Origin of the sequence: Methanolapillus millepedarum (assembly GCF_032594115.1) — an archaeon.
Classification (GTDB): Archaea; Halobacteriota; Methanosarcinia; order Methanosarcinales; family Methanosarcinaceae; genus Methanolapillus; species Methanolapillus millepedarum.
Genome location: NZ_CP131060.1, coordinates 402386 through 459129, shown reverse-complemented (window position 1 = coordinate 459129; position 56744 = coordinate 402386). Strand labels below are relative to the sequence as shown.

Genomic DNA, 56744 nt, shown 5'->3' with positions numbered 1-56744 from the left:
CTCCTGATGTTTTTTAAGATTGATAAAACGATTTGAAATAGTAATCCCTTTTTTGGAAATTATCACCGTGAATGGTACAACCAAAACGAGCTTGTTCCCCGCGCGGGACTCGAAGAGTCGCTTTAGCATAACCGGTTCCGTCTTCCGAGAAGTTGCCGATGTAAACGTCCTGTTGCGACCATACTTTTGTTGAATCAAACGGCGGCGTTTCAGCATAAATGTATACAGATACATTCTTTGCAGTTCCCGGGCCCAGATTTGTCATATCGCAATAAATTTCATAATAAGCATAGCGTGAGTCAGCCTGTAAAAATGTGCTTGTCACTTCCGCTGTCATTCTCGGAACCTGAACCATTGGATAAATATGAGCCGATGAGGATTGAACATCAGACGGAATCTGTCCAATTCTATGACCGGATGCCGTTGTTTCGACATAATAATACCTTGACCCTCGATATTCATAGTAAGTTCCGGTTAAATTTTCACTTCCTTTGACACCGAGCGCCATATGCCCCGGGAATGCCAAGAGAACGGTCCCATATCCCATTTCCGATAGAAGCGCCGCCGCTAAAATGGCGCTATCCTCACAATCTCCGCCCCCGTCAACAAGTGTTTCCAGAGGATAACGCGGATACTCATCATATCCAGTGGTAACGCTGTCAGATGTATAAGGCATTGCTTGAATAAAAGAAATGATATTCAAAACAACTTCATCATCCGTATAGTTATTTTGAGTACCTTGCTCTCTGAAACTTTCGACAAGTTGCCCCAAGATTTTTCGGTCATAATCGGAAAGAGCATATTGGTTATAATCTCCCCGATTGTGTGGTTTGTTCGTATAATAAGAGTAAGCGTCGTCCGGAATCGAAATTGTATATGTCCACTCCGAACCGTCGTATTTCCATTTGTAGGTTTTTGTGTGATAATTGGAAGAAAAAACGGATGCATTACTGCTATTTACGGCAGATTTGTTCGTTAAACTGATATTGATGCTTTCCGTTCGGTTTGCCGTTGAATTGGAAGTATTTGAATAATTAGAAGAAGAATATGGGACCGGATTACTTTCACTATAACCATTTTCATCATTTGTTTCATAAGTTGTTGAATCTAATGCATAAAAAAAAGCACTTAAAAAAACCACACCAATAAACAAAAGAACTATGCCCAAACATACGGCCAACAAAAATTTAATTGTATATGACATCTGAAAACCCCTTAATATCAAATCCCCAATTATTTTAAAGTATAATCTTTAAATTTTAAGGCGTTTTTCTATAATAAGTTATCAGATGTTCAATTCATTTATCCTGTTTATTGCTCAGTTTTCTGTTATATTTTTCCGTTAAATTTCAGTCGTCATGCAAAATTTCCGTTTTAAGCGTCACCGGATCAAAAGTATCTCCGTGAACGGTTAAAGCGATTTTTGCTTCTTCACCGCGCGGGACCCGAAGCGTCGTTGAAGCATATCCGGTTCCGTCTTCGGATAAATTACCGATGGCGATGTCAAAATCGGGCGGGTAGATTTCTCCGGAGTCCGGATTTACTTCGACGAAAAAGTGAGCGCATACGTTTTCCGCAAGACCCGGACCTTTGTTTTTGAGATCCGCTTCCACTTTATAATAAACAAATTCCAAATCAAAAGCAACCGGCTTATACGTGAGCGTTGCGGACATCTTTGGAACTTGAACCATCGGATGAATCGTCACCTGGTCAATATCCACATTGGAGGGAATTTCACCAACTTCAAAATCCGTCGTTGTCGTTTCGACATACTCATAATGATGGGTTCCGTCTGAAATCGTTTTTGTTTTCGTGCCGTCCGATTTCAAACCCAAAGCCATATGGTGCGGAAATTCCAAGAGGGCGACTTCAAAACCCATTTCATTCAAAATGGCGGCGCCGAGAATCGCCGAGTCCTCACAATCCCCGTAGCCGTCCACCAATGTTTCGACAGGATATCGCGGATATTCGTCATAACCGGTGGTGGATAAGTCGGATGCGTAAGGAATGGATTGAACGAAAGCAATGGCGTTTAACGCAATTTCCTTTTGAGTGTAATTGTTTTCCTGACCTTGAACGGTTAACGTGTCGGCAATTTGCCGGATACAAGCGCGGTCGTAGTCGGAAAGCGCATACTGTTCATAGTCGTTGCGCGTATGTGATTTTGATTTGAAATAGGTGTAGGAATCTTCAGGAATATAGACGGTGTATGACCATTGGTCGCCTTCAAATTCCCAATGAAAGGTTTGGGAATAATAAACAGAATCATCCGAATCCTTAAATTCCAATTTCTCATTCGAGCTATCTGAACCGGGTGTGACGTCAGCCACCGGAATCGGGCCTTCCACAGAACTGAGAACCTGCCCGTCATGCGTGGACATTTGAATGTATCCGGAAATATCGTTGCCTTCGGACGGCGGTTCATGGTCATGAAGAACGCCATAAAAACCAAATCCGTTGGCATGAGAAAACAAAAAAGAAAGGATAACGCTTCCTGTAATCAGGACGGCAGCCATGAGAAATAAAATCCCCATGACTTGAAAAGTAATCGGTTTTGTTTTTTTTGTTATTTCGGACATTTTAAATCCCCCGGATTTAAAGTTGTCAGAATATGGAAAGGGAACAGGATGAATGAATAAATAAATGAAATGAGCATTCAAATCGTGTTCATAAGACTTGAATTGTTTTTAGTTTTTAAATTGTTTTTAGTTTTAATTATCATTAATAATAGATGCAAAGTTCTTATCTTATAAATATATAATTATTAAAATACAAAAAATATTATAAATAAAAAAATTAAAATAAAAAAGAACAAATAATATGAAAACAGGTTGGGCTGGCGAATTATTCAAAAATATCGAAAATATCAAAAATTCGTTCAAAAATATCAAAAATAAGAACATTTGGAACCGGCATTTAATGTCCTGTCAAGTACAATCAACTGTTTTTCCGCCCATCAATGAATTTTCATCCGAATCAATGGTTTTGACAAATGCCTTCTGGCCGATGGCGGAACTTCATAAAATCCGACCTTAATTTTTCGGGGAACCGGTATTTTTATTTTGTCGCCGGATTTCGTTTTACAATTCCGGCACCGGAAACCCTGCCCTTTTCCGGCCGATTCCATCCGTTTTTGGCAAGCCGGACATGTCGGATTTTCAAATGCAAAAATAGATGTCAGAGAAAGAACTTCAATTTTTTCCAAGTTGAGCGTATTGTTTTTAAAACTGCCGTAAACGGTAACGCTGTCGTTTGAGGCCAATGCCCGAATAACTTTCCTGAAACTTCCGGTCGGTTCAAACGCGGCGCATTCCAAAAGATTTCCCGTTTGATCTTGAATCACAAAAATGTCATGCCCGCCTTCATTTGTTTTTGACGAATGGACAACCGTTCCGGTCAAAATGTACGAATGAAGCGGCTGCATTTCGGTAACATTACCAACCGAAATTAAATGAGCGTCAGTTCCTTGGTTTGTTTTAAAAACCGCCGACAAGTAAACCGGTTCGGAAACAACTCTTTCCGCTGCTTCCAAAACGACTTCGGGGGATTCTCCGCGAAGACCGAAAAGGACCGGATCGCCCGAGCCGGGAACACAAACCGGAAACGGATTCTTTTTTTCCGAATAATCCACGGTGTCCCATGTTTTCGGATAAGTGGCTTTATCGGCGGCAATCAAACTGTTTGTATCGACAAAGCGCGGCAAAACTGCAGTTCCATTCCATTTTTCCGGAAAACGATACGCTAAATATTCATAAGTTTCATCCCAACCGGGATTCATCAGAGCCCCGCAAACCGCCAGCGCGCCGATGAGGCCCCGGCCGTTTTTGAGAGACAGATGCGGAATAAAATATTGGGACAAAAGTTGTTGAGCTTCGTCAATTTCAACCAAATCGGTCACCGCTTTTTTGAAAAATAAATTCAAACGGTTCTTTAATTCCGAATCATTTTCTTCAAAAATAAATACTGCCCCCGGATTCGTTTTTTCACACTCCGTTTCGGCATATTCGATGATTTTTCCGGAAACGAAAGAAATCAGTTTTGTTCGGAACTCTGCCGAGTCGGCCGCCGGATTAAATTCAAAGCCAAGCGCCGCATTTCCGCGGGTTTTGTAAGGAACGGATGGATTGAGACGAATCAAATGCACGTAGCCTGATACGGTTCCGAATCCTTCTTTTTCAAGCGCGTCGGCGATCAGCACGGCTAAGTAAGTCGTACACATGCGCTCATTGGAGTCCGTGTCGTCCATGCCGATGAACATGAAACCGACATAAACGGCAAATTATTTTTAACTACCGTTTTCAAAGTAAAAAAATTCAAATCAAATTAAACAAAAAACCAAAATCAAAAATAAAATTAAAACAAATCAATCCAAAACAAATCAACCCCAAATCAATTTCAAAACCCAAATTCGGAATACAAAAAATTGAAATGTTTGAATTTTTGAAAAAATGTGAAAGAATGTTTATATAGACACTTTTCATAATTGGTATCAATGGCAAAAGATGTCTTGATGGATCAGGTTGTTCAAATTCTTCATGAAGCCGGCTTTGATGTGTCTGAACGGTGCAATATCCGGCCGGGAAGTTTTGATATTGCTGCTCGCTGCGGCGACGTCTTATTGTTGTGTAAAGTTTTATTCAATATTGACGGCCTGTCAGAGGAAACCGCCAGTGAAATTCGCCTTTTGGCCAACGGGCTTGGCGGAACACCGCTGGTAATCGGCGCAAAAACACGCGACCAGATGCTGGAAGACAACGTCATTTACATGCGCCACAGCATCGTCTCCATCAACGTCCAAACGCTTTACGATTATTTTATGGAAGGAATTACCTCTTTTATTTCCGCTTCTCCGGGCGGCCTTTATGTTTCGATTGACGGAACCGCTTTAAAAGAAGCGCGGCTTGCAAACGATCTGTCTCTCGGATCTCTTGCCGGCGCAATCGGCGTTTCCCGGCGGACCATCAGCAAGTATGAAGAAGAAGGGATGAGCGCGTCAATTGATGTGGTTTTAACGCTGGAAGAAATCCTGAATGTGGAACTGGCAAAGCCGATTGATATTTTAAATCCGTCTTTTTTGGTGAAAAAGCAGGACAAAGACCTTAAGGACAAGTCCGACAAAGACCATAAAAATAAAGAAAAAAATATCAACATAAGCAGCATTCCCGCACCGATGTCCCCGGAATCGGCCGAAGAATATCTCAAAGAATCCAAAAAGAAATTTGACCGGGACGGGCTTCACCTTCACTCTCAAACGCCGGCGCCGGAGCAGGAAATGCTTTCCTACATCTCAACGCTCGGATATGACGTTCAGGAAACATCGCAAGCGCCGTTTAAAGCGATTTCAAAGGACAAGCAATCGGTTATTTTGACCGGCGTCAGCAGTTATAACCCGACCGTCATTAAGCGGGCAAGGCTTCTCAGCAGCATTTCGGATGTCATTCAAACCGAATCCGTTTTTTTAATCAACGGAACGTCCAAAGTCAAATCCGTTCAAAATACGGTTTTTATTGAAAAGAAAGAATTGGTCAACATTCACGGACCGGAAGAACTCATCGAAGTGATTGAAGAGCGCAAAACGCCTGAAAAAACAAAAAACAAACAATGACCAGAGCTGTAAGCCGCAAACGATAACCAAAGGAAAAATTATGAGCCTGTCCCTTCAAAACGTTTATCAAAAGCAACAACCTGAATTTTCATCCGCCTCAGCCAAACGGTTGTCCGCCGAGCAGGCCGCCCGAAAAATGTTTGTTCAAAAAAAGATTGTTGCGCCGGAACATATTGCTTTTATTATGGACGGCAACCGCCGCTTTGCCAAAAAAAAAGGGCAAGCTCCGTCCTGGGGGCACCGGATGGGCACGCAGACGATGGAAAAAATTCTTCATTGGGCTTATTTGTCTCACGTGAAATGCGTGACGGTTTATGCTTTTTCGACGGAAAACTTCAAGCGCGACCAAGAAGAAGTGAACAACATTTTTGAACTCTTAGAAAAAACAATTCGCCGGCTTTCGGAAGATGAAAAAGTTCAAAGCAAAAACATCAAAATCCGGATGATCGGAGATACGTCGCCGCTGCCGGAAAAAATTCAAAAATCCTTTTCGGAATTGGAAGAAAAAACAAAAAACAACAACAAAATGTATCTCAACGTCGCGATCGCTTACGGAGGGCGGCAAGATATCGCGCAAGCCTTTTTAAAACTCGCCCAAGAAAAAACACCGCTTGATAATAATTTCGGAGTCGAGATAAGCGACGCTGAAATCTCAAAATATTTATTTCCGTTTTCGGATGAAACCGTCCCGGATGTCGATTTATTAATCCGGACCGGCGGCGAAAACCGAACATCTAATTTTTTGCCGTGGCAAGCCAACGGAAACGCGTCAACGGTTGTTTTTCACCAAAAATACTGGCCGGAATTCAATCTGAAAGATTTGCTGTGGACGCTTCGCCGGTATCAAAAAATTACAAGCCGCCGGGAAAATGCGGAAGCGAAACGAAAAGCGCTTGTGTGCGAATTTCTGAGCAAAAGAGCGGAGTCCTAAATAAATTTATTTACGAACCTATTTACGAACTTGCGTCAATTCGGGTTAAGAAAGATTCATATAGTGGATTTATTATTGTTAGAATCCACGCCAGATGATTTCTCTGCATGAAAGGGAGCGTATCTGGAAAAATCGGGTTTTCAGATAATTGTAAGATATTATGAGAAGGAAATAAGCCGCCTTTGGCGGTATTTCAATCTGATATGCTTTTTTATTATGTTCTCCCAGACAACGCTTAGCGATTCGATCAAAAATGATCTCGCGGACAATGATATTGACATCGGTTTCAATTAAATTCATGCTCAAATTTTGATTCCGGCCGGTTGAACCGGTTCACACGTCCGCCAAATATAACGCCGGATGATTAATTTAAAAGTTTTCCGCAACGAGTTCCGCTAAACGTGTCAACCGTATCATCAACACATTCCGTCAGGAAATCAAAAGGAACTTAAAATGACAAAACAAACCACAACCGTTACGTTTAGCGATCTCGGCATCTCCAAAAACATTATTGATGCGCTTCTTTTAAAAGGATATGAGTATCCGACGCCGATTCAAATTCAAACGATTCCCTTGTTCTTAAAAGGCGAATCCAACATCATCGGACAAGCCCAAACCGGTACCGGAAAAACCGCCGCTTTCGGTGTCCCGATTATTCAAAACATTACCCGAAAAACGGGACACGTCCAAGCCATTATCTTAACGCCAACCCGTGAACTGGCGATTCAGGTTTGCGACGAAATGTCGTCTTTCGGCGGCATCCCGAATTTGACGATTCTGCCGGTCTTCGGCGGCCAGCCGATTACCATTCAGCTTCGCGCGCTTTCAAACGGCGCCGACATCATTGTCGGAACACCGGGGCGTGTCATCGATCTCATTCACAGAAAGCGTCTGGATTTGACGCACCTGTCTTATTTCGTTTTGGACGAAGCGGACGAAATGCTCAACATGGGCTTTATCGACGATATTAAAGAAATTATTCAGCATACGAACGACGAAAAACGGATGCTTTGTTTTTCCGCGACCATGCCAAAGCCGATTCTCGGAATCGCGAAAAAATATATGGGCGACTATGAAATGGTCGCCATTGAAAAGGTCAAAGAAGGAGAACTCACGGAACAACTCTCAATTGACGTTCCGCCGTCCTTGAAATTTGAAGCGCTTTGCCGTGTGATTGACTCCGACCCGGAATTTTACGGGCTTGTGTTCTGCGCCCGAAAAGACACGTCGGACGAAGTCGTTCAAAGGCTTGAAGAGCGCGGCTATGACGCCGATGTAATTCACGGGGACATTCTTCAAGAACAGCGCCTGCGCATCATGGAACGCTTTAGAAAACAAAAGTTGAGAATTCTGGTTGCCACCGATGTTGCCGCCCGCGGGATTGACGTGAACGAACTCACCCACGTCGTTAACTACGATATTCCGCAAGATCCCGAATCTTACACGCACCGGATCGGACGGACCGGGCGCGCCGGTAAAAAAGGAATCGCGATTACACTCCTGACGCCAGCCGATTTTAGAAAATTCGCGTTTATTAAAAAAATAGCCGGTTACGACGTCCGCCGCGTCGAACTTCCGAATGCCGACCAGGTTGCGGAAATGAACCGCGAAAAGCTGAAGCATGATCTTTCCCTTTTGATCAATTCCGATTTTGTTGAAACAGGCGCCGCCGATCCGTTCCTGGAATTCGGGCGCGCCCTTCAAAGCGAAAACAGAAACGCCGACGATGTGATTGCCTGCCTGCTCAAAAAGGCGTATGAAAACCGGATTTTACCGAGAAACGATGACAAACGCTTGGATGAAATGTTTGCGCAAATCCACAAAAAGAACCAGAACCGTGACAGCGAATCCGGACGCCGAAGCGATGGCGGACGGGACAGAAATAAATCCAGCGGCAGACCCGGAAAAGACGCGAAAGGCGGAAAACTCGAAGACAAAAAATACCGGTCGAAATCAAGAGAGGGCGACCGTGATGAACGCCGGGGTTATGTGGTCAAAAAAAGCGATGACAAAAAATTTGCCAAAAAAGACTCCGCCGGAAAAGCCAATAAGGATTTTGCCATGAAGCGGATTGAAAATAAAAAAGCAACGGCCGGCTCCAAAAAATAACCGGTTTTTCTTTTTATTTTTGTCGGCGCGGCAACGCGCGCATTATAGCATTCATTTTTGATTGAGCTTTCAAAAAAGTGAAATATGTTTTAAAAAGAGCTGAAAACAAGATCGAAACATCATTTTTGTTTTCGACTCTTCCATTTTTGTTTTCGGTTTTAATTTTCACTTTTCGTTTTTGTTTACAAATCTCTTTTTTCATAAAATTTGCAGGATAAGATGCAGGACAGTGTTTGAAGAATAAGTCCGGCAACAACACAAGCAACACCAATCACGAACATATTGGTCATGGCTGTTTCAAACAAAGCCGGTAGGTTGATGCCAATGTTGTTCATCAGAATCGGTATTAATGTGATCATTAGAAATACCAGTATCAACGGCAAATAGGTGAAAAGTTTTGATTTGGTGTACCCGTATTTGAAAAAGATCGGATTTTGCGTGGCAATCACCAGCGAACTGACAGCATATAAGACGCAAATAACAACGGCCAACTCCGCAAATGATGTATTTTCCATGCCATTCAGAAACGGCAACGCCGACAAAATGAAAACGGCCGCAACGCCGATCAATTCGATGATGAACGCAAAAGCGTACCGGCCGATGACAACGTCTTTTCGTTTCAAAGAAAGAGTGGCGTAAAGTGTGTCCAGGTCATACCGCTCACCAATGGAAAACGGATATGTTGCAAACAATGTCAAAGAAATCATGACAATCCCCGCAAGAATGCCGATTGACCGAAAGACCAGAAAAAGAATCAGCCAAATAAGAAGCATGCCGAAAATGGATTTTTGGTACGGTTTAAGGGTGTAAAAATCCAAACGGATGACGGATAATATTTTATTCATTCTTTGCCTCCTTTTGAATCATTTGATATTTCATCTCTCTTTGAGAATCTTTCATATTGAAACGAATCACGATTTCATCCAACGTGCTCGGTTCCGTCACAACGGTTGTCGGCAGCAGCTTCATTATTTCTTTGTCCGCGAGTCCATCGAATCCGAATCCGTGTTCTTTGTATCCGATGATTTGCCTTTTTTGTTCTTCGGAAAGAATGTTCAGACCGCCTTTAACGAGCCCATATTTTTCAAGCAACTCGTCTTTCGTGTCAGAATAAACAATTTTTCCGTCGCGGATAAATGTGATGTAATCAGCGATTTTTTCAAGATCGGATGTGATGTGGGTGGAAAACAAAATGCTTTTGTCTTCGGTCATGAAATCAAGAAGGATATCCATGAGTTCATTTCGGGCAACGGCGTCAAGACCGCTGGTCGGCTCGTCCAAAAGGAGCAAATCCGCGTCATGAGAAAGCGCAACGGCGATCATGAGTTTCATTTTCATGCCGCGAGATAAGTCTTTGACTTTCTTTTTCGAGTCTAAATCAAATTGGGAAATCGTTGTTTTATATTTGTCATCGTCCCAATTTGTGTAAAAGACGCGGACGGCTTTTCCGACGTCGGCAACCGTCCATTCTTCCACATAAAACGGCCGGTCCATGACAACGCCGATTCTGTTTTTGATTTCCGGCTCATGAAGACGGTTGTCTTCTCCGAAAACGGAAATTGTGCCACCGTCGTTTTTGAGCATGTTTAGAATCGTCTTCATCGTTGTCGTTTTTCCGGCGCCGTTTTGTCCGATAAATCCCATAATGAAACCTTTCGGAAGGGAAAAGGAAACGTCTAATGTAAAGTTGTCAAAGTGCTTGGAAACGCCGTTCAGTTCTAAGATATTACCGTTTATTGCCGATATTGCTGTTGCTGTTGTTGCTGTTGTTGCTGTTTTTGTCATGATTGTCCCCCTCCTCCAACAGAAGTTTGAGCATTTCGGAAAGTTCGCTGTCTGAAATTTTAATTTGCCGGGAGATGTCAATCGCTTCCTGCAAATTTTCTTCAATTTCCCGTAACTTCTGCTCCAAAAGAAGTTCAGTGTTTTGGGGTTTGACGTAGCATCCTTTTCCTTGAACATTGACGACGAAGCCTTCCTGTTCCAAATCGTTGTACGCGCGCATTGTTGTAATCACGCTGATTTTCAAATCCTTGGCCAGAGACCGGATGGACGGAAGCAAATCACCGTCGGAAAGTTCCCCGGAAAAGATCGCGGATTTGATTTGTTCCTTGATTTGTTCATAAATCGGAACGCCGGCCGTGTTGGAAATGATGATATTCAAAGCTCTTCCTCAAATCTGTTAATATTGTCTATAATCAGTATATACATATATAAACATTTTGGGAATCATGGAAATAGGGCTTCGATTCAAAAGGGAAATTTATATATATCGAAATGAATATGGTTCTATCTGTTAGTGATTAAAACGAAAAGCCAAACTTAAAACTTTTTTGAAAAAGTCGTTTTTCCGCTTAAAACCAGCTTTTTTCAAAATTATTCAAATTCAAAATGATTCAAAATTGACTATTCATCTGAACAATTTGAATTTTATTTTCAATATTCAATGCAGCCGGCATTGATTCTAAAGATTAAATAATCCTCTGGTTTGGAAAAATTCAGACATTTTTACAAATGATTTTTCGAGGAGAAATTCGAATTCGAAACATTTAGAAACATTTATCTTGTACTTTTTATCATTTCAGTATATCTCATTCATAGAATAATATTAAAATTAACAAACAAGGTTCAAACATGACTGAACAAAATTCAAATTACTTACACGGAACCACCACGGTCGGAGTTATCTGTACCGACGGCATTGTTCTTGCCAGCGAAAAACGGGCGACAATGGGGCATTTCATTGCCAGCCGCGAAGCCAAAAAAGTTTACCAGCTTGGCGACCGGATTGGCCTCACCCTTGCCGGATCTGTCGGCGACGCGCAACAAATTGTTCGCGGGTTGACGGTCGAATCTAAACTTTATGAAATGCGACGCAAAGAAGCCATGACGATTAAAGGGCTTTCTACGCTCCTTTCCAATTTACTCAACTCGAACCGGTACTATCCGTATTCGGTTCAGTTGCTGGTCGGCGGTGTTGACAAAAACGGTGCCGGACTTTACTCCTTAGACGCGATGGGCGGAACCATTGAAGAAACGAAAGCGGTTTCAACCGGATCCGGTTCTCCGATTGCCTACGGCGTTTTGGAAGATCACTACCGGGAAAACATGACGGTAAACGAAGGAGCCGAATTGGCAATTCGCGCGCTTCACACGGCCATGAAAAGAGACTCGGCATCCGGCGACGCGATCAGTGTCGTGAAAATTACGAAAGATGGATTTTTGAGAATGGAGGAGGCGGATATTCAAAAAATCCGCGGCAAACTCAACTGATTTTATTTTTCAAAATTTTCGATTTCATTTAATCTAAAAATTAATTTTCAAAAAATTGAACCCGACTTGGTTTAGACAATAAAATCTGTTCTTTTGTTTAAATCAATCTTTCAATTAACAATTTTATTATATTTTTCAAAATTTCATTATTTTAAAATGTAATTTTTTGGTTGAATCAAAAAACCATTCAGCCGAATAAAAATCAAACGTGCAGCGTAAAAATCAATTTAATTAAATTTATTAAATTTAAACCAGTGATTACTTATTTTAAAAAAGGAAAGTTCATAATGGCAATAGATGATGTTTTAGCAGACCTTCGGACAAAAATCGAGAAAAATCTGCCGGACGGCGTGACCATTTCCGGCGTCGGCTTCGAAGGCCCGCAGCTTGTTTTGTATACGGAAGATCCGAAAAAGTTTGCCGACGACGGTAATATTATCCGAAATTTGGCGAAAGCTCTCCGGATCAGAATCGCGGTTCGTCCGGACCCGAAAGTTTTGGCCGAGCCGGAGCGCTCCATTGAGCTCATTCACAAAATCGTTCCGGCGGACTCCGTCATTTCCAACTGTTACTTCGATCCCGATTCGGGCGAAGTGATTATCGAAGCCGAAAAACCGGGACTTGTGATCGGAAAGCACGGCGATACCCTGCGCGAAATCACAAAAGAAATCGGCTGGATTCCAAAAGTCGCGCGAACGCCGCCGATCAAATCCAAAACCGTAAAAAACGTCCGCGATTTTATGAGAAACAATCTCAAGGAAAGAAAGGAAATTCTCAAAGACGTCGGCCGAAAGATTCACCGCGAATGTTCCCACACCGACCAATGGATCCGGGTGACAGCGCTGGGCGGCTGCATGGAAGTCGGCCGAAGCTGCTACCTTCTCTCAACGCCCGAATCAAAAATCATGATTGATTGCGGCGTTAACTTGGGTTCGGAAGACAAAACGCCTTACCTTTACGTTCCCGAAGTCAACCACTTTGACGAATTGGACGCGATTGTGATTACGCACGCGCACATGGACCACCAAGGTCTTGTGCCGCTGCTTTTCAAATACGGGTACGAAGGTCCGGTCTATTGTACGCCGCCGACCCGCGACATGACGATTCTGCTTCAGCTCGACTACATTGATGTGGCGTCTAAAGAAGGAAAGAAAGTTCCTTATGACTCAAGCACCATTGAAAAAGAACTTTTGCATATGATTCCTTTGGATTATGAAGAAGTGACGGACATTGCGCCCGACATCAAATTAACCTTCCACAACGCCGGACACATTATCGGATCGGCGATCTCGCACTTCCACATCGGCGACGGACTCCACAATATTGTGTTTACCGGCGACTACAAATATGAACGCACAAGGCTTTTTGACCCGGCGGTTAACAAATTCCCGCGTGTGGAAACAGTGGTGACGGAAGCAACGTACGGCAACAACAACGGTTTTCAAACACCGCTTCGAGACGCCGAACGCAATCTTCAAAAGATCATCAAGACAACCATCGAACGCGGCGGCGCCGTTTTGATTCCGGCGTTTGCGGTTGGCCGAAGCCAGGAAGTGATGATTGTTCTTGAAGAAGCCATTCGAAAAGGTTTCATTCCGAATGTCCCGGTTTATTTGGACGGAATGATTTGGGAAGCGACCGCCATTCACGCGACGCATCCGGAATACTTAAACGGCGAACTCAAGAAGCAAATTTTCCAAAAAGGACAAAACCCGTTCCTGTCAGAATCTTTCCGCCAGGTGGACTCCAAAGAAATGCGGGACAAAATCCTGGAAGAGCCGCACCCCTGTGTGATTATCGCAACATCCGGTATGATGACCGGCGGCCCTGTTATGAATTATTTCTACAAGCTGGCGCCCGATGAAAGAAATACGCTCGTGTTCGTCGGATACCAGGCGGACGGAACCATTGGCCGACGCATTCAAAAAGGCTGGAAAGAAATTGCGGTTGGCAACAACAATACCGTCAAAGTCAACATGGGCATCGAAACAATCGATGGTTTCTCAGGTCACTCCGACGTTAAACAGTTGATGGACTACGTGAAAAAGATGCAGCCTAAACCCGAACGTATTTATACGTCCCATGGCGATGAAAAATCATGCATTGAATTCGCCGACGCGATCAAAAAGAAAGCCCGAATCGAAGCAAAGCCGCTTGTGAATTTGGAAACGTTGAGAATTCTTTAAATTTCACATTGAGTCTTTATGTCTGATTTTGAATTTGAAGATTCAAATTCGGGCTCTTTTGCCCGATTTTTGTCCAACGGCTGCGTCTCTTGCCAAAAAGGAGCCAAAATGGTCCTTTTTGTTACAGGACGCTGCTATCGGGACTGTTTTTATTGTCCGCTTTCGGATGAGCGAAAAGACCGCGATGTTGTTTTCGCAAATGAGCGTCCGGTTTACTTGGACGAAGATATTCTGGAAGAAGCCGAGTCCATGAACGCGGAAGGGACCGGGATCACGGGCGGAGAACCGCTTTTGGAATCGGGTTCTGTTTTGCACTACATTTCTCTTCTCAAATCCCGGTTCGGACCCGGACATCACATTCATTTGTATACGTCCATTCCCGCAGATAACGACATGATTCAAAAATTAGCGGCTGCCGGGCTTGATGAAATCCGGTTCCATCCGCCGACTGAAATGTGGGAATCTCTTGTCGGATCCGATTTTGAAGCATCCATTCGGACGGCTCAAGCTGCTGGAATTTCGGCCGGCATTGAAATACCGGCGCTTCCGAATGCTGTGGATGTTGCGGTTTTTGCAAAAAAAATCGATTGTTTCTTGAATTTAAACGAGCTTGAATTCTCGGAAAACAATGCCGATGCCATGAAAGAACACGGATTTTCCTTGATTGACAACGAGTCCAACGCCGTTTTCGGGTCAAGGGAAATTGCGCGGCAAGCGTATGAGGTGGGTGGCAAAATTAATTTTTGCGCGTCCCGCTATAAAGACGCGGTTCAGCTGCGTTTGCGGTTGATTCGAACAGCCGTTTCAAGCGCGCGCCCGTTTGATGAAATCACCGCTGACGGAACGATCATCTACGGGAAACTCAAAATTCAAAGCGTTTTTTTGAACGATTTTGCGACGTTTTTGGAAGATTTGGAAGTTCCGGCGGAGGCCTATGAAATTCTTGACCCGGACGGGAATTCTGACGATTTTGCCGTTGTAGAAACAGCCGCCGGTATCGCGGAAGAATTGGCTGAGATTTTCCGTGAGGATGAAATTTCGGACTTTGGCGAAGTTCAATTTTGGCTCTTTGAAAGATATCCGTTTTCCAACGGATTCGTTGTCGAAAGCAGCCGCATTTACTAATATATAAGCCTTACGCGTAAAAATTTATAAAGGATTAATATGTTATAGGGATTCATCGTGCGGGTTAAACCGGACGAAACCCGAATGAATCGGAAGGATGATTCAACAAATTTTTCAAAGCTTATTCAAATCACGAACGACCCGGCCAAACGGCCGGCTCAAAACGAAAAAACAAAAACGGAAACGATTGAGAACTTACTGGGGTGTCAGGGCTGCAAACGACAGAAGATAAAGTAAAAGAACGGCTTGAGAAGTATCTTGCCAGAGATGAAAACGGAATTCGGAAGATTGTATTACATCTTTTTACATCGGGCGATAAATTTACCACCAACGATGTTTACCGGTTCCTGGAACAAGAAAGTTTCGAAGTCAGTTACCGCGGCGTGTCAGCGATGGTCGGTCTCATGAACACAAGACTGGGAATATTAAGCATTAACGTGACCGGAGACCATAATGTTTATTCTTTGAAAGACAATTACAAACCGGTCGTCGAATCAATTTTAGATGTCGGCAACGTTCAAATCAAATCCAATTGAAAAATCGAAATAATTCGATTGTTTCCAACTTTTCTTTCACTTTTTTTGTATTTTCTTTCCTTTTTTTCCGTCTTCTCCTCCTTCTTTCATTTCTCTTCTTTCATTTCTCTTTTCTCTTTTCTCTTTTCCTTTTTCCTCTTTCCCTTCCATTTTTCTTTTTCTCCTTTTTCTTTTTCTCTTTTTTCTCTTTCTCCTTTTTCTTCCTTCTTTTCCTTTTCCTCCGTTTTCCTGTTTCTTCTTCCTTAACCACCGAAAACATTTATAGCGCCGAGTTCTTTTAAAGACAAAGAATATTAAGCCAAAAATAAAAATAAATTTTTAAACAAGAGCTTTCTTTTACGTACAAAAATTAAAAAAGGCGCCACTATGAGAGTTACAATGGACATCGAATTAAAAGACGAGCCGGGGCAACTGATTTTAGCCCTTGAGCCCGTTTCTCATTTTAAAGCGAATTTGATTTCGGTCTTTCACTATCACAAAACCAAAAACACATCCCCTGGAATGGATGGAAAGGTTCAGGTGCGTTTGGTTCTTGACGCGAAACCTCAAATCATCAACAGCATCAAAGATGAAATCGAAAGCAGAGGAATTCGCGTTCTTCGAATTGACGAGGAAAAATATCGGGAAACAATTACCGTCATCATGATCGGGCATGTGATTAATACCGATATTAAGGATACCATCAGCCGGATTGACGGAACCGGAATCGCCGAAGTTGTGGACATGTCGCTTTCAATGCCCGAAATTGTCAAACCGACCTCCGCCGCTCTGAAAATTAACGCGGTCGGAAGAACGGAGCTGAACGAAGTTTTGGAAATGCTGAAAGAAATCGCACTGGAGAAAGATTTGCTGCTAATTCTGCCGATTGATGCGGATTAATTTGAGGGGAGAGAATAACATGAAAATTGTCAAAGCATCGATTATCGGATTCGGGTCCATCGGACAAGGTGTTGCCAAAGCGCTTTTGATGAAAAAGGCCGAGCTCAACAAAGAAGGACTTGACGTATCTGTTGTCGCGATTACCGATTCCAAAGGCGCGGCGGTTGATGAAAAAGGACTTGATTTAAAAAAGTGCTTGCAAAAGAAAGCGGAAACCGGAACTGTCGCATCCGAAGACCTGTTGGGAATGACCGGTCTTGACGTCATCAAAAAGGTGGATCACGACTTGGTCATCGAAGTAACGCCGACCGATATTCAAACGGGCGGCGCCGGTCTTTTGAACATGACGGCTGCCCTTGAAACCAAAAAAGATGTGGTCACGTCCAACAAAGGGCCTCTCACGATGAAATTCCGGGAACTCAGCAATTTGGCGGAAAAGAACAACTGCGCTTTTAAATTCGAAGCGACGGTCGGCGGCGCCATGCCTGTCATTAATCTCATGACCGAAGTGATGGCCGGAAACGAAATCAAGAGCGTCAAAGGCATTTTTAACGGGACCTGCAACTACATTTTGACCCGCATGTACGAGGAAAAATCCGGTTATTCTGAAATTTTAACCGAAGCGGTTGATCTCGGCATTGCAGAAACCGACCCGTCCTACGATGTGGAAGGAATCGACACCGCTTGTAAGGTTGTTATTTTGGCCAACGCGGTTTTCGGGATGAACAAAACCATCAAAGATGTGGAAATCACCGGCATTACGAATGTGACGTATGAAGCTCTTGAAATGAGCGCCAAATCCGGAAAAACCATTAAACTCATCGGCGAAGTCCGAAAGGATGGAAAATTAAGTGTCGCCCCGCGGCTGGTTCCGATCGGACACCCGCTTTCCGTTTCCGGAACGCTCAACGTCGCGGCGGTCCAAACGGACTTGGCGGGGGAAATCACCGTCACCGGAAAAGGCGCAGGGTCTCTTGAAACCGCCAGTTCCATTTTAAGCGATATTATTTCCATTTACAAATGCGATTGCAAAACTTAAAAGACGGGAGGAAAAAGCATCACTCAATTTTGCCGGTTTGCGGACGTTTGCCGCGACGTGGAACAAATTTCAAGTTCTTTGGAAATGACAGACGTTTTTGCGTCTTTTTTAAAAGAACTTGATGAGGATGAGCTTTCCGTTTCATGTTATATGATTATGGGAGAAATCTTTCCGGCGTGGACCGGCGAAAAGCTGGGTCTTGGCCCGAACTTGCTTTATTCGGCGCTTTCAAAAGCAGCCGGCATTTCTCCGGATAAAATAAAAGAGGATCTCAAAGAAACCGGCGATGTCGGCGAGACCACTTTTTTAGCGTTGTCCAAGGAAAAGAAAAGCCAATCCACGTTCTCCAGCTTTTTTTCGGCGTCGGAAAACGGCGACGATTCCGGCGATTCCTCCGTATTAATTTGCGGAAAGCTGACCATCCGGCAGGTTTATGACCAGTTGAAAGGGATCGCCAGCGCTTCCGGAAAAGGCGCTCAATCCCAAAAAATCAAAATTCTTCAATCCTTATTTTCCGCGGCGACGCCTGATGAAGCCAAATACATTTCAAGAATCGCTCTGGAGGAGCTTCGAATCGGAATCGGTGAAGGAATTGTTCGGGATTCGATCGCGAAAGCTTTTGACGTCCCGGTCGAAAAGGTGGAATTTGCGTTTATGGTCACAAACGATCTCGGAGAAGTCGCGGTGGCATCAAAAACCGGCGGCATTGAAAACCTGGACAATCAACAGATTCAAATCAACCGGCCGGTCAAAATGATGCTCGCGCAAGTGACCAACAGCATTGAAACCGCTTTTTCGGAACTGGAAACGGTGGCGGTCGAATGGAAATTTGACGGCGCGCGCCTTCAAATTCATAAAAAAGGAAAAGAAGTAAAACTGTATTCCCGCCGCCTTGAAGATGTGACCGATTCGCTTCCGGATGTGGCGGACGCTATTTTAGCCGCTGTTGAAGCAACGGATGCCGTTTTGGACGGAGAAGCGGTGGCAATTGATGAAGAAGGACGGCCGCGCGCATTTCAGGATATTTTAAGGCGGTTTCGGCGGAAGTATGATGTGGAATCAACGTCCAGAGACATTCCGATTCATGTGAATTTGTTTGACCTTTTGTATGTCGACGGCGAAAGTATGATTGAAAAACCGCTGAAAGAGCGGCGAGAACGGCTTTCAGAAATCATTCGAAAAAATTCAAAGGGAATCAGCGTGGACGACATGGTGGTGACAACTGATCCAGCAATCGCTCATGACATTTATGAAAAAGCCCTCAAAGCCGGTCATGAGGGAATTATGATGAAAAATCCGAGTTCTGTCTATTCTCCGGGAAAACGCGGCAAAAATTGGATGAAGAAAAAACCGGTGATGGACACACTCGATTTGGTTGTCATCGGTGGGGAGTGGGGGTCCGGGAAACGAAAAAATAAAATCGGATCCTATATTTTGGCGTGTTACGATGACATCAATAACGCCTTTTTGGAAATCGGCCGCGTTGGAACGGGCCTTTCCGACGAACTTTTGGACAATTTGACGGAAAAATTTAAACCTCTGATCGAAGCCGAATCCGGGGTTGAAATCAAAATAAAGCCGGAGATTGTGTTTGAAATTGCCTTTGAGGAAATTCAAAAAAGCACGAATTATCAAGCCGGTTACGCGCTCAGGTTCCCGAGACTGATTCAGGTCCGGGAAGATAAAATGATCGAAGATATTGATACGGTTGACAAGATTGAGCGGATGTATGCCGGGCAGAAAGAGAACGGATTGAATAAATGAGGAATGAGAATGGTTTTAGATTTAACAAGTTTAAAAAACGGGATCAATGCGCTCAAAGAAACGATCCAAGGCGAGAAAGAAGCTAAAGAAATCACATCCAACAAGAGAATATTGAATGGCTTGCGCGCCGGCGTGATTCAAGACTTTGAGTTATCCTATGAACTTTGTTTCAGATTTATGAACCGGTGGATGAAGGAGAATGTCAATCCGGATTTTGTCAACAACTCGTTGAGTCGGCGCGAATTTTACAAGTGGTGTTCAACGTACGGGTTGATTGACAATGTTTCCGCATGGATGGAATTCCATGAAGCCAGAAACAGCTCGACGCATACCTATGATGAAAAAATCGCCGACCAAGTCTTTCAAGCGGCCCTCTCTTTTTTGCCTTACGCTGAAAAGTTGTTAATCACATTGGAGCAACACAATGATTGATGTTTCCGATTCCGAAAGAAAAATAATCGTTTCAATTCTGAGAGAGTATGTGCCGGACGCCGAAGTTTGGGTTTACGGTTCCCGTTATCGAGGAAACGCGCGAAAATTATCGGATTTGGATTTGACCGTTGTCGCCGCTGAAAAGTTAAGTTCCGGCATCCTTTTGCAGATGAAAGAAGCGTTTGCGGATTCTCTTCTTCCGTATTTGGTAGACATATCGGAATGGAATACTTTACCGCCTCATTTTCAAAAAATAATATTGCAAGGACATGAAGTCATTTATCCTGAAAAATCAAAAATACGAGAGATGGGAGAAGATGACAAAAAGTGAAAAATTATGAAATAATACGAAAATAGGGTGATTAAAATGGAAATTTGTGCTTTTCTGAACTTTGCCGGCAATTGCCGCGATGCGATTTCATATTATGCTGACATTTTCGGCGTTGAAATGCCGGAAATTGCGACTTACGGCGACTTCCCCGAAGAAAATACGGATTATTCGGACGTAGCCGACTATGTTGCGTATGCGGAACTCAACATTAAAGGAAACCGAATGTGTTTTTCTGATGTTGTGGAAAAGCCGGTCATCGGAAACAACATAACACTTGCGATTATGAGCAACGATTCCGCCGAAATCAAAGATCTGTATGAAAAATTAAAACCTGAATCCGTTCTTTTGATGGAACTGTCGGAAACGTCTTGGAGTCAGGGCTTTGCGATGCTGACGGACAAATTCGGAATTTCCTGGCAATTAAATCTGTGCTGCATGCCGATTCAATAAGTCAACTTGTCAAAAGAGAATGAATGAACCCAAATTATTTTTTTGTTTTTGACAGGACGGAACTTAAGATGAGCAAAATGCCGGTGAAAAACAGAATCATGGAGACGAACCAGGTCGCGTATTGAAGAAGAATGAAATCGAAATAACGGGGTGAAGCCGGGTCAACGTTAAGAAAACTGAAAATGAGAGGAATGCCGGCCGAGATGATCATAAAAATCAACCCGGTGGAAAAGAGTTCGACGGTCGTCATTTGACGAATTGAAAGTTTCATGTTTCTTCCTTTTTCAGTTTGACATTATCTATCCAATCGATTTTATAAAAATGTTTGTTTTATTTGCCGGTTTCATCTTTTTATTTTTATTTTTCTGTTTTTCTATGTTTCATTCTTTCTGTTTTTTTGATTTTTTTCATTTATTCTTTTTTCTCTTCATTTTTCGGCGCTTCCAATTCTTTTTGACCCGGTTTTAATCGTCGCGCCTTTTGTTGAGCTCGCTGTTGAGACTCCTGTTCCAAATGTCTTATAAATTCCTCGTCACTCATACTTGAAAGCGCCTGAATTTTTTGAAAGGATCCCGCCATACGTCTCGATTTCCCGAACTTTGAAACTTTCTCAATCACTGCCGGAATGGCCGGTGATTTGTAAACCGATGATACGGCATCCACCATTTTTTGATGCCTTTTTCCAATAGCCTCTCGGATCGGTGATTTTTCATAGAACCGTTCCAATTGCCGATTCATTTCCGAGAGGTCCGCGTCGTTGATGTCAACGTAAACGGTTTGGTTCAAAACGCATTCCAGCTGCCGGATTTGTTTGTCGCAGATTTGCCGGATACAGTCGTATTCTTCCCGCCGGGTTTGATTTTTGTTCAAATCCAGAATTTTGGAGTGGGCGACAATATTGCGGTTCGGCTGAAGGATTTTTAAATCTTCTTCCAAATCGCAAATGTTGAATTTGTTTTCAAAATAACGCTTCCAAAGTGATTTCGGTTCGTTTTGTTGAATCAGCCGGTTGATTTCAATCAGAACTGCCGGGTTTTGAAGTAATTCGCTCTCACCGCAGCCGTGATTGTCGTGGTCGAGCAGCATTTTGATTTCGGCAAGCATTTGTTTTTCCGTTAAATCGGCATACGGCGAAAACAAAAATTGTTCCCACTGGTCGTAAGTGAGTTCGTAAAGAATGATTTCATCAAGCTTAGAGGTTCGCCCGACGCGGCCTTTGACTTCCGCTTGAATTTCCGTCGGGACGGATTCAATCCAGTCTTTTCCGAACATCGAAATCATAAGCCGCCAAACAAATTCCCGAAGCAGGCGTTCGAATTTGTTAAAACACGGATAAAGCAAGTCGCAGTAGTGTTCCGACAATTCGTCGTAGACGAGGATTTTTTTGAAATGTGGCGGCTTGTGGTAGTTGTCAATTTTGTGGGTGAGCAGGTCGAGCGCATCCGGATCTTCTTGATTGATTTCGAGGAAGTAAATTTGATTTTTTTGGATTTCAGAAATGGCGTATTGGAAACTCTTGTTTTGGAAATGGAGCGTTTCGTCATCGTGATTGTTGTCTAAATGTTTTAAGAGGACTTCGGCGAAGTTTTGGCCGAATTCTTCTTTTTCATTGTTGATGAGGAAGTATTTGAGGAGCATGAGAAGACCATTAATTACAATTATTATTAATTTCTAATTTCACAACTAAAATCCATATCCAAATACTTTAACATGTCTCTTCCTTTTTGAGTGAGACTAAGCCACGAATTTTTTCCGTCTTTATGAATGTTAATCAATCCCCAGTCCTTCTCCAACTTATTAATTATATTCTGATTTAACCAAGCATAAATTCTTGCTCTTTCATCCTTATTTACTTTTTTTTCAGAGGTTATCTCTCCAGGGTATCCAAATATTTTTTTATTTTCTTCATTTATTCTCATGTGATTAATTAAATCCCTCTTTGTTATCTTCTCATTTTCACTCAAACTAATTTTTTTCAAAACTGTGATTAAGCGAATTTCCGGCAATACTACTGGAAATGTAATAATATCAATTATATCTTTTACACCTTCGGTCCTAAGTTTGGAAAAATCTCCCGTTGTTAAATATTGTCTTTGCTCTCGTGGTTTTTTGCAATCAAGGTAATCTTCAGCCTTCACATAATATGGTATAACGTTATATTCTTGGCTAAACATCATTGAGCTTATAGTTCCTGCAACTGCGGCCAAGTTACTTCCAGATGAAATGTTAATATAAATTAAATTTCCTTTTTCTTTTATTATAAGTTCCTTCAATTTGTTTAAAACACAAACAATATTTTGAACATCTTCAATTAATTCTTCCTATACATCAATCCCTTTTTTCTAAAGAATTGCTTTATTTTCTTCTAAATAATCTTTGCCTTCATCATCTTCTTTTTTTGAAATTAAATAGACTTTATCAGCTTTTTTCATAGTGGCAGCTAAACTAATTCGATCTATTTCAAAACCAACAACAACAAGATGTATTCTTAGAGGTGTAGAATTCATAATTTCTATTTACACATTCATATGTTATATAAATAATGTATATTCTAAATAGTAAGCAAAGAATGCTTACTAAGTATTAGAAAATATATATTATTGAAAGAGAATAAATGAATCTCCATTAAAAACGGAGGTATTAAACTACTGGAAGTGTTAAAAATGACAGACAGAGATTACAAGAAATACGAATTAAAAAAAGGTTCAAAAGTTGTATACCGTGGAATTACGAATGATTTAGACCGTAGAAAAACTGAACATTCTCAAGACAAAAAATTTACTTCAATGAGGCAAGTTGGAAGATCTTGTACAGAAGAAAGCGCCAAAAACTGGGAACAAAAGTCCCTTAAAACATATAGAGACAATCATGGAGGGAAAAACCCAAAGTACAACAAGAAAAAAAATGGATAATTTTAATATTTAAATTGTGAAATTTGGATGCAGAAACTCTATTGATGCCAGAATGGGTGAAATATTGAAGAAAAAAATTACCTACTTTGATAGACAATTAAGAAAGAACTATTCAGGATATGCTTTTGGAATTATTACATTATTTGGAGTCGGTTCATTATTTTTAGAATCCTGGATGCAAAAAATAATTGGAATAATGATTCTATTGTTAGTTCTTACCATATTATATGTAATCATGTGGCACTGTGCTAATACAAAAAAAGATATTATATTAAAAATAAACAATTCAGAGGTTGAAGTTAAATTTGGGAATATATTTGATCAATTTTATTTTAAAACAATTCCTTTTAATGAATATTTTGATACATTGGTTGATAATCAAATAATATCTGAGAAATCATTAAACGGCATCTTTGTAAATAGAGAAGATAAAAATGAAATTGATGATCTTATTTCAAAAGATTTACGATTAAAAGAACACCGAATGGAATATAATGACAAACGAAATACAGGTAAAAAACAAAAATATAAATTGGGAAGCGTTGTAAAATATAGAGATGAATATATTTTGACTGCATTTTCAAAATTTGATGGAAATGATCGTGCATATTTGTATATGTTAGATTATATAAATTTCCTTATGACATTTTGGAATGAAATAGATATCATATATGGGGGGAAATCTGTTTCAGTTCCATTATTCGGATCTGGAATTACCAGATTCAAAGAATATTGTGATATTTCAGACCAAGAATTGATCGAATTACTTATTTGGTCTTTTAAAATCAGCAGAATTAAGTTTACATATCCATCAAAAATATCAATTATAATTCTTCCGGAAAAACAAGATAAAATTAATTTATACAAATTAAAGGAGATGTTTGTATGACTTATAGAAATGGAGTTTATATAGCTTTTAATGGGTGTGGAACAAATATACCCACTGAATCAGATATTAGATACTATAACATTCTGAAAGCATGGAATAACAATGACGGAATAGACTTTAATTTCGTTAATAGTCATGAAAAAACATACCAAGTAAAAGACACAAGTTCCGAATCTACTTTAAAAGGTAGATTAAGTGAGCGACTTAAAGACTCCAAGTCATTACTTTTAATTGTTACGGAAAATACTAAAAATTGCAGTGAAATATTGGAACATGAAATCGTTGAAGCCGTTGACAAGAGACAAATTCCAATAATAGTTGCTTATACAGATTCTGTAACATATGGGGACCAAAATCAACTTCCAGAAGTATTAAAAGAAAGAATTAAAAACAAAACAGCAAAAATAATTTATGTAAAATTTGAAAAAGATGAGATTAAATGGGCAATTGATAATTTTGGGGTAAACGATGTTTTAGGTAAGAAAAATGCAATATATAGATATGACCGAAAGTCTAATTCTGCTATATTGCATTAGAAAAAATAAAGGTGTATTTTCAAATCAATTCAAAATTTGTAGAGGAAGTCAAGAGATATGTATCATTTTTTATTGAAGGTTGAGAATTTTGTATGAAAAGTCTGACTAATTGAGTTCTTTTCATGCAAAACAATGCCGACAGAATTTTTGTAAAATCATAAATTAATATTTATTTGACTAAAAATTAAAAGGCAAAAAAATGGCAGACTGTTTAAGAATGAATGGAAATTTAAAATGTGGTAGATGTGGTGAATCTAATTGGTCCGATGTGTATAAAAGTTTCTATAATTACCAAGAAAGATATGCTACGAGATGTAGGAACTGTGGTCATATTTATGATATAATACCTTGAACAAAATTGATTTTTGTTTTAATTTTTCGATTAAAACAAGCGATATATAATGTTCTTTCTAATTCTTCAAATACTTATTTTAGAAAATAATAAATCGTTATATGTGTAATTATTACAAGAGTGATAAAATGAATCAAGAAATTTTTGAATTTGCAACAATTAATGCCATAGCTACCCTTCCTGAATCTTCCAATTCAACATTAAAAGAATTTACAGCCTCTGTTTTCGTAGAAACACACAGCATTGAACAAATAGAAAAACTGATCACAAAACTCAAAGTTTTCAATCTTTTCGAAACGATAGCTCATCCAAATAACGAGTCTTCGAAATGGTTAAACTTGTTCATTGATTTAATTCGTCAAAAGGTAAATGAAAAAAGTATTAGAATTGATTGAAGATAAGTATTAATTTACTAAATAGATTCAAAATCCATCATACCATTTATTTCATTTTTTATAAAATCAATTTTAAAAATATATAGGAGAATTATTTCGGCAAATACCTCCCCAACCCCTCAAAAACCGCCCTATAATACTCCTCAGCCACAGATTGATCCTCCCCCTCCTTATTCAACTCATGCCCTGAATTCTCAAAAATGAAAAATTCATGCTCAAATCCCGAAAGATTTGAAACCTTTTCCTGCATGCGTTCAACATTGCTGAAAGGCACAAGCTCGTCTTTCACACCATAAGCAAAAATCGTCGGTGGCGAATTCGCGTCAACATAATAAATCGGCGACGCCTTCAAAAGATCCGGCGTTGCGCCGACTTTCATCTCTTCCATCGTGTAGTTTGTGCCGGCGAGCATATTGAGAAGCTCCCAAAAGAAGTAATCTGTTCCTTCTTCCGCATAAGGATTTGAAAAAACGCCGGGATCTGACAAATCCAAAGGACCGACGTTTGAGACCACAAACGCAATCGGAACGGGCGGATTTTTATAGGAATACGCATAAAGCATCGCCAAATGTCCGCCGGCGCTGTCGCCGCCAACAGCGATTTTGTCGGTTCGAATGTGATAATCGTCTCCGTTTTCTTGAATCCACTTCATCGCCAAATCAACATCGTCCATAATGTCACAACCGTCAACATCGTCCGACAAATACCGGTAATTAATCGAAATGACCGCATAACCGTTGCTGTTGAGTCCTTTTGCATAACCTTCCCCTTCTTCTTTGCTGCCTTCAATCCAGCTGCCGCCGTGGATATACACAAATGCAGGAACGTCGCCGGTCATGTTTTCCGCCGAGTCCGGGAGATAAATGTCCATCGTGTTTCTCGCGTCCGGGCCGTAATGAATATCGGAATATGTCGCCGGATTTTTCCCGCCGGACATCAAAAGCAGCAAAACGGCGGAGATGAAAACAACGGCGACAACCAAAATAATAAAAAGATTCTTCTTTTTCATAGCCGTTATTTTTATCGGCAAAAGATATTAAATTTATTACACGAATAGAGAAATAAAAAAAGAAAAAAGAAAAAAGAAAAGAGAAAAAAGAAGAAAAAGAGGGGGAAGAATGGAAAACAAAATAAGCGGCTGTTTCATTTGTGGAAAAAGTCTGAAATATTTCAAACCAGCCAAAACGTTCTCTTGCGCCGTATGCCAAAAAACGTTTGAATCCGAAGTGGCTTGCGAGGACGGGCATTTCGTTTGCAACGACTGCCATGCTCAAAAAGGAATTGCCGCCATTACATTTTATGCTTTAAACAGCCGAAGCAAAGATCCGGTTTTGATTGCTTTTGAGATGATGAAATCTCCGGCTGTTAACATGCACGGGCCGGAACATCACTATTTGGTGCCGGCCGCATTGCTTGCCGCCTATCGAAATTCCGGAGGGAATATCGACTTAAACGAAAGTTTAGCAACGGCCCGCCAACGAGCGAAAAATGTACCGGGCGGCATTTGCGGATTTTGGGGAAGCTGCGGTGCCGCCATTGGGACCGGTATTTTTGTAAGCGTCGCGACAAAAGCAACGCCGCTTTCCGAAAATGAATGGAGCCTTGCCAACCGGATGACCGCGCAAAGCCTCAACGATATTTCAAAAAACGGCGGTCCGCGTTGCTGCAAACGAGATTCGTGTCTGGCCGTCTTACAAGCCGTCCGGTTCAGCGAAGAGCATCTTGGTGTTTTCATGGAAAAACCGGAACGGATTCAATGTGAATTTTACATGAACAACAAAGAGTGCAAAAAAGAAAAATGCATTTTTTACGCCGGATTTCCGAAATATCCGTCTGATTAATTTTGAGATTCAAAGTTTGCAAATGGTTTTTGATGAGAGGGGCTGTTTGCATCTGCTGTTTCTATTTTGCAGTTTGCATCTGCCGTTTCCATTTTGCAGCTTGCATCTGCTGTTTCCATTTTGCAGTTTGCACCTGCTGTTTCTATTATTGCAGTTTGCATCTGCCGTTTCTATTTTTCAGTTTGCAACTGCTGTTTCCATTTTGCAGCTTGCATCTGCCGTTTCTATCTTGCAGTTTGCATCTGCTGTTCCCATCCCATCTTATTGCCCATGAAATCCGCAAAATACAGACGCAAGGCGTCTGATTTTGCGGGGCGGTTTGCTTGATTCATAAATAAAGAGCCGCCTGCGAATTTTTCCGCGACCGAAGGGAGCCGTTCGCGCAGCGAACTTTTTGGAAACAGACTCTCCTCGCCCCTTGAAAAATTCCGAAGCGGAGCGAAGGAATTTTTTTTAAACGACGTTCATGTTTCCGCTGTATTCGTTTTGTTTGTCAATGCTCATCTGAATCAGTATTTCAAAAATTTGCCGGACGGCTTCAACATCCAGATTTTTTTCAACCGCCAAACTTGAAGCCCGGTCGAGCACTTTTTGCATTTGCTCTTCATCACGAATCGGCTTATTCATTTCTTTTTTGGAAGAAAGAATATCGCTGGCCAAATTCGTTCTGATCTCGATCAAATCCACGATTTCCCGGTCGATGAGCCTCATCTTTTCTCGGGTTGCTTCCAATTTGCCGGTCATTTTTTTCGCCTCACGCCATTGATAAATGTTTTTGCAATAATGCAATTAAATCAATAGAATCCGCTTATTATATAAATTTCATTCTGACTTTTATCGGATTATTTGTTCTGCCATTTCTCCCAAATCGTGAATATTTTTAGAAGGATTCTCATGATTGTCCTGAAATTTATAAATACTAGGTCTAACATTTTTGCTTATCTATATTTCCCTTACGAAATATATATGACAAACACATTTCAATTCAATATATTTTCTATTAGAGCCTAGTCAATTTTTCCGTTTGGAGGAAAAACATGAGTGTCGTTAGCAGCGTCAAAAATAGATTTTCAAAATTTTTCGGTAAATTATTCAAGAAGAAAAATGCATGTATCGGTATCTATGGCCCGCCAAATGCCGGAAAGACAACACTTGCCAACCGCATCGTCAAAGATTGGAGAGATGAAAGCTCGATCGAGCCGCTTGGATCTGTTTCTCACATTGCGCACGAAACCCGAAAAGCGCAACGCCACCACAAATTGGAAATCGAATCCAAAGGCAATAAAATCTGCCTGGATGTTGTTGACACACCCGGCCTCGCCACCAAAATCGACTTCCACGACTTCATGAAAGAAGGCATGGGCGAAAAAGAGTCCAAGCAGCGTTCCAAGGAAGCAACGGAAGGCGTTATTGAATCTGTCAAATGGCTGGATGATTTGGACGGCGTCATTTTGGTGATGGACGCCACGGAAAACCCGTACACCCAAGTTAATGTCACCGTCATCGGAAACATGGAAGCTCGAAAACTTCCTTTGTTGATTGTCGCCAACAAAATCGACCTTCCAAATTCGGATCCGGATGCTATCCGGGAGGCTTTTCCGCAACATCCGTTTATTTCGATTTCCGCTCTTGAAGGGACCAACATGGAAACCTTTTACGAAGCTGTCGCCAAACAATTCGGGTGATTCAAATGAGCGACATTCAGTTAGATTTGGTTTCCGACGCCAAGCTGTCCAAAATGGGTTCGACCGAAAAGGTCCGTTACATCATTGACGAAGTCCGGAAAGGAAAAATCATGGTGCTTGAAAAGGGACTCGACCCGATGGAAGAAGCAAAATTGATCGAAATGACGATGAGCGAAATTCATGATGATTTCGTCGGTCTTGAAATCGAGAGCTACCCGCGTGAAAACAATTCTTCCTTTTTGGGAAAATTGCTCAAAAAAGATTCCGGCCAGCAAAAATTGACCGTTATCGGACCGGCAAATCAGTTAAAAACACTCCGAAAGGACAACTCTTTAATCAGCACGTTAGTGTCAACAAAATAATGCAAATGCATTATTTTGTTTTTTTGTTTTGTTTTTTTGTTTTGTTTTTTTGTTTTGTTTTTTTGTTTTTTTGAGCGGTACAGTGTGTTATGCCACGTGCGTTATAACCGTTTATTTAAAGGCCGTTAGAATCATTCATTTGTTCTCTACAAGTTGATGATACTTTTATTTTTATGGTATTTAATTATAGTTTTATTATGATTATATTTAGCAAAATTTTTAAATCAACGTGTTCTATTTGATGGTATCCGAATGCAAAATCTATAATAATTAATCAAGTATAATCATGTTTTGACCAAAAACAATTTTGGCAGGTGTTGTTTTGTTGCAAAAAGAAAATCAATTTCAGGAAAAAGGAAGCTCTAAAATTCCGGGACTTGGTCCTCAGAACTTGATTTCTTTTGAAATGGGCAATGAAAACATCACGCTTATATGTACTTACGGGAAAATCTCCATGTCGCTCAATCGTCAAGTGACGGATTACGCGATCGGAAAAATTCTGAAGAGCATTTCCGTTGTGGATAATTCAACGTCTCACGAAATGGAAATCTTATGTGATTTTGACGACATCCCGCTTTATCAAACCATGGGTTACACACTCGTCGCCTACGGGCGCCACAACGGAAAATACCGCGTTACCTTTAACATTCCTTTCTCTTCCGAAAAAGCGCTTTACCATTTAACCGTTTCTTTTTTTAAAGAACTTGAAAAACAAAAAACGCTCAAAAAAGACTTCTACTGGAACGGAAAAGACAATGATATCCTCAAACTGTTTTATGAATTAAAAGATATGGGCAATTGGGATGTCAAGGCCGTTAAAAATAAAGAGCAATAAAAAAAGAAAATGAAAACAATGGGATTTTTTCATGACATTATTATATTCAATTTTTCAGTTATTTTTTTGGAATTCTGTCTGATTTTTCATCAATTTTGTTTCCATTTCCATCGATAATTGTATCATCGTCGATGATAAAGAAAACCCACTCGTTTGTATACATAAAGTAGTGAACGGGGGAGATGTCTTTTGTTAATCCTCCGGTATCCTCCAAAAGATACAATATGACACGTTCTCCTTTGTAGAGGTCGGTTCCATCTAAATTTTCAAGATTATATCCGTCAGCGGTTCCTCCAACTTGGCGAACATAAACAATGTTATTATCTTTATTCGGCAAATCGCCTTTATAGACTTCTTCAACCTCTATTGCTATGTCGTGGTAAATACCGTGCTGAGACGGGAAAATTGATTTTTTATCTTCTTCCGTGGGGCTTAAACCACTATCTGTACTCCACCTCGCCGGCAAAACTTCCTTAACTGTACCTATTATAATGAGGCTTGAATAGTTTTCCATTTCATCTTCCGGAATGTAAATTGGAGTACTGGATGTTGTCATAGAGTATTCATATGTTTCAGTTACTTCCTGAATGTTTCTAAGGTACATGTAATTTATCTTTTCATTCTCAAGTTTAACCTGATTTTCATTTTTCACTCCTACTATTATGAATGCAGAGGCAAGTATAACCAGAAGAATAACTATAACGGTAATATTTTTGAATTTCATAAAATCCCTCAATATAAGCTTTTAAGTGCGTTTTTGTCATTTGTTGTTAAATTTCTTCTTACCGGAAGAGCTCCGCTCCACATCACATCGCTGGAATTTGATGTGTGACCTACTCCTGCAGAATGTCCAAGCTCATGCAAGGCAACTGTTTGAACATCCGGGGCTCGTGATCCGTTTGTTGTCCAATTACAACTTGAGTTAAATGTAATCACTGAATCAACGATATATCCGTTTGATATGTAATTTGTGGATGCTGCGGCCGAGCTTGTATTTATGGTATTTCCCATATAAAATGCTATAGATCTCGGTTCAAATCGTGAACGTGAGGAGTCATAATAAAATGAAAAATTGCTGCCGGCAGTGTTCCATGTTCCCATTGCATTTAATACAGGTTGCTCATATGCTGAGGGAAACGCTCCAAAAACAATTGGGGCTCTTTTGTTTTGCCAAGAGTCGGCTGATGCGGGAGCTATAAGGGTCCCTGCAATTAATATTAATAAAATTAGTCCTAATATTACTTTTTTCATGTTATCACCTATTTTCCTAATATTTATTAAACATGGTTTAATTCTTTTAGAATTAAACAATTAAATTTTTATATATTTATATATAAATAAATTGCGCTTAAGTGCAAATAAATTATTATTAGAATACATTAAATTATTTCATTTTTTATAATGGGAATCATTTAAAAGAACTCGAAAAACAAAAAATGCTCAAAAAAGACTTCTACTGGAACGGAAAAGACAATTATATCCTCAAACTGTTTTATGAATTAAAAGATATGGGCAATTGGGATGTCAAATCGGTAAAGAATAAGGAGCAATGAACGTATCTCAGACACTGCATTTTTAAACTTGTCATGTAAAATCATGTAAATAATGCCTCACTTATTGATTTCATATCGTGTACAATTTTTTTCATTTATCCGATAAATCCATGAGGTTGGTTAAATTTTTTCGTTAATACGAATCTTTTTTCAAAGGGTTGAATCTGTCGATTGCTCCTTTTTTTGAATTCCGGTTGTCGGCATTTTTAATATATATTTGTCATTATAATTTCTGCTCAAATCCGTCCATTCAACACGTTTTATAATTACGATTAGTGGAAAACGTTTATATACAGCATGTAGGATATAGTCACAGGCTACTATTAATTAATGTTTACAGTAGAGGGTTTTCAAATGGCTAGTGAAAAATTAAATATCATTGATCAATTCAAAAATCTTGATGTCCTCAAGATGGATCGCCGTACGTTTTTAAAGGCGGTCGCGGCCCTCGGAGCGACAAGCTTTGTTTCAATTTATGGAAACCAACTCGCAGACGCGTTGGCTTTCTCTGAAACAAAAGTGTTGTGGCTTCACGGCGCCGAATGTACCGGCTGTTCAGAATCTGCGCTCAACGGTGAAAAACCGGAGTTTGCAGACGCGCTTCGCCAACTGAACATCAGCTTGACCTACCATGAAACGCTTTTGGCGCAACAAGGCATTTTCAATGACGGGAAACTCGTCAACACTGCGGACTTAAATGCCGAAATTCTTCTCCACAACTTGATTGAAGCCGGCAACTACATTTTAGTTGTTGAAGGTTCAATCGGAAACGGTCCGGATGGAACCGGTAAAATCTGTATGTACGGTGGAAACACCTTCAAGTCCGTGTTCGAACATGCCGCTAAGAATGCTAACGCAATTATTGCAATCGGAACCTGTGCCACTTACGGTGGAATTACTGTGACCGATGCCGATACCAAAAAATACTGCGACTTTAAAGGCGTTATGCAAACCGAAACCGACCGAAACGGCGGTATGATGCAGCTTCTCGGCATTCAAAAGCCCTGCGTTAACTTACCCGGCTGTCCGGCTCACCCCGACTGGTTCTTTTTAACCGTGGCGGGACTTTTGCTCGGCAAATTCGACTTAAACGACCCCGACTGGCTTGATGCCGATGGCCGGCCGAAAGTCTACTACCCGCCCAATGTTGTTTTGCATGACAACTGCCCGCGCCGCGGATACTATGACCGCGGTGTTCTTGACAAAGACATCGCGCAAGGCGGCTGCCTCTGGAAAATCGGCTGTAAAGCGCCGTATGTCCATGCCGACTGTGCCCTTCGTAAATGGAACGACGGAACCAGCCTTTGTATGCAAGCCGGCGGTCCCTGCATTGCTTGTGTTGAGCCCATCTTCCCGAACGGATCCATGCCCTTCTATGAAGAAAAGGAAAGCGTTGAAATCTTATTCGGCGTTAACATGGGAATGGTCGCAGCGTTTGTTATCGGTGCCGCCGTTGTTGCCGCCGGTGTCCACGCTGTCCGCAGAATGAAGAAGGAGTGATGAAAAATGGTAAAAGTTACAGTTGACCCGTTAACCAGAATTGAAGGACACATGCGCGTGTCTGCCGAAGTCGACAGCAAAGGATATGTTTCGTACGCACAAAGTGCCGGTATGCTTTTCAGAGGATTTGAACGCATGCTCCAAAACAAAGATCCGAGAGACGCTTCCCTTCACGTTGCCAGAATTTGCGGTGTTTGTCCGATTTCCCACTCCATGACCGCAACAAACGCGCTTGATGATCTTTACGGTGTTGCCGGAAGCATTCCGAAAAATGCGTTGGCCGTCCGAAACTTCATTCAGGCCGCTAACATGATTGCGAGCCATGCGACGCATATCTACATTTTATTCGGTCCCGACTTGGCGAACCCGAGATACAGAGATGTTTTGACCAGCTCCACATTGGGACTTGGCGCCACCGGACAAGCTGTCTGGGGCGAATTGGTCGGACGTTTTGCGCCGATCAGCTACACCATTGACGGAAAACCGGTTCCGGTCGGAAGCAGTTACATTAACGCCATTCCGGAAAAGAAAAGACTCCAGGAAGCTATTGCCCTTTTCGGCGGTAAAATGCCCCACCAAGCCGTTACCCGTGCCGGCGGTGTCACATGTACGCCGGACGAATTTGAAATCAACAAAGCGGCCGCGATTTACTTAAAAGTGATGGACTTCGTCAACAACTACACTCTCGGTGTTCCGGTTGACCAATGGGTGGCCAATACAGCCGGTGCAAAATCTCCGGACGCTGCCGTTAAATTCGTCGTTGACCACTTGACAAGCTTGGTGAACAAGACCAAGAATAACGATTTCTCCAGAGCCAATGGCTGGAAAGATGTCGAACTCTTTGCAGCGTTTGGTTCCGAACTCGTCGGTGAGAAAATTCTCGGCCTTCCGGCCAGCTTAAGACTTGACAAGCTTGGCGGATACACAAACCCGAACACCATCAGCTTCCTCTCTTACGGCGCTTACTACAAGAGCGACGTTGAAGGATACTCTCCGGAAAGCAAAGCCGGCGAGCGCTTCCTGACGTCCGGTGTTGTTTCCGGCAATTTGAAATATGAAGAACTCGACCCGTCCAAGATTACCGAAAGCATTCAATGTGCCTTCTACAACGATCCGGAAGATGTCGTTTCCAGACACCCGTACGACGGAACCACTGTTCCGGTCGCCGATGCCGGCCAAATTGAATACGAAGGTCCGGTTGAATCCAAATACAGCTGGCTCAAAGCCCCGCGTTACAACGGCATTCCGGCCGAAGTCGGACCGCTTGCCCGTTTGATTGTGGCTCAAGACCCGCTGATCATCGGATTGGCTCAGGCCTTTGCCAACGCAGGCATGTCCCCGGCAAACGTTTATACCAGAATGCTTGCCCGTATGCACGAGACCGCCATTTTGGCCAACCAAATCGTTAGCTGGCTCAATGAGATTGACCCCGCTGACCGCAAATTCGCAACCAGTCTTGACTTCAATGCCGCCAAAGACGGCAAAGGTATGGGACTTTGGGAAGCCCCGCGCGGCGCGCTCGGCCACTGGGTCAGCACCGACGGTTCCGGAAAAGTTAAAAACTATCAGGCCATCGTTCCGAGTACCTGGAACTTGGGTCCGAGAGATGAAAACGGTGTTCCAAGCCCGGTTGAACAAGCCCTTGTCGGAAATGCGATTTCCGGTATTGACAACGTTCTCGGCGCCGACTACACGAACCCTGTTGCGATTATGCACGTCGGCCGTTCCTACGACCCGTGTATCGCTTGTGCGATTCACACCATTGACGCGACCGGAAAGAACGCTCCGAGAAACTACGAGTTGTTCTGAGGGGGTTATGTAAATGACCGAAAATGTAAAGGATAACAAAACAAAGCCCGCCAAGAAAGTTCAGGCGACTGCCGAAGAAAAGGCAACCGTGAAGCGTTATGACTGGATTGCCCGGTGGACGCACACTTTCCACGCAATTGCCATGCTGGTGCTTCTCTTCACCGGTTTTGCGATTTACTTCCGCTGGGATTTCATTACGTTTCACAACGCAAGAGCCTGGCACATGATCGCTGTTCCGGTTTTGATCGTGACCAACTGGATTTTGGTTCCGTACGGAATCATGGCGGAAGGTTATGCCGAAGGCGGCGTCAAGGGAATTGTCAGCCACTTTAAGAGCGCTTACATCTTTGGAAAAGATGACTTCCTGCGTTTGAAAGGCATGATTCTCAACTTCTTCGGAAAACAAGCCGAATACCCGCCGTTTACCGTCTATGACAAGAAAACCGGCCACTATGTGACGAAGCTTCACCCGATGTTTAAGATCTTGATCGTTCTGGAAGGAATGTGTATCTTCTTGATCTTCATCACCGGTATTGTGCTGTACAAAGTGGATTGGTCTGTCCTTGGTCTTCCGATCGCGGAATGGATCACCTGGATTTTCAACTGGATCGGTCAATGGTTCAACATGAACGGCCTGGAACTCATCCGCTGGGTCCACTTGGCGCTCACGTACTTCTTCGTCTTTGAATTGATCGTCCACGTCTTTATCTTGGAATTCGACCCCAAGGTTTTCAAGTACTGGAAATCCATCTTTATCAACGGACAAGAAGATCTCGACGGGCCGGTTGTGGAAGTTGTTGAAAACGCCCACCACAAGTAATTAAAATTAAATTAAAATATGAAGGTTGAGTGAAAACTCAACTTCCTTTTTTCTTTTTTGAGTTTTTTGTTTCGTTTTTTGTTTGCGCGTTGCGTACGCGCGCGTTACGGCGCCCCATTTTCATTTGGAGTTCAAGAGCTTCAGAGTCTATTTTTGTAACTTCAATGAAAACAGCTCCTCATTTTTTTAAAACAAGCAAACCCTCCCGAATAAACAGATGCGTATCGCATCTGTTTATTCGGATTCCGATGAACAAGATTGAGTACAGTAGTGGTCGGATACAATCTGTAATTGTAAGCTGCAGATGCCATCGGAAACTGAAAACAGCAGGTACAATTGGAAACTGAAAACAGCAGATGCAATCGGAAACTGAAAGCAGCAGATGCCATCGGAAACTGAAAACAGCAGATGCAATCGGAAACTGAAAACAGCAGATGCCATCGGAAACTGAAAACAGCAGATGCCATCGGAAACTGAAAACAGCAGGTACAATTGGAAACTGAAAACAGCAGATGCAATCGGAAACTGAAAACAGCAGATGCAATCGGAAACTGAAAGCAGCAGATGCAATCGGAAACTGAAAGCAGCAGATGCAATCGGAAACTGAAAACAGAAGGTACAATTCAAAATTGTAAATTTAATTGGTATCCGCAAAATACAGATGCTGTCGCATCTGATTTTGCGGGACGGTTTGCCTGACTCAACCCGTAAATATTATTCATTCTTTATTCTTTGTTCGTTTATTCTTTGTTCGTTTATTCTTTCGTTTATTCTTTTATTCGTTTATTCTTATTCGTTCATTCTTTATTCATTTATTTTGATTTTCCGTTATTATATATGTTTTTTTTCAAAGGATTTATTAATCTTTAGTTGAATATTAGTTTAAATTTTGTTCATTTCGATTCATCTCAAAAGTGATTTTATGACAACGATGGGAATTTTGGCCTGTAAAATGCTTCAAGATGAAATTGTTTATTTGATTCAACAAAATCCGGACATTGAGACCGTTTACGTCGTTACAAATGGCGAGCACATCGAATTTGTTCACAAATTGCGGGATTGCAACATTGATTTCAAACCGGTCAGCCATATTTCTGAATTGCCTGATGTTGATTCCTCTTCGAATTCCGAAGGTCTTTCGTTGGTCGTCTGGCAATTGGAACTTGGGCTTCATGAAACGCCGAAACGGCTGAAGGTGGAAGTTTATGACCGGCTTTCCGAGTTTTCAAAAAAAGCGGACGGAATCCTGCTCTTTTACGGTCTTTGCGGAAATGTTCTCGGAAATGTGGAAGACGATTTCAAAGACATTTGTCCGATTGTAATTTTGAGGGATCGGGACGGCAACATTGCGGATGATTGCATCGGCGCGACTCTCGGCAGCCGGAAAACATACGCCAATCTGCTTAAAAGCTTCGGCGGCGTCGGGACATTTATTTTCACACCGATGTATGAGGCGACGATAGATGAGTTTTTCCAATACAAGCGGATGAGTGCGGCTCAAAAGTTGTCTGAAGAACAAATCATTGAAATGAATAAATTCATGTTTGAAGCGTCCAACTACAAACGAATCGCCCGCCTTGATACCGGATTGACGTATACGGGCGACACGCTCGACAACGTTAAGAGGTTTGCCGAGATGTATCATTTTGAAATTTTTGAAATGGATGGCGGAAATCAGGAAGTTTTCGAAAACTGTTTCCTGAAATTGAAATGTATGTTGGTTAAAGCTTGATCTGTTTTAATGAATAAAATTAATGAATAAATTAATGAATAAATTAATGAATAAAATAAGGAACTCAATAATTAAAAGTAAAAAATAGAATGAATCGGTGGTTTTCGTGTCTTTGATGGGAATTTTGGCTTGTAAAATGCTTCAGGATGAAATCGTTTATCTCATTCAAAATGACCCGGATATCGGCGAGATTTTGATTGTTGAAAACGGCGAACACATTGACTTTGTTCAAAAGCTGAATGAAATGGATATTTCTTATAAACTTATTCCATCCGTTGATATTCTTCCAAACCGGATTCGAAAGGGTCCGGAGGATTTGAATGAACTTCCACTGCCGGCTTGCAATGAGCTGAATGACCAAAACTCGGCGGATGCCGATCCGGAAACAATTTCCTTGGTGGTTTGGCAGTTGGATTTAGGGCTTCATGAAGTCCCGAAAAAATTGAAACTACAAGTTTATCATGACTTGCCGATCATGATGCCGAAAGTTGACGGCGTTTTTCTTTTCTACGGTCTTTGCGGAAATGTGCTTTTGACGGTGGAAGACGATTTTAGGGATGAAAATTGTCCGGTTTTAATCTTAAGAGATTCGGACGGCATCATCATTGACGATTGCATCGGCGGTGCCATCGGCGGCCGGCAAAAATATGCGCAGCTGCTTAAAAGTTTCAAAGGCGTCGGCACTTTTATTTTAACGCCGATGTACGCGCAGTACGCTGCAACCGACTTTTTCGGATACGGCCAGGCCGTTTCCGGATTCTCAAACGAAAAGATGTATGAGATGAACAAATTTATGTTTGAAGCATCCGGCTATAAGCAGACCGCTCTTCTTGATACCGGACTTTCTTATACGAAAAACGTGGAAGAAAACGCCCAAAAGTTTGCGGACAAATACAATTTCAAAATAATTCAATTGGACGGCGGCAATCAAAAAATATTTGAAGATTGCTACCGAAAAATGAAACAAAAAATTCAAGTTTAATTGAAAATTAATTTGAAATTCAATAAATTCAAATTAAATTTAAAAATTCAGTAAATTCAAGTTGAATCGAACGAATCAATTCGAAAAATGGGGAACTATCAATGAGTATGACAAAACAGGAAAAGCTGGGCGTGATGAATTTTATGGTGGGTATTTTGGCGATTATTACGTTAAAGTACTTCTTTTTGCCGTCCGAGACGCCGGTGACCGCTGAAAACCTCTTGCCGCTTGCGACCTATATCATTGCGGCGCTTTTGGTCATTAATATTGTTGTTTGGTTCATCCTGCTTCGGTATTTCCAGGTCACCAAGAAAAACACATGGCTTTTCGTGTACGAGATTTTGTTTTTACTGTCGTTGGTTGCGCTGTATGCCGGACTTTATTTTGACCTGTTTCCGGAAATCGTTTTGAAACATCTGCTCAGCGGCGCCGGTCTCTTTTTGGTTGTCCAGCTGCTTCTCGGCGTGTTTTTCTCTTACAGCATCGTCGCCCTTCCATTAAAGCCGCTTTCGGGACAATCGAAAGCAAAAATGAACAGCCAAAAGCAAAAACAGCAAAATGGTAAATAATTGAAGAATAATTTAAGACAAAACTTAAATACATTTCTTCCCGTATTCGAATCAGATTCTAAAGGAAGAAATGTATGGTTAACTTTTTTGTGACTTTGACGATGGCGTGCGACTTGGAATGCCGGTATTGTTACGGCGAAGTCTGCGATTGCTTTGATGATTTTGATGACGGCATTTCCGTAGATTACGACGTTCCCGAGCAAATCCATTATGAAACAAAAGCCTTGGCCGATTTCATTTCAAAGGATTCGGAAGCCGTTGTTATTTTTTACGGCGGGGAACCGCTTCTTGAAATTGAAAAAATGATTGAGATGATGGATACTCTTCCCGCCAAAATGTTTTTGCTTCATACGAACGGAACCCGTTTGGATTTGGTTCCGTCCGAATACCTAAAGCGGTTGCATACGATTTCCATTTCCATTGACGGAAACCGAACTTTGACGGATTATTACCGCGGCGCGGGCGTTTACGACACGATTGCTCAAAACGCGAATATTGCCCGCGAAAATGGCTTTTCCGGGGAAATCATTGCCCGGATGACGGTTCAGGAAGAGACCGACATTTATGAAAGCGTCATGCATTTGCTTTCCAATCCCGATTTTTCGTTTGACAGCGTTCACTGGCAACTCAATGCGTTGTTTTGGAGAAACGATTACAAAACCCGGAAAGAATCTTTCAGAAAATGGCTGGATGAAAGTTATAATCCCGGAATTCAGCGCCTGATAACCGCTTGGGTGAATACGATGAGAACAGACGGCATTGTTCTTCAAATGTATCCGTTTGTCGGCATTATGATTTCTCTTCTCCTCAACAAAAAAACACATCTTCGGTGCGGCGCCGGTTGGACGGAATATAACGTTCAAACCGATGGAAAGTTGTCGCCGTGTCCCGTTATGAGCGGAATGAGCGATTTTTATTCCGGCGACATTTTTCATGAAAACCCGAACCGTCTTCGCGTGATTCACGTGTCCGGCCTTTGTAAAAACTGTGATCTTCTCGACATTTGCGGCGGCCGCTGTCTTTATGCAAACGCGACCATGAAATGGGGAATCGAAGGCTTTACGGACGTTTGCGGAACCATTCGTTTCCTCATCGGTGAGCTTCAAAAAGTCAAACCTGAAGTTGAGAAAATGATTGAAGACGGAAAAATCAATATCGACGATTTTTCAAATCATATCGAATACAACAGCTGTGAAATTATTCCTTAAGAAGGATGGCAGCGCGCGTGTTACGTCCCTTCTTTTTCTTTGTTTTCTTTTTTCTTTTCGTCTTTGTTTTTCCTTTCGTTTCAACCATTTTTTTGATCCGCTACATCCGCAAAAAGCAGGAAAAATATGCCTAAAAACGGAACGGCTTGATAAACCAACAGTTTCATTTCTTCCGTTTTCGGGCCTGAAAGCGGCGTTATTGTAAAAAGGAGAATGATGAAAAAGATCGGCGCCGCCAGAAATACGGTGATGTACATCTCGGACAACAAATCTAATGTTTGAATATTTTGTTCTTTTTGGCGGCGAAAAAGGCTTTCATATTCTTGTTTTTTTGAAAAAATAAATGTCTGAAAGTCACTTCCCGCAATCAGCGTGTTTTTGGCGCCGGATAGAAAATCGGCCAGGAGCGGAGACGGTGTTGACGCCGATAAAAATTGAAGGGCAGACGGCAAGTCTTCTCCCAAATAAAAAATCCGGCTTTCCAATATTGAAAATTCGGAAGCAATGGTCCCGTAAATAAATTTCATCTTTTTTTCCGAAAATGTTTGGAAGATCAAATCCGGTAAAACCCCGGCGGAAGCCATCGCCGACATGTAGTTGACGGCAAACGGCAATTCCTGTTCAAGTTTATGCTTTTTGTCGGCGGCGGCCAAGAACGGAAATGCGACAGCTGACATCCAAATCAAAATAACGGCGCCGACAAAAATAAAAACGGGATAAATCATCAATGACCGATCCATTCCGGCTTCAATATAACCTTGCAATTCGGAAAAATAAGACACGGAAAAAAGAATGATTTCACAAAAAGAAAAAGTTGTGAAAAGAATCACAGACAAGAATACGGCGACGGACAAATACATCGGAAGCGGAATAAATAGGCGGGCAGATACAAGTTTCTTTTCAAATGTCCTCAAAAGCGTGTTTTTTCTTTTGCCGGTGCTTCCGGCACCTGCCGAAATCATTTTTTCGATTGCGTTCCCGAAAAAACGGTCGGAAACTTTTTGAAGGGTAAAAAGAAACTTGCGGCCTTTTTTCTATTTTTGCTGCTGTTGCTGCTGTTGCCGCTGTTGCTGCTGTTGCTGTTTCGTCATGAAAGATCCCCTCCATTTCTCAGATTTTCAACGCGCCTGAAAAATTCATCTTTCAATTGCTGTTTTGTCCATCCCCGGCGTTCTCGGATCCGATTCAAGACATCCGATTTATCCAAATCAAACGGCGCTTGATGATAATAATTAAACATCTCCTGCGTCAAAATTTCGGATGTTTGCGGGTCCGTCTCCAAAATTTCATGCACAAAAGCACATCGTCTGACAGACTCGTTTCCGGTTTTGACCTGAGACAAAATCACCAAAACATCAAGCGTTTGAATCATGGCGCGCGGCACATTCATCGGCGGATTTTCAAGCCGGTGAATCAATGTTTCCACGGATTCGGCATGCATTGTTGAAAGCGTGGCATGCCCGGTTGACATCGCCTGAAACAAAACGTAGGCTTCCGAGCCTCGAATTTCGCCGACCAAAATATATTCCGGGCGCTGCCGAAGCGCTGATTTCAGCAAATCATAAAGAGACACTTGCCCAAATGCGTTTTCCGAATGACGGTAACGAGCGGACGTTTGTAAAGACCCCGACGGGGCGTCCCGGGAAACGCCGGATACCCAGTTCCGGTGCGGCAGGCTAATTTCTCGCGTATCTTCAATCGATACGATTTTTTTATTCAACGGAATAAACCGGCATACGGCATTCATGGACGTTGTTTTTCCGCTGGCGGTCCCGCCTGAAAAAATCACGCTCAATCCGGATTCCGCGCACAGCCACAGGTAAGCCATCACTTCCGGTAAAAAAGTGCCGTTGAAGACCAAATCTATCGGTGTGAGCGGTTTTTCTTCAAATTTACGGACTGTAAACGTGCTGCCCTTTGTTGTAATTTCATTTCCGAGGGTGAGCTGAACCCGGGAACCGTTTGGAAGAGTTGCGTCCACCATCGGTTTTGCAACAGAAATTTGTTTTTTAGCGCGTTGCGCCATGCGCCGAACCAAGGTGTCTGATTCTTTTTCGTCAAGAATGACGTTTGTTTCGATGGATCCGTATTTTTTATGATAAACAAAAACAGGTATCTTATATCCGTTTCCGGAAATGTCTTCAATATTTTTATCTTCTAAAAAGGGTTGAATTCGCCCAAAATCCAAAAAATTGCGGCGCACAAAGTAAAAAAGAGCGGAAAAATCCTCATCTGTCAGCCGGATGGTGTACAAATCCAAAATCAGATTCATTTCCGATAAAAGTTGTTTTTCGCGCTCGGCTTTTTTTTCGGGAGAAACAAAAATGGAATCTTCCATGTCAAATAAAACCGGGTTGAATGAATCCGAAAGAAGCGTCATTATTTTTTGAAACATTTGTTCAAGTCCGGCATTTAAAACCGGTTCGCAAACAACATAACGAAGGCATGTTTTTCCGTGAATCGTTGTTTGGACAATTGAAGCGAATGAATGCGGCGGTGTCAAATCATAAGATTCCAATATCGTCACGTCTGTATTTCTGCTTTCGATTTCCATTTCATTTTCGTTTTCATTTTCGTTTTCATTTTCGTTTTCATTTTCGTTTTCCGTCTCCGAAAAAACAGATTTCATAACTTTGTCAATATTTGGTCTTTTCATAATTTTCTGTTGAAAATTTTTGTTCATAAACCTTCCGTTTTTGAAAAAATCGAAAACGTTATATTGGGGCTGTTTTTTAAAGCGTTTTGGTGAATCTAAATGAAAGAATCAAACGCCTTTGACACGGAAAGTTCCGTTTTGAAAAAAATGAAAAAAAGAGACAAGCATGGCTTTTGGCTCGATTTTTTTAAAAATCCGTCTCCTTTTTTTGAAAACAACCCGAAATATTCGCCGGTTATCGGTCTTATTTTAGTTATTCTTTTATTTTCAATTTTAGCGCTCGTTTCTTTTTTGGAACCTGTTTCTGTTTCTGCTTTCGCTCCTGTTTCTTTTTCTTTTGAAACGGCGGCACAATATCTTGAAATTCTTGTCACGGTGTTTTTGGCTGTTTTATTCTTGCCGCTGATTTATTTTGAAGAGAAAAGGCGCAAAAAGATTGATTTTGTGGAAGAACGAATTCCCGGATTTTTGAGGGATTTGTCCGCTCTTGTTGAAAACGGTTTGACCGTTCAGGAAGCGCTGCGTGATTTATCGAATCCGCCGAACAATTTTTTCTTAAAAGAAATTCAATTGATGGGTTTTAAAATGCGGTCCGGAATCCCTTTTGAGAAATGTCTGGACGATTTCGGAAAGCGTTATCACTCCAAATTGATTCGGCGGGCAGCGTCCGTGATCGACATCGCGGAAAAATCCGGCGGTCAAATGTCTCTCTCTGTCAGTTCGGCCGCGTTTGATCTTCAGGAATTTGTCAATGCTCAAAAAGAACGCGCGTCCCGGCAAAACACATATGGTGCGATTTTATTTCTCTCTTTTTTCATCTTTCTCGGCGTTTCCATTCTTTTAATCCGTCAATTTAACAGCATGTATTCCGCTGCCGAATCTTCTTCCATTTTCGGGTCGCCGGAATCTGTGTCGGATATGTCCGTTCTCATCTGCCGGTTGCTTTTAATTCAGGCATTTTTCTTGGGACTGACCGCCGGGAAATTTAAAACCGGCGTCATGGTCACGGGTTTGAAATATACAGTTTTGTTGATGGTTGTTGTTTGCGTTTCATTTGCCGCCGGAACAAATGTTTTCCGTTGATCTAAACAATAAAAGGCAATCGAGAGGAATGGAAGTAAATGGGGGAGATGGGTGAAAGAGGAAAAAAGAAGGAAAAGAGATGGGGAGACGGAAGAAAAGAAAAAAATATAAATGAAAAGACAAAAAGAAAAGAGAAAACATTTTGACAATAACCTATTTATATCATAAATCTCTCTTTTGCTTTGCTTTTTTGAAATCAAATCGCTCCGGTAGTGTAGCTCGGCCAATCATTTAGGACTCTCACTCCTACGACTCGGGTTCGAATCCCGACCGGAGCACTCCATTTTTTCTGAACGTTTCTTATACTTTTTATTTTATGTTTTTGAGTTTCGTTTAGCATTTTTAGTATTCTTCTTTGGCCGGAAGCGGCGGGTCTCTTTTTCCGAATAATTTCACAATCAGAATGCTCAGCTCATAAAAGAAAATCATCGGAATCGCGACGACAATTTGGCTGATGACGTCCGGCGGCGTAATGACGGCGGCAATAATGAACAAGAGAACATAAACGTGTTTTCTGTATTTTGTCAATAATCTTTTTTGAACGATTCCAAGACGGTTAAGTACAAAAATAATAACCGGAAACTCAAAAATGAGGCCGAAAATCAACGTGAGCATCGCGATAAAACTCACAAAATCATAAATAGAATATGTGGCTTGAGCGCCGGCGGACGCTGCGCTGATGTAGAGAAATTGAATGAACAGGGGCGCCATAAAGAAATAAGAATACATCGCGCCAAGAACAAATGAAATAAAGACGACAATGGCAACGATCAAAATCCAACGGGTTTTAAACGGTATTTTTTCTTTAAGATTCAATTTTTTAATGTTCACCCGTTTGTAAATTTCCTTTCCGCCGATGTAAAAGATAATCGGGAGCGTAAAAATGGCGGCGATCACCAAGGACATTTTCAATTTCAGAAGCGGAACTTCCAGCGGTTTCGTATAGACAACCATCGGGCCGCCGGATTCGTTTTTTGAATTGTTTTCCAAATATCCGATGGTAAACATCGGCGGTTGTCCGGTCACATTTTCAAAATCGGCGCCGATTTTGCCGAGCTCCTCGATTTCGCTGCCATTTGAAGTTGCCGTATCATAAGGAATCGTTTGGAAAATGATGATTTCGGATGTATTTGACAAATCTTCAAGCGTCAGTTTGTTCGTGCGAGCGCTTTCAAGAAGTGCCGTCATCAAATCGTTAAAACTCGTACGGTTTGAGCTGTTTAAACCGTTAATGTATTCCATAACGGTATCTAAGGCTGAAGGCGTCTCCGTATTTGAAAGGATAATGTCTTGAACAACCGTTTTGGAATCCGAGATATTGACCGGATCCGTATAGATCAATATGTTTTTATCCGAATCGGTAAGCAGTGAATCAATATTAACGTCGCTCACTTTCCAAGGTCCGGAATAAATAATTAAAAATTGGTCAAAATGTTCGGTGAGGTCCGTCGTTGTGGTTGAAACATGAGGCAGGCTGCGGTTAATCGCGTCATTGATGACATAATCTGTCAGCGGATAGGCAACGACAGCTGCGACTAAAAATATGGCAACAATGATGATCAATTTTTTTTTGATTGATTCTAAGAAATTCAACAAAACCTGAATTTCACCCGATAGCTCCACGATGGCACCACGATCCTTTTTTAAAATATGACCAAAATCCTGATGATCATTTATGTTATATTATATGCGTTTCTAGTAGGCATTCTTACATAAAAGTTTTATGATATACAGGTGATTTGAACGAAATAATTTGAGAAACTTTGATTACGGAAGCAATTTGAATTATCAATGATTAAATTTAAATGATTCCTCGGTTTTTCATATTCAATTTTACTTCAATTATTATAGAGTCAGATTTCAGTTTCAATTCATTCAATTCAATTTGTTTCAATTCAATTCGTTTCAATTCAATTCGTTTCAATTCAATTCATTCAATTCAATTCGTTTCAATTCAATTTAATTATCATTGACCACTTTTTGGAGTTTTGAAAGTGTCGGAACAAACCTCAAATGAAAGCAAACACGGTGATTATGTCCCAACATCGGACCCGGTATTTGAACCGGCGCCGGACTCCAAAGCAAAACCCCAAAGATCTTTGATTTTTAAAAAGAAAAGACCGGCTGACCCGAATCGAAAGGGTGTCGATATTGATTATGAAGAACATGTGGTTGAACACTTGCGCGAACTTCGAAATCGTTTGATCATTTGTATTGCGGCGCTGCTTCTCGGAACCATCATTTTTTATCCTCTTTCCGGTGAAGGTATTGCTTATTTATGGAGTCGGCTGATTCCGGAAAGCGCCATCATGTCGGTTTACTCGCCGACGGAATACGTCATGACGCGTATGAAATTGTCTGTCGCGTGCGCAATTGCCATTTTTTTCCCGCTTCTGAGCTATGAGCTTTATAAATTTATGTACCGCGGGCTTTACACGAATGAACGCAAATTTTTGTGGCGTGTTGTTCCCGCTTCTTTTATTTTATTTATCTTCGGTGCGTCGATCGCTTATTTTATCGTTTTGCCGATCTTTCTAAACTATATGATCTTTTACGCCGATCAGACAGCTGTCGCCCAAGTCAGTTTGAGTGAAACCATTAATACAATTGTTACGCTGGTTCTGGGATTCGGAATTGTTTTTCAGATTCCGCTTCTGATGATTGCGGCCGTTAAGATGGGACTTGTTGAAGAAAAAACGCTTCGGAAAGGACGGATTGCCGTTTACGGTCTTTTGATCGGATTTGCCTTTTTAATTTCTCCCGATCCGACATTTGTTTCCCAGCTGATTGCCGGCGTTGCTCTTGTCGTTCTTTTTGAATTCAGTTTAATCATCATGCGTTTCTTCTGATTCGTTTTTTTCTCGAATTCGTTTTTTTCGAATTCGTTTTTTTCAGAAAAGTGTTTATTTTTTTATTTTTTTGACAAACATTCGTGACAGAAAAAGCAAATCTTTATAAGCATTGATTAATTTCTAAAATAACTATGATTGGCGGAGTCGGAACAACGGAAATTGCCGTTGTTGTTATTATTGCTCTCATTTTGTTCGGTCCGAACAAACTTCCGGAGTTGGCGCGTGCGGTCGGGTCGGCGATCGGCGAATTCAAAATTGCTCAAAAAGCAGCTGAATTTGACCTCAGCGATATTGAAAAATATTCTAAAGAACAGGACGAAAAGAAGAAAGCGGATGCAAAAGCGTTAGATGATAAAATTCGGACGATGGCTCTTGAGGCAGGTATTGATCCTGAAGGCAAAAAGCCGGAAGAGTTATTGCTTTTGATGTCCGATAAAATGAAATCCACAGAAACCCTGTCGGCAGACACTGAAATTCCGGAAGAGGAACCGGTTATGACTGTCCGGCGGATGAGTCCGGAAGAGTTGGCGGAACTGAGCGCCAATGAGGAAACTTCGGCTTAACTTAATCTGTTTCAATTTGGATCTGTTTCAATTTTCTGAAGCAATAAATTTATATGAATATTCTCTCATTGACAAATGCAAATTATAAATCGTTAGAAATTCATCGGAATTTAAAATTTAATAACTTGTGACAAATAAACATGAACTTACAATAATTTAAGGTGTATCAAAATGATTGGCGGAATTGGAACGACTGAAATTATCTTAATTGTGGCGATTATTGTTCTTTTGTTCGGCGCGGCAAAGCTTCCGGAATTGGCGCGTTCAGCCGGAAAGTCGGCCGGCGAATTTAAGAAAGCGCAAAAAGAAGCTGAAATTTCATACCGGGAATTTGAAAAGAGTTTGGAATCAACACCCGAAGTTGAAAAAGACACAAAGATCAGAGTAATGGCCAAAGAACAAGGCATTGACACCAAAGGAAAAACTGATGATGAGCTTCTGGATGAAATCAGTAAAAAGATGAAAGGCAATAATTAAATTCATTTTTCTTTATTTTTTTCCTTTTCTTGTTCTTTTATATTTCGTGTTTCTGTTTTGTTTTTTTGCAGAAAACCATTTACCAAAATATTTAAATAAAATCAATCTCTTTTTGACATGCTTGTTTCAGGCTTTCCTGAATCAGATTTTGTTTTATTCGTCATAAAATAGTTATTCTGCATCGTTGGTCTAGCGGCTATGACTGCGGCCTTCCAAGCCGCAAACTCGGGTTCGAATCCCGAACGATGCACTTTCTTTTTTCTTTTTCACCTTTCAATTTTTCAAATAGTTTTGCTTTTCTTTTAAAAAAGGGTGACGCGTTCTTTTTCACGCATCACATCATTTTACAAAAACGCGGACGGACAAAGTTCTTGAATGCCGCAAATGTCGCATTTCGGGCGTTGAGCGTTACAAACCCGGCGACCGTGGAAAATTAAGGTCAATGACAAATCATCGTAGTCTTTCTTATCGGCCAATTTCATCAAATCTTTTTCAATCTTCTCAGGATCTTCATTTTCCGTGAATCCGAGTTTATTGGACAACCTTTTAACGTGTGTATCCACCGCGATTCCGTCAATAATGCCGTATCCGCGCGCAAGGACAATATTTGCCGTTTTTCGTCCGACGCCCGGAAGCTTGACCAACTCTTCCATGGTGTCCGGCACTTTTGAATCATACTTTTCGATAATGATTTGAGCGCATTGAATGATGTGCTTGGCTTTTGTGTGGTAAAATCCGGTGGAGTAGATTTCTTTTTCAAAAACGGTTTGGTCGGCGTTGGCATAGTTTTGAATTGTCGGATATTTCGGGAAAAGAACTTTGGTGACGGCATTGACCTGAACGTCCGTGCATTGCGCCGACATGATGGTGGCGGCCAAAAGTTCAAACGGCGTTTTAAAATCCAATTCAATTTCCGGTTTCGGATATGTTTGACTGAGTATTTCCCAAATCGCGTTGAAATTTTTCCGGTTATCCGGACGTTTTGAAATCGGAAAGGCCGGAAGAGATGAGAGCGGATATGTTTTACTTTTAAGGTTTGATATCGGCAAAGCTTGTGTTTTTTCTGCTTTTGTATTTATTTTTGAAGACATTTTCGAAGATGGTTTTGAAGGTTCTTTTTCATCTGTTTTTGGAGATATTTTTGAGGATGTTTTTGAGGATGCTTTCGAATCTGTCACTGATTTTTTTGTTGCGTTTGCCATAATTTCACCATAATTCCGAATCAAAAATCGTTGTATCTGTCAATTGATTTGAATGAATTTAAATAATTCCTGTGTCTTTTAAAATTCAAATGATTAAAATTGTATTTCTCGGAACCGGTGGAGGTTTTCCCTCCAAAGAGCGCAACACGTCGTCCATCTTATTAAATAGGGACGGGGAAATGATTCTTTTCGACTGCGGCGAAGGAACGCAACAGCAGATGATGCGCGCCAAAACCGGTATGATGAAACTTCATTCCATTTTTTTGTCTCATTTTCACGGGGATCATATTTTAGGGCTTCCGGGACTTCTTCAAACGTTGGCGTTTTTGGGACAAACCGATGAAATCGCTGTTTACGGGCCGTCCGGCCTTGATGAAATCATGGACGCTTTTTCAAGGCTCGGCATGCATAAATTGAAGTTTCCCTTAAAAGTGAAAGAGTTGTCTCCCGGGGACATTGTTTCATATGACGGATACACCGTCAAAGCCGTCCGCGCCGATCATGATCGTCCGGCATTGGGTTTCGTTTTGGAAGAAAACAAGCGTCCGGGCCGTTTTAACAAAGACCGGGCTGTTGAGCTTGGCGTTTTACCGGGACCGAATTTTTCAAAACTTCATAACGGACAAAGCATTACACTTCCAAACGGCAATGTGATCACGTCGGGTATGGTTGTCGGACCGATGCGCCCCGGTATTAAAATAGCGTACAGCGGCGACACGCGCGTCTCAGATATTTTCTTTTACGAAGCGCAAGAGGCCGATGTTGTCATTCATGAAGCGACATTTACGGAAGATATGAAAGAAAACGCAGATGAGTGGGCACATTCGACGGCTAAAGGCGTCGCGCGCCTGGCCAAAAAATATGGTGTCCGGAAGTTGATTTTGACTCATATCAGCCAGCGTTTTTCGGACGATGTTGCTCCGGTTTTGGAAGAAGCGAAAACCGAATTTGACAATACGGTGATTGCGGAAGATTTGATGGAAGTTGATGTTAAAAACCGGGATGAATAATCAAAAATCTAAGAGGGTGGAATAACGATGCAGGGAACTATTAGCGAAAAAATTTTCAGCCGCGCGTCAGGCGGCGATGCGTCAGCCAATGATTTTGTGTCGGCAAATATTGATTATGCAATGGCGCATGACGGTACCAGTGTTTTAGCACTGCATTCTTTTCAGGAAATGGGCGTCGAAAAAGTATGGGACGCTGATAAAATTATCGTTCCATTCGACCATTTGATTCCGGCCAGCACGGAAGCGGCAGCCCTCCTTCAAAAAAAGACGCGGGACTGGGTCAAAGAGCAGGGCATTTCTCATTTTTATGAAGGCGGCGAGGGAATTTGTCATCAAGTTTTACCGGAAAAAGGTTTTGCGCTTCCCGGAAAACTGATTATCGGCGCCGATTCTCATTCCTGTACATACGGGGCGTTCGGTGCTTTCGGGACCGGCGTCGGCGCAACGGATATGGCGGAAATTTTTGCGTCGGGGAAATTGTGGTTCCGTGTTCCGGAGACCATAAAAATGACGGTGGACGGCACACTTCAAAAAGGTGTTTTTGCCAAAGACTTAACGCTTTACCTCATCGGAAAAACAGGTATTTCGGGGGCGACTTACAAAGCGGTCGAATATTACGGGACTGCGATTTCGGATCTTTCCGTTGCCGGCCGGATGACGCTTTGCAACATGGCGATTGAAATGGGCGCCAAAGCCGGAATCGTTCCGCCGGATGAGAAGACGTTTTCTTATTTAAAAGGCCGGGCAGCGGCGGACTATGAGCCGGTTTACGCCGATTCGGATGCGAACTACCTCTCGGAAAAATACTACGATGCGGATGACATTGAACCTCAAATCGCTTGTCCGCACGAAGTGGATAACGTTGTTCCGATTTCAAAGGTTATCGGAACGCCGATTGACCAAGCGTTTATCGGAACATGCACAAACGGAAGGCTTGAAGATTTGGCCGTTGCCGCTGACATTTTAAAAGGGAAAACGGTCAAGGTCCGGACGATTGCAACGCCGGCGTCGCGCGCGGTTTTGTTGGACGCTGTCGAGTCGGGCATTTTTGAAACGTTGGTCAAAGCCGGTGTCAGTTTCATTACGCCCGGGTGCGGTCCGTGTCTTGGCGCGCATCAAGGTGTGATTGCGGAAGGCGAAACTTGTTTGTCGACCGCCAACCGGAATTTCAGAGGACGGATGGGGAAAGGCGGAAACATTTACTTGGGATCTCCCGCAACAGTCGCCGCTTCGGCGATCACCGGCGAAATAACGGATCCTCGTGAGTTTTTGTAAATTTTTCCATTTTAAGTTTGAATAATTTATTTGAATAATTATATGAAGGGCTGTTTATGTTTATTTCCGGAAAAATAGGCGAATGGCCGGGTTTAAAAAAAGCCGATGTGAAAAATCCGGCAACCGGCGAACTTGTCGGGACCGTGACGCTTGCGGATGAAAAAGTACTGGGTGACGCTCTATTGTCATGCGAGGCAGCTTTTGGATCCTGGTCAAAAACGGACCCGAAAGACCGCGGACTTATTCTCGGGAAAGTATCCGCCGCGCTTAAAAATGAACATACGGTAAACGAATTGGCCGTTCTTCTCACAAAAGAACAAGGAAAACCGCTCAAAGAAGCCCGCCGGGAAATTGAAGGCGTCGCTGAAGTCATTGATTATTTTACGGGCCTGTCCTCTTTGCTTTTATCTTCCGATTCTGATTTTTATAAAAATTCAAACGGTTACGCTTTTGTGTCCAAAAAACCGCTTGGCGTTTGCGCCGCCATTTTGCCGTGGAATCTTCCGGCACTTATTTTTTCCTGGAAAGTCGTTCCGGCGATTCTTTCGGGAAACACCGTCGTTGTCAAACCGTCCACCACTTGTCCGCTGACAGTTTTAAAAATGGCCGAACTTTTTTATGAATCCGGTCTTCCGGCCGGCGTTTTAAATGTCGTTCCCGCAAACGGCGAACTTGCCGGAGACGTTTTTGCAAAATTTCCGGCGGTCAAAAAAATATCGTTTACGGGAAGCGGGGATGCCGGCAAATTGTTGCGGGAGAAAGTATTTTCCGCAAGAAATCCGGTTCAAAAACGTCTGACGCTGGAGCTTGGCGGCAGCGATGCCATGATCATTTGCGACGACGTTGATGTCAAAATGGTTGCGACTGAGGCGGTTCGTTCTCGCTTCTTTAACTGCGGGCAGGCATGCGTTTCTCCAAAGCGCATTTTTGTTTTTGAATCCGTTTTTGAAGACTTCAAAAAGTCTGTTCTCGCCGAAGTTTCCAAGATTAAAGTCGGGGATGGCATGAATCCTGAAACAACAATGGGTCCCATTTGCGATAAAACTCAATGGGAAAAAATAGTTGAAACAATGCAAAACGTCCGCCTTGAAATCGAAAAAAATGGTGTCGGGGAAATCCTGACCGGCGGCAACGTTCCTAATGCCGGTGTTTTGAATGGTGCGGATTTGTCGAACGGACATTTCTTTGAGCCGACGGTCGTGTCGTTGGTTCCGCCCAGCGGCGGCAAAAAGTCCGTCCTGCTTCGTGAAGAGATTTTCGGGCCGGTGATGGTCCTTGTCCCCGTCAAAGATTTGAATGACGCTGTAGCCCGTTCTAACGACACTCTTTACGGACTTGGTGCGTCCGTCTGGACGAATGATATCCGTCGCGCTAAAACAGCTGTTGAGCAGCTGGAAGCCGGAATTGTTTGGGTCAATCAGCACGCTCGCGTTTTGCCGTCGCTGCCGTTTGGCGGCGTCAAAGAAAGCGGAGTCGGGCGTGAGAACGGCGAACAAGTTTTAGATGATTATTTGGAAACAAAAACCGTTGTTTTGAAGAATATTTTTTAAAAACAAAATGACATTGTTTTTCGGACTCAAAGTAAAAATGTGTCGCCATAACGCGCGCGGCTGCCCGCCGCAAAAAAGAAAAGATAAATGCGCACTTGAGTGCGCAAATGGTTTTTACATAAACATATTGCTGGGGACTGTATTTTTGTTGTTTTCTTCTCCCCGCTTTACTTTTTTGACAGCGTCCAGCAAATCTTGCATTTGGACAACTGTTCCGCGGCGGCGGAGAACGAATATACCGGCTTCGCGGGACACGGCATTCAAATCGGCGCCGCTGAACCCGGTCGTGTTTTTAGCCAACTTTTCCAAATCGACATCCTGTCCGAGATTCATCTTTCTGGTGTGAATTTGAAGAATTTCAAGACGGGCCTTTTCATCCGGCATCGGCACTTCAATGGCGCGGTCAAACCGTCCGGGACGAAGGAGCGCCGGGTCAAGCAAGTCTTTTCGGTTGGTGGCCGCCATGATTTTCACATCGCCGCGTCCGTCAAACCCATCCATTTCCGCCAGCAGCTGAAGCATTGTCCGGTTCACTTCGGCCGAGCCGCTTGTTCCGTCAAAAGTTCGGGTTCCGCCGACGGCGTCAATTTCATCAATGAATAGAATCGCCGGCGCTTTTGAGCGGGCCATTGCGAAAATATCTTTGACAAGGCGGGCGCCTTCGCCGACAAATTTTTGGACGAGGTCTGAACCCGACATCCGGATAAATGTGGCGTTGGCCTGCGTTGCCACCGCTTTTGCGATGAGTGTTTTTCCGGTTCCGGGACTGCCGTAGAGAAGAACGCCTGATGGCGGTTCAATTCCAATCTGTTCGAAAAGTTCGGGATGCGTCAGCGGCAGCTCAACGGTTTCGATGACTTCCAAAATAACATCTGATAGGCCTCCAACCATATCATAATTAACGTTGGGTGACTGAATAAGTTCCATCACTTGGGCGCGGACATCGGTCGATTGGCTGATGGTCGTCATAATAACATAAGCAGCGCCGTTGACAGCAACACGCATGCCGGGTTCCAAATCATCTTTAAAATCGGGTGATTTATGCGTTAAAATTTCCTGGTTGTTGCCATGGAGTTTAATCAGCACTTCCTCATCGAAAACCTCCATGACGGTCGCAATGAAAAACGGCGCTTTGGTAAGCTCTTCCACTTGGTTTTTCAGACGCCGGACTTCCCAGCGGTGGTCTTCCACAATTTGCGTCATTTTAAGAACGTTGGCTTTGAGTTCACCATTTTCAATTTTTGAAGCTGACAACTCTTCCGTGAGTATTTTGACTTTGAGCAAAAGCTCTTCATTTTCAATCTTTTGTTTTTCAGAGGAATGTTCTTTGTTGGAAGGCTCCAAGGGAACATTACTGACTAAATCGTTTTCTGACATATTCTTTGAGAAAAGGTTTTGATATTAATAATCTTTTTCTTAAATAAAAACGAACAGTTACGTGTCTGTTAAAAAAACAGAAATGGCTTTAAAATCTCAAAAACCATATATTTATATAAAACAAGATGGGTCTAATGTTCTGTGAAGGAGATGAGCTTTTCCGACAAATTGGTCAAACAGGCCGGCATTTTATTTATTGTTAGTCTGTTGATTTTGGTTTTTTGTTTCATTTTAACCATGAGGCTGAGCGAAGATATTGTTCAGTCCGGGTCCCCGGCGCAAATCGGGAACATTACTTTTGGCGCAACGCCTGACATTGTGACAAACATCGTCGTTTTTTCGTTGGTTTTGATTATTATGTATGTGTTTTTTTGGCGAAAATATTAATCGTCCGAAAACAAAATGAAAAAATAATCGGAAATATAAGAGGAAGAAGGAATGGCGGCGGAGATTTATTTTTTGTTTTGGCCGAGTTTGATTTTATCGGTCCTCGGCTCAATTATTCTGACGGCGGCCTTTTATTTAATTTCAAGGCGAAATGCTTATTCTTCTTCCGATCCCTTTTATGGCTCCGACGGCTTGAACTCAAATGAGGAAGATTCATCCTCCAACGGTTTTGAATCCGGGGAAACTCAAATCAAAACAGGCGGCATGATTATGGTTGGTCCGATCCCGATTGTTTTTGGAAACGACGGAATGCGGTTTGACAAAAAGAACTTCAAATACGCTCTTTTGTTTTTTCTGATCGCGGTTTTGATTTATTTGGCTGCGGTTTGGATCATTTCTCAATGAGATTGAGTTTTCAATAGCCGGTTCGGTCATAAATTTGTAAATTGCATTCCGGAAACATGTTCTATAATATCTGGCATTTTTGAAAAATATGAGTATTACATCTCAAAAAGTGAAGATTATTGGTTGAAAATAATCGTTAAATTTTCATCCACCCAATTTTGAAATCCACTATTGGACTCATCAATGTTGATTTTTATCAAAACCGGCGTTTCATACGGGTGTTTTTTCAAAACGTAGGCTTCAACGGATTTCCATTTATCTTCCCGGGTTTTGAAAATGCATCCGTATTCTTTTTCATCATGAAGCTTGCCGGCGTATGTGTAAATCGCCGTGTGTTTTCGGATGTTTGCAGAAACAATTTCTTTCTTTTCAATCAGTTTTTGAGCTGTCTTTTTGGCGGATTTTTTTGTCGGAAATGTGGTATAAATAAAAATGTAGTTGGTGTTTGAGTCATTTGTCATCAAAATGCTCCCTCTCAAAAAATGATAAATTCAAATAATCAACAAACGCGCGGAATCGGATCTCCGGTCGGAACATCCACATACCGTGTGCTGCCCAGAGCCGACACCAAAATCACTTTTCCGGGCTTGTCCGTCCCCGCAACGCCGATAATGGCCGCGTCTTTTCCGTACGGATGTTGTTTTAAGATTTTCAAAACTTGTTCGGCATAATCCGGATGAACGCCCAGGACGACTTTTCCTTCATTGGCGATTTCTAAGGGGTCCAGTCCCAGCATTTCGCAAGACGTTTGAACCGCTTCCCGAATCGGAATTTTTTCTTCTTCAATTTGAATGCCGACTTTGCTTTTTTGCGCCATTTCATTCAGGGAATCCGCAATGCCGCCACGTGTCGGGTCTTTCATCGCTGAAATTGCCTTTTTGCCGTCCTTTGTTCGAACCGACAAAGCCGGTTCAATCATTTTCCAAACCGGTGCCACGTCAGAAACCAAATCCGAATTGAATTCGAACCCTTCGCGTTTGGTTAAAAGCGCCATTCCGTGGTCGGCAATATATCCGCTGACAATGATTTTGTCGCCCGGAGAAAGCCCGCTGTCCCGAACCGGCGCATCACAGATGCCGATACCTGAAATATTAATCATAATGGAATCCAAAGCGCTTCCTTCAACGGTTTTTGTATCGCCCGTAATTATCGGAACGCCGACCTCTTCCAAAACCGCGTTCATGGAACAGACAACCTTTTCAAGATCGGTAATGTCGAATCCTTCCGGAATAATCATTCCGCAGCTGAGCGCCAGCGGACGCGCGCC

59 protein-coding genes, 2 tRNA genes and 1 pseudogene (1 of these 62 cut by a window edge) are annotated in these 56744 nt (G+C 42.0%); 40 read left to right on the top strand and 22 right to left on the bottom strand.

Translation table 11 applies throughout. The features are described 5' to 3' along the window. Positions 1-13: 13 nt before the first annotated feature. From MsAc7_RS02290 to MsAc7_RS02280, 3 genes are all read right to left on the bottom strand, one after another. Positions 14-1204 carry a transglutaminase-like domain-containing protein gene (locus MsAc7_RS02290; RefSeq protein ID WP_338102989.1) on the bottom strand — a complete coding sequence of 397 codons (1191 nt, stop codon included), beginning with the start codon at positions 1202-1204 and terminating at the stop codon, positions 14-16. Between the two features lie 145 nt (positions 1205-1349). Further along, on the bottom strand, positions 1350-2579 hold the full coding sequence (locus MsAc7_RS02285) for a hypothetical protein (RefSeq protein WP_338102988.1): 1230 nt from the start codon (positions 2577-2579) through the stop codon (positions 1350-1352). Between the two features lie 377 nt (positions 2580-2956). After that, positions 2957-4246 carry a TiaS agmantine-binding domain-containing protein gene (locus MsAc7_RS02280; RefSeq protein WP_338102987.1) on the bottom strand — a complete coding sequence of 430 codons (1290 nt, stop codon included), beginning with the start codon at positions 4244-4246 and terminating at the stop codon, positions 2957-2959. A 246-nt stretch (positions 4247-4492) separates the two neighbouring features. Here MsAc7_RS02280 and MsAc7_RS08955 point away from each other — a divergent pair, with 246 nt between their 5' ends. From MsAc7_RS08955 to MsAc7_RS02260, 3 genes are all read left to right on the top strand, one after another. Beyond that, positions 4493-5605 (top strand): transcriptional regulator, encoded by a 1113-nt coding sequence (locus MsAc7_RS08955; RefSeq protein ID WP_420847459.1) that lies wholly within the window; start codon positions 4493-4495, stop codon positions 5603-5605. A 40-nt stretch (positions 5606-5645) separates the two neighbouring features. After that, positions 5646-6536 carry a polyprenyl diphosphate synthase gene (uppS, locus tag MsAc7_RS02265; protein WP_338102986.1) on the top strand — a complete coding sequence of 297 codons (891 nt, stop codon included), beginning with the start codon at positions 5646-5648 and terminating at the stop codon, positions 6534-6536. A gap of 453 nt (positions 6537-6989) precedes the next feature. Beyond that, the gene (locus MsAc7_RS02260) at positions 6990-8645 is read left to right on the top strand and encodes a DEAD/DEAH box helicase (protein WP_338102985.1); all 1656 of its coding nucleotides are present in this window, start codon (positions 6990-6992) and stop codon (positions 8643-8645) included. A 182-nt stretch (positions 8646-8827) separates the two neighbouring features. On the opposite strand, the gene MsAc7_RS02255 is transcribed toward MsAc7_RS02260, so the two are convergent. The 3 genes from MsAc7_RS02255 to MsAc7_RS02245 are packed head-to-tail and all read right to left on the bottom strand — an operon-like array spanning position 8828 to position 10809. Next, positions 8828-9490, bottom strand: coding sequence for an ABC-2 transporter permease (locus tag MsAc7_RS02255; RefSeq protein WP_338102984.1), 663 nt, complete (start codon positions 9488-9490; stop codon positions 8828-8830). Further along, on the bottom strand, positions 9483-10430 hold the full coding sequence (locus tag MsAc7_RS02250; protein ID WP_338102983.1) for an ABC transporter ATP-binding protein: 948 nt from the start codon (positions 10428-10430) through the stop codon (positions 9483-9485). The genes MsAc7_RS02255 and MsAc7_RS02250 overlap by 8 nt, the downstream gene beginning before the upstream one ends. Continuing rightward, on the bottom strand, positions 10372-10809 hold the full coding sequence (locus tag MsAc7_RS02245) for a GntR family transcriptional regulator (RefSeq protein WP_338102982.1): 438 nt from the start codon (positions 10807-10809) through the stop codon (positions 10372-10374). Before MsAc7_RS02245 ends, MsAc7_RS02250 begins: the two co-directional genes overlap by 59 nt. 470 nt (positions 10810-11279) lie before the next feature. Between MsAc7_RS02245 and psmB the strand changes: the two genes are divergently transcribed. From psmB to MsAc7_RS02195, 10 genes are all read left to right on the top strand, one after another. After that, positions 11280-11918 carry an archaeal proteasome endopeptidase complex subunit beta gene (psmB, locus tag MsAc7_RS02240; RefSeq protein ID WP_338102981.1) on the top strand — a complete coding sequence of 213 codons (639 nt, stop codon included), beginning with the start codon at positions 11280-11282 and terminating at the stop codon, positions 11916-11918. 287 nt (positions 11919-12205) lie between these two features. Beyond that, positions 12206-14104 (top strand): beta-CASP ribonuclease aCPSF1, encoded by a 1899-nt coding sequence (locus MsAc7_RS02235; RefSeq protein ID WP_338102980.1) that lies wholly within the window; start codon positions 12206-12208, stop codon positions 14102-14104. Between the two features lie 18 nt (positions 14105-14122). Beyond that, positions 14123-15229: a radical SAM protein gene (locus MsAc7_RS02230; protein ID WP_338102979.1), complete on the top strand. Its 1107-nt coding sequence runs from the start codon at positions 14123-14125 to the stop codon at positions 15227-15229. A 203-nt stretch (positions 15230-15432) separates the two neighbouring features. Continuing rightward, positions 15433-15765: a DUF2551 domain-containing protein gene (locus tag MsAc7_RS02225; protein WP_338102978.1), complete on the top strand. Its 333-nt coding sequence runs from the start codon at positions 15433-15435 to the stop codon at positions 15763-15765. Between the two features lie 366 nt (positions 15766-16131). Next, positions 16132-16644 (top strand): amino acid-binding protein, encoded by a 513-nt coding sequence (locus MsAc7_RS02220; RefSeq protein WP_338102977.1) that lies wholly within the window; start codon positions 16132-16134, stop codon positions 16642-16644. A gap of 19 nt (positions 16645-16663) precedes the next feature. Further along, the gene (locus MsAc7_RS02215; protein WP_338102976.1) at positions 16664-17683 is read left to right on the top strand and encodes a homoserine dehydrogenase; all 1020 of its coding nucleotides are present in this window, start codon (positions 16664-16666) and stop codon (positions 17681-17683) included. 18 nt (positions 17684-17701) lie between these two features. Further along, positions 17702-19447, top strand: a complete 1746-nt coding sequence (locus MsAc7_RS02210; RefSeq protein ID WP_338103449.1) for an ATP-dependent DNA ligase — start codon at positions 17702-17704, stop codon at positions 19445-19447. A 9-nt stretch (positions 19448-19456) separates the two neighbouring features. After that, positions 19457-19879: an HI0074 family nucleotidyltransferase substrate-binding subunit gene (locus MsAc7_RS02205; RefSeq protein ID WP_338102975.1), complete on the top strand. Its 423-nt coding sequence runs from the start codon at positions 19457-19459 to the stop codon at positions 19877-19879. Then, positions 19872-20210 (top strand): nucleotidyltransferase family protein, encoded by a 339-nt coding sequence (locus MsAc7_RS02200; protein ID WP_338102974.1) that lies wholly within the window; start codon positions 19872-19874, stop codon positions 20208-20210. Before MsAc7_RS02205 ends, MsAc7_RS02200 begins: the two co-directional genes overlap by 8 nt. Before the next feature lie 36 nt (positions 20211-20246). Beyond that, complete coding sequence (locus MsAc7_RS02195) at positions 20247-20660, top strand: VOC family protein (protein ID WP_338102973.1); 414 nt, start codon at positions 20247-20249, stop codon at positions 20658-20660. A 34-nt stretch (positions 20661-20694) separates the two neighbouring features. Here the strand turns inward: MsAc7_RS02195 and MsAc7_RS02190 are convergent, their stop codons facing one another. The 4 genes and pseudogenes from MsAc7_RS02190 to MsAc7_RS08945 all read right to left on the bottom strand — a co-directional run. After that, positions 20695-20931 (bottom strand): hypothetical protein, encoded by a 237-nt coding sequence (locus tag MsAc7_RS02190; protein ID WP_338102972.1) that lies wholly within the window; start codon positions 20929-20931, stop codon positions 20695-20697. Positions 20932-21071: 140 nt separating this feature from the next. Next, positions 21072-22298, bottom strand: coding sequence for a hypothetical protein (locus MsAc7_RS02185; protein ID WP_338102971.1), 1227 nt, complete (start codon positions 22296-22298; stop codon positions 21072-21074). A gap of 26 nt (positions 22299-22324) precedes the next feature. Continuing rightward, positions 22325-22798, bottom strand: coding sequence for a DUF6293 family protein (locus MsAc7_RS08950; protein ID WP_420847462.1), 474 nt, complete (start codon positions 22796-22798; stop codon positions 22325-22327). Further along, positions 22793-23167: pseudogene (locus MsAc7_RS08945) on the bottom strand (HFX_2341 family transcriptional regulator domain-containing protein); the annotation flags it as partial. The pseudogene MsAc7_RS08945 and the gene MsAc7_RS08950, both read right to left, overlap by 6 nt. A 156-nt stretch (positions 23168-23323) precedes the next feature. Here MsAc7_RS08945 and MsAc7_RS02175 point away from each other — a divergent pair. From MsAc7_RS02175 to MsAc7_RS02160, 4 genes are all read left to right on the top strand, one after another. After that, positions 23324-23572 carry a hypothetical protein gene (locus MsAc7_RS02175; protein ID WP_338102970.1) on the top strand — a complete coding sequence of 83 codons (249 nt, stop codon included), beginning with the start codon at positions 23324-23326 and terminating at the stop codon, positions 23570-23572. Between the two features lie 52 nt (positions 23573-23624). Then, the gene (locus MsAc7_RS02170; protein ID WP_338102969.1) at positions 23625-24461 is read left to right on the top strand and encodes a macro domain-containing protein; all 837 of its coding nucleotides are present in this window, start codon (positions 23625-23627) and stop codon (positions 24459-24461) included. After that, positions 24458-24997, top strand: a complete 540-nt coding sequence (locus MsAc7_RS02165; protein ID WP_338102968.1) for a TIR domain-containing protein — start codon at positions 24458-24460, stop codon at positions 24995-24997. Before MsAc7_RS02170 ends, MsAc7_RS02165 begins: the two co-directional genes overlap by 4 nt. A 480-nt stretch (positions 24998-25477) precedes the next feature. After that, the gene (locus tag MsAc7_RS02160) at positions 25478-25744 is read left to right on the top strand and encodes a hypothetical protein (RefSeq protein ID WP_338102967.1); all 267 of its coding nucleotides are present in this window, start codon (positions 25478-25480) and stop codon (positions 25742-25744) included. A 91-nt stretch (positions 25745-25835) separates the two neighbouring features. Here MsAc7_RS02160 and MsAc7_RS02155 read toward each other — a convergent pair whose 3' ends face one another. After that, positions 25836-26753 (bottom strand): alpha/beta hydrolase, encoded by a 918-nt coding sequence (locus tag MsAc7_RS02155; RefSeq protein ID WP_338102966.1) that lies wholly within the window; start codon positions 26751-26753, stop codon positions 25836-25838. A 109-nt stretch (positions 26754-26862) separates the two neighbouring features. Here MsAc7_RS02155 and MsAc7_RS02150 point away from each other — a divergent pair, with 109 nt between their 5' ends. Further along, complete coding sequence (locus MsAc7_RS02150) at positions 26863-27585, top strand: DUF5714 domain-containing protein (protein WP_338102965.1); 723 nt, start codon at positions 26863-26865, stop codon at positions 27583-27585. Here MsAc7_RS02150 and MsAc7_RS02145 read toward each other — a convergent pair. Both MsAc7_RS02145 and MsAc7_RS02140 read right to left on the bottom strand, forming a co-directional pair. Then, the gene (locus tag MsAc7_RS02145; RefSeq protein WP_338102964.1) at positions 27582-27704 is read right to left on the bottom strand and encodes a hypothetical protein; all 123 of its coding nucleotides are present in this window, start codon (positions 27702-27704) and stop codon (positions 27582-27584) included. The genes MsAc7_RS02150 and MsAc7_RS02145 overlap by 4 nt on opposite strands. Before the next feature lie 334 nt (positions 27705-28038). Further along, positions 28039-28329, bottom strand: coding sequence for a chorismate mutase (locus MsAc7_RS02140; RefSeq protein WP_338102963.1), 291 nt, complete (start codon positions 28327-28329; stop codon positions 28039-28041). A 293-nt stretch (positions 28330-28622) separates the two neighbouring features. Here MsAc7_RS02140 and MsAc7_RS02135 point away from each other — a divergent pair, with 293 nt between their 5' ends. The 3 genes from MsAc7_RS02135 (at position 28623) to MsAc7_RS02125 (ending at position 30467) form a co-directional block, all read left to right on the top strand. Then, on the top strand, positions 28623-29270 hold the full coding sequence (locus MsAc7_RS02135; RefSeq protein WP_338102962.1) for an Era-like GTP-binding protein: 648 nt from the start codon (positions 28623-28625) through the stop codon (positions 29268-29270). A 5-nt stretch (positions 29271-29275) separates the two neighbouring features. Then, positions 29276-29632, top strand: a complete 357-nt coding sequence (locus MsAc7_RS02130; protein WP_338102961.1) for a DUF2073 domain-containing protein — start codon at positions 29276-29278, stop codon at positions 29630-29632. Positions 29633-29954: 322 nt separating this feature from the next. Beyond that, positions 29955-30467, top strand: coding sequence for a hypothetical protein (locus MsAc7_RS02125; RefSeq protein WP_338102960.1), 513 nt, complete (start codon positions 29955-29957; stop codon positions 30465-30467). A gap of 58 nt (positions 30468-30525) precedes the next feature. On the opposite strand, the gene MsAc7_RS02120 is transcribed toward MsAc7_RS02125, so the two are convergent. Further along, a complete protein-coding gene (locus MsAc7_RS02120; protein WP_338102959.1) occupies positions 30526-31191 on the bottom strand; it encodes a hypothetical protein in 666 nt (221 codons plus the stop codon). Positions 31192-31199: 8 nt separating this feature from the next. Beyond that, positions 31200-31718: a matrixin family metalloprotease gene (locus tag MsAc7_RS02115; protein WP_338102958.1), complete on the bottom strand. Its 519-nt coding sequence runs from the start codon at positions 31716-31718 to the stop codon at positions 31200-31202. Between the two features lie 656 nt (positions 31719-32374). On the opposite strand from MsAc7_RS02115, the gene MsAc7_RS02110 reads away from it, so the two are divergent. The 8 genes from MsAc7_RS02110 to MsAc7_RS02075 all read left to right on the top strand — a co-directional run bounded on the left by MsAc7_RS02110 (position 32375) and on the right by MsAc7_RS02075 (position 40640). Further along, positions 32375-33520 carry a hydrogenase small subunit gene (locus tag MsAc7_RS02110; protein WP_338102957.1) on the top strand — a complete coding sequence of 382 codons (1146 nt, stop codon included), beginning with the start codon at positions 32375-32377 and terminating at the stop codon, positions 33518-33520. 6 nt (positions 33521-33526) lie between these two features. Continuing rightward, positions 33527-35329, top strand: coding sequence for a nickel-dependent hydrogenase large subunit (locus tag MsAc7_RS02105; protein ID WP_338102956.1), 1803 nt, complete (start codon positions 33527-33529; stop codon positions 35327-35329). 13 nt (positions 35330-35342) lie between these two features. Next, positions 35343-36149, top strand: coding sequence for a cytochrome b/b6 domain-containing protein (locus MsAc7_RS02100; protein WP_338102955.1), 807 nt, complete (start codon positions 35343-35345; stop codon positions 36147-36149). 564 nt (positions 36150-36713) lie between these two features. Further along, entirely contained in the window at positions 36714-36848 is a 135-nt protein-coding gene (locus MsAc7_RS02095; protein WP_338102954.1) for a hypothetical protein, read from the top strand. A 223-nt stretch (positions 36849-37071) separates the two neighbouring features. Then, a complete protein-coding gene (locus MsAc7_RS02090) occupies positions 37072-37881 on the top strand; it encodes a DUF1638 domain-containing protein (protein WP_338102953.1) in 810 nt (269 codons plus the stop codon). Positions 37882-37996: 115 nt separating this feature from the next. Beyond that, positions 37997-38863 carry a DUF1638 domain-containing protein gene (locus MsAc7_RS02085; protein WP_338103448.1) on the top strand — a complete coding sequence of 289 codons (867 nt, stop codon included), beginning with the start codon at positions 37997-37999 and terminating at the stop codon, positions 38861-38863. 101 nt (positions 38864-38964) lie between these two features. Continuing rightward, a complete protein-coding gene (locus MsAc7_RS02080) occupies positions 38965-39432 on the top strand; it encodes a hypothetical protein (RefSeq protein ID WP_338102952.1) in 468 nt (155 codons plus the stop codon). A 74-nt stretch (positions 39433-39506) separates the two neighbouring features. Continuing rightward, entirely contained in the window at positions 39507-40640 is a 1134-nt protein-coding gene (locus tag MsAc7_RS02075; RefSeq protein ID WP_338102951.1) for a TIGR04084 family radical SAM/SPASM domain-containing protein, read from the top strand. Positions 40641-40720: 80 nt separating this feature from the next. On the opposite strand, the gene MsAc7_RS02070 is transcribed toward MsAc7_RS02075, so the two are convergent. Continuing rightward, positions 40721-41602 carry a type II secretion system F family protein gene (locus tag MsAc7_RS02070; RefSeq protein ID WP_338102950.1) on the bottom strand — a complete coding sequence of 294 codons (882 nt, stop codon included), beginning with the start codon at positions 41600-41602 and terminating at the stop codon, positions 40721-40723. Between the two features lie 125 nt (positions 41603-41727). Then, complete coding sequence (locus MsAc7_RS02065; RefSeq protein WP_338102949.1) at positions 41728-43296, bottom strand: type II/IV secretion system ATPase subunit; 1569 nt, start codon at positions 43294-43296, stop codon at positions 41728-41730. 99 nt (positions 43297-43395) lie between these two features. Here MsAc7_RS02065 and MsAc7_RS02060 point away from each other — a divergent pair, with 99 nt between their 5' ends. Beyond that, the gene (locus MsAc7_RS02060; protein ID WP_338102947.1) at positions 43396-44379 is read left to right on the top strand and encodes a type II secretion system F family protein; all 984 of its coding nucleotides are present in this window, start codon (positions 43396-43398) and stop codon (positions 44377-44379) included. 203 nt (positions 44380-44582) lie between these two features. Next, a tRNA-Glu gene (locus MsAc7_RS02055) sits at positions 44583-44657 on the top strand. A gap of 64 nt (positions 44658-44721) precedes the next feature. Here the strand turns inward: MsAc7_RS02055 and tatC (MsAc7_RS02050) are convergent. After that, complete coding sequence (tatC, locus tag MsAc7_RS02050) at positions 44722-46002, bottom strand: twin-arginine translocase subunit TatC (RefSeq protein WP_338102946.1); 1281 nt, start codon at positions 46000-46002, stop codon at positions 44722-44724. A 371-nt stretch (positions 46003-46373) separates the two neighbouring features. Here tatC (MsAc7_RS02050) and tatC (MsAc7_RS02045) point away from each other — a divergent pair, with 371 nt between their 5' ends. From tatC (MsAc7_RS02045) to MsAc7_RS02030, 4 genes are all read left to right on the top strand, one after another. Then, positions 46374-47228: a twin-arginine translocase subunit TatC gene (gene tatC / locus MsAc7_RS02045; RefSeq protein ID WP_338102945.1), complete on the top strand. Its 855-nt coding sequence runs from the start codon at positions 46374-46376 to the stop codon at positions 47226-47228. 134 nt (positions 47229-47362) lie between these two features. Further along, positions 47363-47794 (top strand): twin-arginine translocase TatA/TatE family subunit, encoded by a 432-nt coding sequence (gene tatA, locus MsAc7_RS02040; RefSeq protein ID WP_338102944.1) that lies wholly within the window; start codon positions 47363-47365, stop codon positions 47792-47794. A gap of 171 nt (positions 47795-47965) precedes the next feature. Next, a complete protein-coding gene (gene tatA, locus MsAc7_RS02035; RefSeq protein WP_338102943.1) occupies positions 47966-48271 on the top strand; it encodes a twin-arginine translocase TatA/TatE family subunit in 306 nt (101 codons plus the stop codon). Positions 48272-48449: 178 nt separating this feature from the next. Then, positions 48450-48521 (top strand) — tRNA-Gly (locus MsAc7_RS02030). Positions 48522-48615: 94 nt separating this feature from the next. On the opposite strand, the gene nth is transcribed toward MsAc7_RS02030, so the two are convergent. Further along, on the bottom strand, positions 48616-49473 hold the full coding sequence (gene nth / locus MsAc7_RS02025; protein ID WP_338102942.1) for an endonuclease III: 858 nt from the start codon (positions 49471-49473) through the stop codon (positions 48616-48618). An 89-nt stretch (positions 49474-49562) separates the two neighbouring features. On the opposite strand from nth, the gene rnz reads away from it, so the two are divergent. From rnz to MsAc7_RS02010, 3 genes are read left to right on the top strand one after another with little or no spacing between them, the layout of a single operon-like run. Continuing rightward, positions 49563-50483 (top strand): ribonuclease Z, encoded by a 921-nt coding sequence (gene rnz / locus MsAc7_RS02020; RefSeq protein WP_338102941.1) that lies wholly within the window; start codon positions 49563-49565, stop codon positions 50481-50483. 27 nt (positions 50484-50510) lie between these two features. Then, positions 50511-51758, top strand: a complete 1248-nt coding sequence (locus MsAc7_RS02015) for a 3-isopropylmalate dehydratase large subunit (RefSeq protein ID WP_338102940.1) — start codon at positions 50511-50513, stop codon at positions 51756-51758. Positions 51759-51814: 56 nt separating this feature from the next. Further along, positions 51815-53308, top strand: coding sequence for an aldehyde dehydrogenase family protein (locus MsAc7_RS02010; protein WP_338102939.1), 1494 nt, complete (start codon positions 51815-51817; stop codon positions 53306-53308). 114 nt (positions 53309-53422) lie between these two features. Here the strand turns inward: MsAc7_RS02010 and MsAc7_RS02005 are convergent, their stop codons facing one another. Next, entirely contained in the window at positions 53423-54685 is a 1263-nt protein-coding gene (locus MsAc7_RS02005; protein WP_338102938.1) for a proteasome-activating nucleotidase, read from the bottom strand. A 150-nt stretch (positions 54686-54835) separates the two neighbouring features. Here MsAc7_RS02005 and MsAc7_RS02000 point away from each other — a divergent pair, with 150 nt between their 5' ends. Then, positions 54836-55072 (top strand): hypothetical protein, encoded by a 237-nt coding sequence (locus tag MsAc7_RS02000; protein ID WP_338102936.1) that lies wholly within the window; start codon positions 54836-54838, stop codon positions 55070-55072. 51 nt (positions 55073-55123) lie between these two features. After that, entirely contained in the window at positions 55124-55477 is a 354-nt protein-coding gene (locus tag MsAc7_RS01995) for a TIGR00304 family membrane protein (RefSeq protein ID WP_338102935.1), read from the top strand. A 116-nt stretch (positions 55478-55593) separates the two neighbouring features. Here the strand turns inward: MsAc7_RS01995 and cutA are convergent, their stop codons facing one another. Both cutA and hypE read right to left on the bottom strand, forming a co-directional pair. Continuing rightward, the gene (gene cutA, locus MsAc7_RS01990) at positions 55594-55938 is read right to left on the bottom strand and encodes a divalent-cation tolerance protein CutA (protein WP_338102934.1); all 345 of its coding nucleotides are present in this window, start codon (positions 55936-55938) and stop codon (positions 55594-55596) included. A gap of 38 nt (positions 55939-55976) precedes the next feature. Next, on the bottom strand, positions 55977-56744 hold the 3' portion of the coding sequence (hypE, locus tag MsAc7_RS01985; protein WP_338102933.1) for a hydrogenase expression/formation protein HypE. The gene runs 300 nt beyond the window's last position; the window shows 768 of its 1068 coding nt (coding positions 301-1068); its start codon lies off the right edge, out of view — the gene reads right to left on this strand; it ends in the stop codon at positions 55977-55979.

Bases quoted from the DNA above. Each gene is read 5' to 3' on its own strand.
- MsAc7_RS02090 (WP_338102953.1), top strand. From the start codon at position 37,072: ATGACAACGATGGGAATTTTGGCCTGTAAAATGCTTCAAGATGAAATT.
- MsAc7_RS02015 (WP_338102940.1), top strand. From the start codon at position 50,511: ATGCAGGGAACTATTAGCGAAAAAATTTTCAGCCGCGCGTCAGGCGGC.
- MsAc7_RS02175 (WP_338102970.1), top strand. From the start codon at position 23,324: ATGACAGACAGAGATTACAAGAAATACGAATTAAAAAAAGGTTCAAAA.
- cutA (WP_338102934.1), bottom strand. From the start codon at position 55,938: ATGACAAATGACTCAAACACCAACTACATTTTTATTTATACCACATTT.
- MsAc7_RS02095 (WP_338102954.1), top strand. From the start codon at position 36,714: ATGCAATCGGAAACTGAAAGCAGCAGATGCAATCGGAAACTGAAAACA.
- MsAc7_RS02165 (WP_338102968.1), top strand. From the start codon at position 24,458: ATGACTTATAGAAATGGAGTTTATATAGCTTTTAATGGGTGTGGAACA.
- MsAc7_RS02110 (WP_338102957.1), top strand. From the start codon at position 32,375: ATGGCTAGTGAAAAATTAAATATCATTGATCAATTCAAAAATCTTGAT.
- rnz (WP_338102941.1), top strand. From the start codon at position 49,563: ATGATTAAAATTGTATTTCTCGGAACCGGTGGAGGTTTTCCCTCCAAA.
- MsAc7_RS02005 (WP_338102938.1), bottom strand. From the start codon at position 54,685: ATGTCAGAAAACGATTTAGTCAGTAATGTTCCCTTGGAGCCTTCCAAC.
- MsAc7_RS02120 (WP_338102959.1), bottom strand. From the start codon at position 31,191: ATGAAATTCAAAAATATTACCGTTATAGTTATTCTTCTGGTTATACTT.
- tatA (WP_338102943.1), top strand. From the start codon at position 47,966: ATGATTGGCGGAATTGGAACGACTGAAATTATCTTAATTGTGGCGATT.
- MsAc7_RS08955 (WP_420847459.1), top strand. From the start codon at position 4,493: ATGGCAAAAGATGTCTTGATGGATCAGGTTGTTCAAATTCTTCATGAA.
- MsAc7_RS02215 (WP_338102976.1), top strand. From the start codon at position 16,664: ATGAAAATTGTCAAAGCATCGATTATCGGATTCGGGTCCATCGGACAA.
- uppS (WP_338102986.1), top strand. From the start codon at position 5,646: ATGAGCCTGTCCCTTCAAAACGTTTATCAAAAGCAACAACCTGAATTT.
- MsAc7_RS02195 (WP_338102973.1), top strand. From the start codon at position 20,247: ATGGAAATTTGTGCTTTTCTGAACTTTGCCGGCAATTGCCGCGATGCG.
- MsAc7_RS02080 (WP_338102952.1), top strand. From the start codon at position 38,965: ATGAGTATGACAAAACAGGAAAAGCTGGGCGTGATGAATTTTATGGTG.
- tatA (WP_338102944.1), top strand. From the start codon at position 47,363: ATGATTGGCGGAGTCGGAACAACGGAAATTGCCGTTGTTGTTATTATT.
- MsAc7_RS02115 (WP_338102958.1), bottom strand. From the start codon at position 31,718: ATGAAAAAAGTAATATTAGGACTAATTTTATTAATATTAATTGCAGGG.
- MsAc7_RS02155 (WP_338102966.1), bottom strand. From the start codon at position 26,753: ATGAAAAAGAAGAATCTTTTTATTATTTTGGTTGTCGCCGTTGTTTTC.
- MsAc7_RS02200 (WP_338102974.1), top strand. From the start codon at position 19,872: ATGATTGATGTTTCCGATTCCGAAAGAAAAATAATCGTTTCAATTCTG.
- MsAc7_RS02000 (WP_338102936.1), top strand. From the start codon at position 54,836: ATGAGCTTTTCCGACAAATTGGTCAAACAGGCCGGCATTTTATTTATT.
- MsAc7_RS02085 (WP_338103448.1), top strand. From the start codon at position 37,997: ATGGGAATTTTGGCTTGTAAAATGCTTCAGGATGAAATCGTTTATCTC.
- MsAc7_RS02070 (WP_338102950.1), bottom strand. From the start codon at position 41,602: ATGATTTCGGCAGGTGCCGGAAGCACCGGCAAAAGAAAAAACACGCTT.
- MsAc7_RS02255 (WP_338102984.1), bottom strand. From the start codon at position 9,490: ATGAATAAAATATTATCCGTCATCCGTTTGGATTTTTACACCCTTAAA.
- MsAc7_RS02205 (WP_338102975.1), top strand. From the start codon at position 19,457: ATGGTTTTAGATTTAACAAGTTTAAAAAACGGGATCAATGCGCTCAAA.
- MsAc7_RS02280 (WP_338102987.1), bottom strand. From the start codon at position 4,246: ATGGACGACACGGACTCCAATGAGCGCATGTGTACGACTTACTTAGCC.
- MsAc7_RS02065 (WP_338102949.1), bottom strand. From the start codon at position 43,296: ATGAAAAGACCAAATATTGACAAAGTTATGAAATCTGTTTTTTCGGAG.
- MsAc7_RS02170 (WP_338102969.1), top strand. From the start codon at position 23,625: ATGGGTGAAATATTGAAGAAAAAAATTACCTACTTTGATAGACAATTA.
- MsAc7_RS02285 (WP_338102988.1), bottom strand. From the start codon at position 2,579: ATGTCCGAAATAACAAAAAAAACAAAACCGATTACTTTTCAAGTCATG.
- MsAc7_RS01995 (WP_338102935.1), top strand. From the start codon at position 55,124: ATGGCGGCGGAGATTTATTTTTTGTTTTGGCCGAGTTTGATTTTATCG.
- MsAc7_RS02190 (WP_338102972.1), bottom strand. From the start codon at position 20,931: ATGAAACTTTCAATTCGTCAAATGACGACCGTCGAACTCTTTTCCACC.
- nth (WP_338102942.1), bottom strand. From the start codon at position 49,473: ATGGCAAACGCAACAAAAAAATCAGTGACAGATTCGAAAGCATCCTCA.
- MsAc7_RS02235 (WP_338102980.1), top strand. From the start codon at position 12,206: ATGGCAATAGATGATGTTTTAGCAGACCTTCGGACAAAAATCGAGAAA.
- MsAc7_RS02185 (WP_338102971.1), bottom strand. From the start codon at position 22,298: ATGCTCCTCAAATACTTCCTCATCAACAATGAAAAAGAAGAATTCGGC.
- MsAc7_RS02130 (WP_338102961.1), top strand. From the start codon at position 29,276: ATGAGCGACATTCAGTTAGATTTGGTTTCCGACGCCAAGCTGTCCAAA.
- psmB (WP_338102981.1), top strand. From the start codon at position 11,280: ATGACTGAACAAAATTCAAATTACTTACACGGAACCACCACGGTCGGA.
- MsAc7_RS02100 (WP_338102955.1), top strand. From the start codon at position 35,343: ATGACCGAAAATGTAAAGGATAACAAAACAAAGCCCGCCAAGAAAGTT.
- MsAc7_RS02290 (WP_338102989.1), bottom strand. From the start codon at position 1,204: ATGTCATATACAATTAAATTTTTGTTGGCCGTATGTTTGGGCATAGTT.
- MsAc7_RS02260 (WP_338102985.1), top strand. From the start codon at position 6,990: ATGACAAAACAAACCACAACCGTTACGTTTAGCGATCTCGGCATCTCC.
- MsAc7_RS02230 (WP_338102979.1), top strand. From the start codon at position 14,123: ATGTCTGATTTTGAATTTGAAGATTCAAATTCGGGCTCTTTTGCCCGA.
- MsAc7_RS02220 (WP_338102977.1), top strand. From the start codon at position 16,132: ATGAGAGTTACAATGGACATCGAATTAAAAGACGAGCCGGGGCAACTG.
- MsAc7_RS02105 (WP_338102956.1), top strand. From the start codon at position 33,527: ATGGTAAAAGTTACAGTTGACCCGTTAACCAGAATTGAAGGACACATG.
- MsAc7_RS02145 (WP_338102964.1), bottom strand. From the start codon at position 27,704: ATGGAAACAGCAGATGCAAGCTGCAAAATGGAAACGGCAGATGCAAAC.
- MsAc7_RS02250 (WP_338102983.1), bottom strand. From the start codon at position 10,430: ATGACAAAAACAGCAACAACAGCAACAACAGCAACAGCAATATCGGCA.
- MsAc7_RS02060 (WP_338102947.1), top strand. From the start codon at position 43,396: ATGAAAGAATCAAACGCCTTTGACACGGAAAGTTCCGTTTTGAAAAAA.
- MsAc7_RS02160 (WP_338102967.1), top strand. From the start codon at position 25,478: ATGAATCAAGAAATTTTTGAATTTGCAACAATTAATGCCATAGCTACC.
- MsAc7_RS02150 (WP_338102965.1), top strand. From the start codon at position 26,863: ATGGAAAACAAAATAAGCGGCTGTTTCATTTGTGGAAAAAGTCTGAAA.
- MsAc7_RS02140 (WP_338102963.1), bottom strand. From the start codon at position 28,329: ATGACCGGCAAATTGGAAGCAACCCGAGAAAAGATGAGGCTCATCGAC.
- MsAc7_RS02075 (WP_338102951.1), top strand. From the start codon at position 39,507: ATGGTTAACTTTTTTGTGACTTTGACGATGGCGTGCGACTTGGAATGC.
- MsAc7_RS02010 (WP_338102939.1), top strand. From the start codon at position 51,815: ATGTTTATTTCCGGAAAAATAGGCGAATGGCCGGGTTTAAAAAAAGCC.
- MsAc7_RS02135 (WP_338102962.1), top strand. From the start codon at position 28,623: ATGAGTGTCGTTAGCAGCGTCAAAAATAGATTTTCAAAATTTTTCGGT.